Below are 56,080 nucleotides of genomic sequence, written 5' to 3' on the forward strand. Positions count from 1 at the left end.
TCACCGACGCCAAAGGGCTCGGTCTGCTCGATATTGAAACGGTGATGGAGCCGGAGAAGACGGTGCGCAATGTCAGCGCCCGCTCGGTGCAATTCGATCTGCCGCTCGAAGGCTACGAAATCCATCTCGGCCGCACCACCGGCCCCGACACGATGCGGCCATCGGCGATCATCAATGGCGTCGCAGACGGCGCGATCTCGGCTGATGGCAAGGTCTTGGGCACCTACATGCACGGCCTGTTCGGCGCCGACGCGTTTCGCGGAAAATTCCTGGAAAGCCTCGGCATAAAGGGCGCCGGCATCGACTACCGCGCCGAAGTCGAACGGGCGCTGGACGACGTCGCGGCCGAGTTGGAGAGCCACCTCGACTGTGACGCGATCTTCGGGTTGGCGCGGTAATTTCGCGGCGCTGGTGATGGCCGAAGCGCACATTGGCTTCGTCATTCTAGGGCGAAGCGACGCGGCGCAGACCCTAGAATCCATGCCGGGACTCGGAAGCGTTGCTACGGTGCAGAATTCTGCACCGCTGCACTCCACGACTGAGGTCACGGAATGGATCCCAGGGTCTCCGCGACGCCGCTTCGCGGCTGCTCCGCCCAGGGATGACGAAGTTGGGGGAGGCTTCGCTCAATCCCGAACCTGCAGCGCCATAACTCAGCCCTTCTCCGCAGCCTTCGGCCAGTAAGTCCCAAAAGACCAAACACTGCCTTCCGGATCGCGGCAGATGAATTCGCGGCTGCCATAGTCACGGTCGGTCAGTTCCTGGATGATCGTCGCGCCGGCCTTTTTCGCCCTCGCATAGGCGGCATCGGCATCCTGGATGGCGACATAGATCGACTTCCCGCCGCCGGTGCCGGGTTCGCCGACCATCTTGCCGTAATCGTCATCGCGCGCACTGCCCAGCATGATCATCGAGGCGCCGAAGACCAGTTCGGCATGGTGCACGACATCGCCTTCGCCATAGCGGGCACGGACGCTGAAGCCGAAGGCCTCGCACAGCCAGTCGATCATTTTTGCCGCGTTCCTGTAGCGCAGGGCAGGGTAGAGGCGCGGGGCTTCGGTGGTGGTGGGCATGTCGATCTCCTGACGTTGGGTTGGTCGATAACCCACTCTGTTCGAAGGCCGTTCGAACGTCTTGAAGAAATGTTACCTGTCGACAAGCGCCGTCGGCGTCTCGCCGGCGAGGTCGCGGAATTCGCGCACCAGATGGGCCTGGTCGGCGTAACCGCAATCGGCGGCGATATCGGCCCAATCGACGGTCTGTCGCCGCGACAGGCCGAGCGCCCGGTTGAAGCGGACGATGCGCGACAGCGTCTTGGGGCCGATGCCGATCGCATTGGAAAAGCTGCCGGCGAGATGTTTTCGGCTCCAGCCCAGTCTTTCGGCGATCGATGCAATGCGGGTCCGGCCGCCCGATGCGATGATGCGGTCATAGGCCCAGGCGATTTCCAGCGGCGTTTCGGCGGCGCTGGCAAGACGGGTGGTGACGAAGGTTTCGGCGAGGTCGAAACGCGACGCCCAGTCCGGCGCGTTGCCAAGCTGTTCGCGCAGCGCCATGCCCTCGGCGCCCAGCACGTCGTCGAGGACGACCATGCTGTCGGTCAGTTCGCTCATCGGCAGGCGGAAGAAACGGCGCGCCCCGAGAGGCGTGAAGTTGATCTGCACGCAGCAGGCGGTACCGAAGGATTCGATCATCACCGGTCCGGCAAAGAGGCCGGCGGCGAAACTGGCAAAGCGGTCATTGTCGCCGGGCGCCTTGCCGAGGCCGATGGCGAAGGGCTCGGCGAAACTGATGACGAGCGGAACGGTCAACGAAGCGTATTCGACATTGCGGAAATGACCGGCAGCCGTTTCGCGATAGCCGCAAATGTCTGACACAATGCCATCAAGCGCAGGATCGGGAAGGCGCCGGCGCATCTCGAAGCGCCCCGCGACGGAGCGGTCCTCTTCCTTCCGGCGCTGCATCTCGATCGGCATTGGCCATCCTTCCGCCGAGAGGAGCCTATCAGCCGAGCGCCGGAATCAAAAGCGCCCGGCTTTTGGCCGGGCGCTCTCTGTCCCCACTTCAAGGGAACTTGTCAGGCCCCGCGCATCATGCAGCCGGCGGCGAGCACGATGTAGGCAATGAGAACGATCCACACCGATGCGAGCGGGATAAAGGCGAGAACGCCAAGCGCGGCGAGAATGCCGATGATGGCGATGATGAGGGAAATGATGAAAACGATCTGGGTAGGCGCGCTGAGATTCATGCGTGGCTCCTCCAACATGATTCGAACAGCGCCATGGTAACAGGCGCGTGATCATACACCAATCATGACACGCAGGGGGTTGGCTGGGTCGGCCAGCAGTTTCACCGCCAGCGCGAGGCAGACGATCACCAGCAGTGGCTTGATCAGCCTGGCGCCGATGCGCATGGCGAGGCTGGCGCCGACGCGGGCGCCGAGGAACTGGGCGACGCCCATCATCAGGCCGATCTTCCAGGAGATGACGCCGACCGCGGCGAAGACGATGAAGCCGCCGATGTTGGAGGCGAAGTTGAGCAGCTTGGTGTGCGCCGTCGCCTTGAGCACGCCGTAGCCGGCGAGGGCGACGAAGGCCAGCATGTAGAAGGAGCCGGCGCCGGGACCGAACAGGCCGTCATAGAAGCCGATCGCCGGTACCAGGGTCAGTCCGAACAGGAAGGGCGACAGCCGCTCGGCCCGGTCGACATCGTTCATGTTGGGCTTGAGCGCGAAATAGAGCGCGATGGCGATCAGCACCAGGGGCAGCAGGGCGCGCAGGAGATCGCCCGGAACGATGGTGGCCAGCAAGGCGCCAACGACACCGCCGGCAGCCGCAAGCAGAGCCGACGGCAATTGACGGCGCAGGTCGACATGGCCCTTGGAGGCGTAGTGGATGGTCGCCGAGCCGGAGCCGAACATGCCTTGCAGCTTGTTGGTCCCTAGCGCCTCGACCGGCGAAAACCCGGCAAGCAAAAGCGCCGGAATGGTGATCAGCCCGCCGCCGCCGGCAATCGAATCGACAAAGCCCGCGGCAAAGGCGGCGACGGCGAGCATGGCGATTGTCTGGGTGGTGAGATCGATCATCTGATGCGGGAGACGTCCGGGCGGCGGGATAACGGCGTTCGATCACGACAGCCCTGTTTGCGCAAGGCCGATTCCGCGCTACCTCTATCCAAGCGCGCCGCGCTTGGATTGGTTAACCCGGAAAGAGGCCCCGATGGCATTCGCATTGCTGGACCAGATACGCTCCATCTTCGACGGCGACCCGGGCGTGCGCAAGGTCGCGGACGATCCGGTCCTGTCGGCTGAACTGCTGATGCTGTTCCGCATGATCCTGGCTGACGGGACGGTCAGCGAAAGCGAGATGGTTGCCTTCCGGCGCATCTGCAAGGACGCCTTCGGCATTCAGGAAACCAGCATCGACGCCGTCATCGAATATCTCAACGAGTTCGGCTACGAGACCAACGGCTCGCAGGCGATCGCGCTGTTTCGCGATCTCGATGTCGAACGGCGCAAGCAACTGGCCCAGCACATGGCGGAAATCGCCAAGGCGGATTCGCAACTGGCCGAGAGCGAGGTGCGCCTGCTGCGCCGCACGCTCGACCTGCTCGACATCAGTCCGGTCGATGTGGTGAAGCCGGAAGAGTAGGGCGGGCCCGGGGGCCCGCTGCCTACGGCAGCTCCACGGTTTGCGACCTCCCATCGTGCCACTGGCACGATGGATTCGCTTCGCGAACCGGTCGCTCACCCTTGCTCCTGCATCTTCCGGGCGATCGCCCGATGCAAATCGGGCGCGGCGCTGACAAGTGCATTGGCCGCTTCGGATTGCGGATGATCGAGCACCGCGTTCGTCTTGCCGCGCTCGACGATCCTGCCCTCATGCATGACCAGGACCTCGTCCGATATGGCGCGGGCGACGGTCAGGTCGTGGGTGATGAAGAGATAGGCGATGCCGAGTTTCTGGTTGAGTTCGGCGAACAGATCGAGGATCTGCGCGCGGATCGACACATCGAGCGCCGAAACCGGCTCGTCTGCGACGACCAGTTTCGGCCTGGTGATGATGGCGCGGGCGATCGACAGGCGCTGGCGCTGGCCGCCGGAAAATTCGTGCGGGTACTTGTCCATGTCTCTGATATCGAGGCCGACCTCGTGCAGCGCATGCGCCACCAGCTCGCGGCGCTCGCCGCGCGTCGGCTTCTTGTCCAGCACGTGCAAGGGCTCGGCGACCAGTTTTTCCACCTGCTGACGCGGATCGAAAGAGCCGTAGGGATCCTGGAAGACGACCTGCATGTCGCGCCTGGCCGGCTTCAATTCGGCTTCGCTTTTGCCGGTGATGGTCTCGCCGCGAAAGCGGATCGTGCCCGAACTCGGCCGATCCAGCGCCAGGATCATGCGCGCGAGCGTGGACTTGCCGCAGCCGGAGCGGCCGACCAGCGCCACGGATTGGCCCGGCGACATCGACAGCGAGACATCGTCGACGGCGCGGATAGGGGCCGCCCGTTTGAAGAGGGAGCTCCGGCGGCCGGGATAGTCGCGGGTCACGCTTTCGACCTGAAGCAGGGGCTTGCTTTGGCTTGCATCGTGCGCCCTGGCGCGCGCCGGCACATGCATCGAGGCCTGCGCCAGCTGCCGCGTGTAGGGGTGGAGCTGTTCGGACAGCGTGCGGGCGGTGTCGCCGGCCTCCATCACCTCGCCATGCCGCAGGATGGTGATGCGATCGGCCATCTCGGTCACCACGGCGAGATCGTGGGAGATCAAGAGCAGGCCCATGCGGCTTTCCGCGACGAGGTCGCGCAGAAGGTCGAGGATCTGCGCCTGCAGCACCACGTCGAGCGCCGTCGTCGGCTCGTCGGCGATCAAGAGCTTCGGTTTCAGCGCGCAGGCGATGGCGATGACGACGCGCTGGCGCTGGCCACCCGACAGTTCGTGCGGATAGCGCGACAGCGGGAATTTTGCCGAGGGCAGGCCGACGCGGTCGAGCATTTTGCGCGCCCGTTCCTCAGCCGCGGCGCGCGTGGCCTTGGTGTGCCAGCGTATGCCTTCGGCGACCTGTTCGCCGATGGTCTTGACCGGGTTGAGCGCCGTCATCGGTTCCTGGAACACCATGCCGATGTCGTCGCCGCGCAGTGCGCACATCTGGTCCTCGGTTGCTCCGAGGATGTCGATGCCGTCGAACGAGACGCGCCCGGTGGCGCGCGCGGCATGCGGCAGAAGCCGCATCACCGTCAGCGCCGTCATCGATTTGCCGGAGCCGGATTCGCCGACCAGCCCCATCACTTCGCCTGACGCGACGGAGAGCTCCATGTCTCTCAGGATCGGCGTGTCGCCGATGGTCAGCGACAGTTTGTCGATTTCCAGCAGGCTCATCGCTGCCGCCGCGATTTGGGGTCGAGAATGTCGGCGATGCCGTCGCCCAGGAGATTCAGGCCAAGCACGGTGATGACGATCGCCATGCCGGGGAAGATCGCCATCCACGGCGCCACCACCATGCGCGTCTGGGCGTCGAACAGCATGCGGCCCCAGCTCGGCATGGGCGGCTGCGCGCCGAGGCCGAGATAGGAAAGCCCGGCCTCGGCCAGGATGCCGAGCGCGAACTGGATGGTGCCTTGCACCAGGAGCAGCGTGGCGATGTTGGGCAGCACATGTTCGATCGATATCTGCGTGCTGCTTTTTCCCGCGGCGCGCGCGGCCAGGATGAATTCGCGCGGCCAGATCGCCAGTGCGCCGGCACGCGCGACGCGGGCAAAGACCGGGATGTTGAAGATGCCGATGGCGATGATGGCGTTTACGGCGCCCGGCCCGAAGATGGCGGTGATCATGATGGCCGACAGCAGCGCGGGGAAGGCGAAGACGAGATCGTTGACGCGCATCAGCGCCTCGTCGACGAGGCCGCCACGCGCGGCGGCAAAGGTGCCGAGCGGCACGCCGACGCCCATGCCGATGCCGACCGCGACCAGCGCCACGGCGATCGAATTGCGGGCGCCGACCATGATCATCGACAGGATATCGCGGCCAAAATGGTCGGTGCCGAACCAGTGCGTGAGCGAGGGGCCTTGCGTCTTGTCGGCTATGACCAGCTTCGTCACATCGTAGGGCGTCCAGGCATAGGAGACGACCGCCATCGCCAGGATCAGCACGGTGATGGCGAAGCCGGTGACGAAAGCGGTGTTCCGGAACGCCTTGGCCAGAATCCCACTCAATGTCTCTTCAGGGATGTCGATGTGCAGGGTCATTGCCGGCCTCTCAGGCGCGGATCGACGACCGCATAGGAAAGGTCGACGATAAGGTTGACGGCAATGACGGCGGTGACCAGCAGCATGACGACGCTCTCGACGACGATCAGGTCGCGTTGGGTGATCGCCTGGAACACCAGCCGGCCAAGGCCGGGGAGGTAAAAAACATTCTCGATGATGATGGTGCCGGCAAGCAGGAAGGCGAATTGCAGGCCTAGGATGGTCAGCACCGGGATCATGGCGTTGCGCAGCGCGTGCCGCCACAGCACGGCGCGGTAGGGCAGGCCCTTGGCGCGGGCGGTGCGGATGTAATCCTCGTTCAGCACCTCGATCAGCGCCGAGCGGGTGACGCGCGCCAGGATCGCCGCCTGCGGCAAGGCAAGCGCCACCGCCGGCAGCAGCAGCGATTTCAGCGCTGGCCAGATGCCGGGGCTCCAGCCGGGAAAGCCGCCGGCCGGCACCAGCCGCAGCCAGACGGCGAAGACATAAATCAGCATCAGCGCAAACCAGAAATTGGGCACGGCGACGCCAAGCTGTGCCGCGCCCATGGAAATCGTGTCGCCTGCCCGGCCGCGCCTGCTGGCGGAAAACAGGCCGACCGGAATGGCGATGATCGTGGAGAGCGCAAGCGCGATCAACGCCAGCGGCAGTGAGACGGCCAGCCGTTCACGCACCAGATCGATGACTGGCACCGAATAGGTGTAGGACCGGCCGAAATCGAGGCTGAGCAGGCCGCCGGCCCAGTGCAAATAGCGCAAGAGGAGGGGCGCGTTCAGGCCCATCTGGTTGCGCAGCAGCTCGACCTGGTCGGCGCTGGCGTTCATGCCCAGCATCAGCCGCGCCGGGTCGCCCGGCAGGATTTCCAGCACCGCGAACACCACGATGGAGGCCAGCACCAGCGTGGCGAGCGAGATGGCGAGGCGCTTGAGGAGGTAGGCGGTCATCGACACGGGGCGACAGACGTGTCGTCATCCTGGGGCAAAGCAGGAGCGAAGCTCCGTCGCGGAGACCCCAGGATCCATGCCGTGAGGGAATTCGAAGAGCGCGACGGTCCATAACCAGCGTCGCCTCTTTCTGTCTTCACTGCGAAGTCTCCCAAATGCTGCACCGGCGGGGGCGCTCGTAAGTCACGGAATGGATCCTAGGGTCTGCGCAGTCGCTGCGCGCTTGCTTCGCCCCAGGATGACGAAACGAACCTCACTCGCTCCACTTCACCTTGGTCAGGTCGTTGGCGGGAATCGGTGCGTTTTCCCACAACCCTTGCAGCTTGGCGTCCCAGACCCCGACCTTGGGCAGTTCGTAGAGGAAACCGACCACCGCGTCATCGGCCAGAATCTTCTGCGCCTTGGCATACAATTCCTTGCGCTTGGCCTCGTCGGACGTCTGCTCCAGATCGGCGATGACCTTGTTAAAGGCAGGGTTGTCGTAATTGAAGTAGTAGTCCTTGCGCGAATAGATATCGATGTCGTTTGGCTCGGTATGGGACACGATGGTCAGGTCGTAGTCCTTCTTGGTGAACACCTGGTCCAGCCACTGCGCCCACTCGACTGGAATGATCTCGAGGTTGATGCCGACATCGCGGAGCTGCGAGGCGATGATCTCGCCGCCGAGCCGCGCATAGGAGGTCGGCGGCAGCTTCAACGTGGCCTTGAAGCCGTTCTCCAGCCCCGCTGCCTTGAGCAGTTCCTTGGCCTTGGCCACGTCGTGCGGATAGCGGCCGGTGAGGTCGACATAATATTTGTTGGCCGGCGACATATGCGAGCCGATCGGCAGGCCGAGCCCGGCCGAGGCGCCGTCGATGATCGCTTTGCGGTCGAGCGCGTAGGAGATCGCTTGCCTCACCTGCAATTTATCGAAAGGCGGCTTTTTGTTGTTGATGGACAGGATGGTCTCGCCTTCGGTCGCGCCGACCACCACCTTGAAGCGCGGATCATCCTTGACCTGCGCGACGCTGTCGGCATCGAAGAACGGAAAAGCCTGTATGTCGCCGGAAAGCAATGCAGGCACGTAGGCGGCGGCATCGGGAACGACGCGGAACTCGACCTTTTCGAGGAAGGCAGGGGCGCCCCAGTAATGATCTGATTTCACCAGGGTGATCGATGAACCCTTGGCCCAGCTCTCGAACTTGAACGGGCCGGTGCCGACAGGCTTTTCCTTGTTGGTGTCGGCGGATTTCGACGACACGATCACCGCGTCGCCCCAGCCCATATTGTAGAGGAACGAGCCTTGCGGGTGGGTCAGCGTCACCTTCACGGTGGCGGGATCGACCACATCGACCTTGTCGATGGCGGCAAAGAGCTGCTTTTGTGCGTTGACGGAGTTTTCGGCGCGTGCACGGTCGAGCGAGAACTTCACGTCGTTGGCGCTGAAATCGGCGCCATCGTGGAATTTCACGCCGGTGTGCAGCTTGAAGGTATAGACCTTGCCGTCATCGGAGATGGTCCAGCTTTCGGCGAGATCCGGCAGAACCTCGCCATTGGGGCCGATTCGGGTCAGGCCCTCGAAGACATTGGCGTAGGTGACCTCCCTGATTGCGGCGGCCGCTCCCGCCGTCGGGTCGAGATGCGGGGGTTCAAGCGGAATGCCGATGACGAGATCGGTCCGTGCGGCAAACGCAGAAGTGGCGGTCGCGACCGCCAGTACGGCAGCGGCCAGAAGGGTCTTCCAAAGTTTCATCGCTGAACTCCCCATGTGCTCAAATGCTCAAGGTGCTCAAATGCTCAAGCCCGGGGATAGAAGCGTGATTTCGCGCGGGAGTAAATTGCGTTTCGTGCTGTCGCGCCGCGCCAGGAGAAATGTTTTTGCGCGACAGGCCGATCATCCGGTCGTGCCGCGCAGCAACACGTTGAGGCCGATCGCCATCACCTTGGCCGATTCCACCATGTCCTCTATGCCGACCCACTCGTCCGGCCGGTGGGCGAGGTCGAGAATGCCGGGTCCATAGGCGATGCAGTCGTAGATGTGGCCGATGCGGGCAATGTGCTTCTGGTCGTAGGTGCCGGGCGAAATGACGTAGTCGGGCTCGCGGTCGAAGATCGCATGAATGCCTTGCGCCACCGCCTTCACCACCGGCGCGTCGCGTTCGGTCATCAGCGGCAGCACTTCCATCAGGTCGCGGATCTCATAATCGAACTTTTTGCGCTCGCGCTTCAGGCGTTCGAGAATGCCGGTTACTTCGCCCTTGACCGTGGCGAGATCTTCCTCGAGCAGGAAGCGGCGGTCGATGGTCAGCCGGCAGGAATCAGGCACGTTGGGCGAGGGCAGGCCGGGCCGAAAATCCTCGGTCTGGCCGCCATGGACGGAATTGATGTTCATGGTCGAGCGCCTGGCGCCCTCGGGCACGACCGGCATGCGCGTCATCTTGCGGTCGAGCGCCGGGAACAGTTCGTCCTCGAAGGCCCTGAGCACGGCGCCCATATGGCGCACCGCATTGTCGCCGAGAAACGGCATCGAGCCATGCGCGATCTCGCCCTTGGTCTCGATCTCGGCCCACCAGACGCCGCGATGGCCAAGGCAGATGCGGTCCTTGTTCAGCGGCTCGGGAATGATGACGTGGTCGACTCTGGGCTTTGAGAAATAGCCGAGCCCGGCCAGATGGGCGACGCCGCCAAAGCCGCCGGACTCCTCGTCGACGGTGCCGGATATCTCGATGGCGCCGGGAAAGTCTGGATAGACGTCCATGAAGGCTTCGGCGGCGATGATCGAGGCGGCCAGACCGCCCTTCATGTCGCAGGCGCCGCGGCCATAGACCCGGCCGTCCTTCACGACGCCAGCAAAGGGATCGACGGTCCAGCCCTCACCGGCCTCGACCACGTCGATATGCGAGTTGAAGTGGACGCAGCCGCCGGGTGAGCGGCCGTCGAAACGGGCCACGACGTTGACGCGCGGGTAGCGATCGGTGTCGCCGGGGGTGCCTTCGGCGCGGATGAATTCGGTCTCGAAACCGCGCTTCCTCAGCCGCGCGCCCAGATATTCGGCGCATGGCCGATAGGCTTCTCCGGGCGGATTGATGGTCGGAAAACGGATGAGGTCGGCGGTCAGCGCGACGATATCGTCGCGCCTGTCATCGATTACTTGCAGGAGTCGCTCATTCATCGGGGGAGTTGAGCAACGAACGACGTTGCATTGCAAGCCCGCCGGCGATCAAGTCGGTGCGGCGTGTCGTTGCGGCAACTATCGCGGGAAATCGTTCAAATTCGCTGCTTTGGATTGGCGAATTGATCAAGGACTGTGTGCTACTCGTTCACTGCCATTAAAAAGGTGAAAAACAACGTGATGGCAAGCAGGCAAGGGGCAATCAAAGGGGTTTGATCGCATGAAGAAGTTCTTTCTCGTGGCAGTGGCGATGTTGGCAACCGCGCTGCTGGGTACGCCGTCCGCAAGTTACGCGGCGATGTTGGAAGCAAATATCGACGTGTCGTCACAGACGATGACGGTGCGGTACGGGTCGGAGGTTTATCGCTGGGTCGTGTCGACCGCGCGTCCGGGCTATTTCACGCCGCGCGGCACGTATCGACCGCAGCGGACCGCACGGATGTGGTATTCGCGCAAGTATGACATGTCGCCGATGCCTTATTCCGTGTTCTTCCATGGCGGCTATGCCATCCATGGGACGGGCGCCGTCAGGCAACTCGGCCGTCCGGCCTCGCATGGCTGCGTGCGGCTGCACACGTCCAATGCCGCGACCTTCTATTCCATGGTGCGGGAAGTGGGCTTCGGCAACACGCGCATTGTCGTGACGAACTAGGAGCAATCGCGAATTCTCGCTGCCGGGCCGTAGCCCGGCGTGAGACTTCCTATTGAGGCAACAACAATCGGCCAAGGTTTTACCTGTTCCGAGATGGACGGCTATTGCCGAGGCATAAGGGGTGTGCTTTCCATGCCAACGGCCTGACTGGGGACAATCGGCGGTACCGGGCGTTTGAATTATTAGGGGCGGCTTAAATATTGCCGGCGGGTCAATCGATTCGCCGGGAAACCTGCCATTGCGTGCCGTTGCCGGAATTGACAGATGCATCCCCAGTCTCAGATGGACGATCGTCTTCCCAGTCGGCCCGCCGGGGTGCTCATTCTTGGCGGGGCGCACGGGACGCTGGCATTGGCCAGGAGCTTCGGCGTTCAGAAAGTGCCTGTCTGGCTGGTGAGCAACGACACCCCGTTGCCCAGCCTTTCGCGATATGCCCAGCGGACAATGACATGGCCCGGCCCCGACGACGGTGGTGCCGTCACCTTCCTGCTCGATCTGGCCAAGGTTCACAGGCTGAATGGCTTCCTGCTGATCGCCGGCGGAGATCCCGAAGTTCGCTTCGCATCGCAATCGATCGACCAATTGTCCGCCGCATTCGACGTGGTGCTGCCCCCTTGGGAGCAATTGAAATGGGTCTGCGAAAAGCCGCTGCTCTATCGCCGGGCGCGCGAACTGGGGCTCGCCGTTCCGCTGACCTATGCGATCAGCTCGCTCGAGCAGGCGGAGGCAGCCGACCTGCGCTTTCCCGTGATCCTGAAGCCGAACATGGGGGGTCGCAGCCGTTTTGCGCGCGCCAAGGCCGTTCTCGCCAATGACCAGGCATCGTTCTTGACAGCCTACAGCTGGGCTGCCGAAGAGATCGGCAGCGACAATGTCGTGGTTCAGGCAATGATACCGGGCGGAGGCGAGAGCCAGTTCTCCTACGCCGCACTCTGGAACGAGGGCGCGCCGGTGGCGGAATTCACCGCCCGCCGTGCGCGGCAATATCCGGTCGATTTCGGTTACACCAGCACCTTCGTGGAGGTCGTCGACGAACCGCAATTGATCGATGCCGCGCGTCTGCTGCTTGGATCGATCTCGCATCACGGACTGGTCGAGGTCGAATTCAAGCGCGATGCGCGCGACGGTTCGATGAAGGTGCTAGACGTCAATCCGCGGCCCTGGACATGGTTTGGGCTGGGCGCCGCCGCCGGCGTCGATCTTGGCGCCATGCTTTGGGCGATCAAATCGGGCCAGACGGTAAAGACAGCGCCGGCGCGGCCCGCCACGTCCTGGATGTATCTGGTTCGGGACATGGTGGCGGCCGCCAAGCTGATCTCAACTGGCCGGTTGGCGAAGCGGGCCTATTTGAGCTCATTCGCCAAAGTGCGGGCATGGGCGACCTTCCAGGCGAATGACCCGGTGCCGGGCCTGATCGACGTGCCCTTGACGGCCTGGAGAGTGCTGACGCGACGGGTACTTTCCGCAATCTTAACCGGGAAATGCTTAGGACGGCGGCGTGACGGAGTGAGTTCCACCGCTGCAGAACCAGACAGGCGAGACCGCTGACATGACCGTTTTCACGCCCAGGACTGACCGCGAGGTGGCCGTGATCGGTGCCGGTCCATTCGGGCTGGCTGTCGCTTCCGCCCTCAAGACGGCAGGCGTCGATACGCTGACCCTCGGCGGCGCGATGTCGTTCTGGCGCGACCATATGCCGAGAGGCATGAGGCTGCGCTCGCCCTGGCACGCGACCTATATCGGCCACACCAAAGGTCCGCTCTCGCTCGACTCCTATGCAAAAATCCTTGGAATCTCGCCTCGCGAACCACTGCTGCTCGAAAACTTCGTCGACTATGGATTGTGGATCCAGGCGCAGGCGGTTCCGGATCTGGATACGCGTAAGGTGGACCGTGTCGAGAAGACGAATGGCGGATTTCGTCTGGCGCTGGCCGATGGCGATGCCGTCAAGGCGCGTCGCGTCGTCGTTGCCACCGGCCTGATGAACCAGCAACTGGTCCCCGCTGTCTTCGACGGAATCCCACACGATCTGGTCAGTCACGCCAGCGAACATACTGGCTATGAGGCCTTCCGCGGCAAGCGCGTCGCCGTCATCGGGCGTGGGCAGAGCGCCTGCGAATCCGCCGTGCTGCTCAAACGCAGCGGAGCCGAAGTCGAACTCGTCTGCCATGGCGACATCCATTGGCTGGGCTATCGGGCGCTGTCGGGAAAGCAGAGCTGGAGCTTGCGCGATTTCCTGTCGGAGCGGCTCGCATCGCCTTCCAGGGTCGGTCCATTCCCGATTTCCTGGCTGGTCGAAGTCCCAGGCTTCGTTCACCGGTTTCCGGAGGTGGCCCGGGCAGGGCTCAACAGGCGCAGCCTCGGCGCCGGCGCCACGGGCTGGCTGAAGCCGGATTTCGACGGGATAAAGATCAGGGCCGGCAGCAGGATCATCAGTGCGTCCGCCAAGGACAACGGCATCGAACTGCGGTTCGAGAAGGATGCCGCCAGCTTCGATCACGTCCTGCTCGGCACGGGCTACCGGATCGATATTGCCAGGCTCGGTCTGTTCGCGCCCGCCATGCTTGCCGCGATTGCCCGCCGGGAAGGGTTGCCGCTGCTCTCCACAGGGTTCGAATCCAGCATTCCCGGCCTGCATTTCGTCGGTGCGAGCGCGGTCGGCAGCTTTGGTCCGCTGATGCGCTTCACCGCCGGCACGCCGTTTGCCGCGCGCACCATCGCCCGTTTCATCCAGAAGACCAGAGACAGAATTTACGCCGCGGCGTGAACCCGGAAGACTGCATAGTCTATGGTGCGGACCGCATCGAGGAAGCCGGGCATGGCCGGCACGGGCAATTCCTGGAAAATGCCGGTCTCGCGGATGGCGGGCCTTGCCCAATCGATGGCGCGGTGGCTTGAGCTGCCATAGACGATGAAGCAATCCCGCGGGCGCCGTTCGAGCGACGAGACGAGATTTTTCAGCACGAGATCGAAGACGTCCTTCGAAAAGGGATTGTAGAAATAGACCACCAGCGGCGCTTTGGGGAAATTGTAAGCGGCCGCATCGGCCTCGACGACGCTGAGCGCCCGGCATTTCTGCGATGGCTCCCTGAAACGCTCGATGTTGCTCCGGGCGATGTCCACCAATTCCCTGGCGAACTCCACGCCGATGATCTCGGCGAAAGAATACCTTGAGGCCAGCAGCAGCGTTCGCGACTTTCCGGAACCGATGTCGATGAATGTACGGCCATCGAGATCGCGCGGCAGCGACTTCATGATGAAGTCGAAGGTTCTGGGCGAAGTGCAGACGGCTTCGTTGCCCATGGCGCGGTGCGGACCGACGACGTTAAGGGTGCCGAGTTGGATCGAGCCGGCCGTATCGACGCCGTGCCGGCGATCCCATTTGCGGGCGAGACGGTCGGCGACGATATGCCTGATGTTGCGCCGGACAAAACCAAGGCTTGCGCCGAGGCCATGCCGGTGGACGAGCCTTCTCGGCTCCAGCAGGCCATGCTGACGGATATGGGACCATGCCCGGCCAAGACGGCCGAAGGAACGATCTTCGAGGCCATCCCGGTCCAGGCGCGGCATTTCGATATTCGTCATGCCACGGCTCCACCCCAGTCGATGAACATCTCCCGGGGTATGTGCGCCCCGCTCGTTTAAGATTCCCTGACCAGTAACGTTACGAATGTCTGGATCGCAGGCCCATCAGAGCCGAAAAAGCTGGCGCCAAACGCGTCAGGGGAGACGGTCAGCTGTTCGCGACCGGCGCCTTTGCCTGCGGCTGCTTTTTGCGTCGCCAGTTGCTGATTTCCCACCTTTTGTGAAACCACATCCACTGGCCGGGATCCTCGCGCACCCAGCGCTCGACCACGTCGTTCAGCATCTGCGTGGTGGCGTGGACGTCGACGCTGCCGTCAGCGGTGCGCGGCAAGACCAGCCTGTCCTCGATCTCGAGGCGGAAGCGGTTGCCTGGCAATCTGATGCAACGCGCCGGATAGACGTCGCAGTCATAGTGGCGGGCAAGCGTGCCCAGCACCCGGTTGCTCTGGCAGGGACGGCCGAAAAAGGTCGTATCCAGGCCGTTGGAGAATTTCTGGTCGACGAGGACGCCGATATTGCCGCCGTTCTCCAGCACACCGGCCAGTGCGAACGAGGCGCCGGCCATCGACGGCAGCAGCGCCCCCATGGTCGAGCGCCGCGTCGAAAGGATGTAGTCGGCAAGGTAGGGGTTGTTGGGCGGACGAAACAGCGCCGTTATGTTCATGCCGAAAGTGGCGGCCGCCACCGGCAGCAGCTCGAAATTGCCGAGATGGCCGGTGAAGACGATGTGCGGCTGCTTCTCCGCGGCAATCTCGACGAAATGTTCTATTCCCTTGACCTCGATGCGGCCGGGCTTGCTGGCGGCCGGGTCATAGTCGAACAGGGCGTCGAGGAAGATGTATTCGGCGGCAAGGCGGGCCATGTTGCCCCACATATCGGAGGCGATGGCCTGGATTTCGCCTTCGCTCTTGTCCGGATAGGCCTTGCGCAGATTGTCGATGGCGACCCGGTGGCGTCCGACTCTGGGACCAATGAGGCGCGCAACGCGGTCGGCGAAATTCAGCGCGCTGTCGACCGGCAGCAGGCGCAGAACCGAGATGATGATCATCGCCGCGCGGGCAACCAGCCAGTAGTTCAGCTGGCGCAACTGCCTGCCGTAGCGAAACTTGAGATCGCGGCGAAACTTCTTGAGCACCGAGGTCAAGGCCTTAGGCGACGCGCAGGATGATCTTGCCGAAGACGTCGCGGCCTTCCATGCGCTTCAGCGCGGCATCGATATCGTCGAAGCCGACTTCGGTGTCGATGACCGGCGCGATCTGTCCCGCCGCCATTTTCTGCATGGCGTTGGCCATGTTCTCCATGCGGCAGCCGAAGGATCCCAACAGTTTCAGCTGCTGCTGGAAGAGCTGCATCAGGTTGATCTGCGTCGATACGCCTGATGTCGAGCCGCAGGTCACCAGGCGACCGCCGCGCTTCAGGCACAGCATCGAGCCGGCAAAAGTGTCGGCGCCGACATGTTCGAAGACGACATCGACGCCCTTCTTCTTGGTCAGCTTGCGCACGACGCCTTCGAAGCGGTCTTCGCGATAGTTGATGACGTGGTCGGCGCCGAGCGCCTTGGCCTTGTCGATCTTGTCGTCGGAACCCACCGTGGTGATGATGGTGCAGCCCATCCGCTTGGCCAGCTGGATCGCCGCCGAACCAATCCCGGAGCCGCCTGCATGGACGAGGATGGTTTCGCCGGGCTGGAGTTTGGCGTTGTCGAACAGCATGTGCTCGACCGTGCCGAAGGTGACGGGAGCGACCGCGGCACCGACATCGGTCACGCCGGGCGGGGCGGGGACCAGCAGGCGCGCCGGCAGATTGATTTTCTCTTGCGCGAAACCGTCGAGGTGGAAGCCGTGGACGCCGGAGACATGTTCGCAGAGATTGTCACGGCCTTCACGGCAGGCCCGGCAAAGGCCGCAGGTGCGCGCGCCGTAGATCGACACCAATTGTCCGGGCAGCAGGCTGGACACGCCGGGACCGATCGCCTCGACCTCGCCGGAAGCTTCGGCGCCAACGACCAGCGGCAGCTTGCGCTTGGCGAAGGCCATGCCGCGCCAGCCCCAGACATCGATATGGTTCAGCGCCACCGCCTTGATGCGCAGCGTGACTTCGCCGAGTGCGGGTGGCGGGGGAGGCGGCAGGTCCACCGTCTCAAGACGGCGATCCTCGATAAGTTGCAATGCGCGCATTGGGCCTGTCGGTTCAGTGGGCTGGGAAAGGTCGCTTAGACCGGTTCCCGCGCCATGACAAGGCAAGTGTTCTGGCCGCCGAAGCCGAAGGAGTTCGACAGGACGCTGCGAACCTCGGCATTGCGCTTCTTGTTGGGCACCACGTCGAGCACGATCGCCGGGTCGGGATTGTCGTAGTTGATGGTCGGCGGAATGACGCTTTCGCGCATCGTCATCAGCGAAAACGCCGCCTCGACAGCGCCGGCCGCGGACAGTGTATGGCCGATCATCGACTTGTTCGACGAGACCGGCATCGAGCCAATCCGCTCTCCGAACACGGTCGACAGCGCCAGATGCTCCATCTTGTCGTTCTCGGGGGTCGACGTGCCATGGGCGTTGACATAGTCAATCTCGTCTTCACTCAGGCCGGCATCGGCGAGGGCGGCGCGAACCGCGGCGATGGCGGGCGAAGCGTCCGGCTTCGAGCGGGTGCGGTGGAAGTCGTCGGCCTTCTCGCCGCAACCGCTGAGGACGCCAAGAATGGTCGCGCCGCGAGCCAATGCCGCCTCAAGCGATTCCAACACCAGCGCCCCGGATCCCTCGGCCAATACGAAGCCGTCGCGATCCTTGGAGAAAGGCTTCGATGCCTTTTCGGGAATGTCGTTGTGCGTGGAGAGCGCCGAAAGCAATGAGAAGCGGATCAATGCCTCGGCGGTGGCAGAACCGTCCGCGCCAATCGATAGCGCGCGGTCGCATTCGCCGCGTCGGATCGCCTCGACACCGAGCTGGATCGCGGTAGCACCTGAAGCGCAAGCCGTCGACAGGGTGATCGGCAGACCGCGCGTGCCAAGGCGGTCGGCAAGGCGGTCGGCGATCGAACCGAACTGGGTGGTCTCGAAAATATCCAGCTCTTTCAAGCTACGCGCCACCCGAAGCAGTCTTTCGGCGGCGGTGTCATCCTTGTCCTTGTCAGAATTATAGAGCGAGAAGCGCTCGGCCCAGTCGAGTTCGACCGGCGGCGATGCGAGGAAAAGCGGTCCGCCGAAGTCGCTGGAATCAAGACCGGATTCGGTCACCGCTTCGAGGCCCGCTAGCTCGGCCAGCTCATAGGTGAGCGGGCTGGCACCTTTCGAACTCGACGGCAGGAAATCGACCATGCCGGAGATGCGGGTGTTCAGTTGATCGATGGGAAAGCGGGTGATCGGGTGGATGCCCGACTTGCCGGAGGTCAATGCCGCCCAATTGTCGGTTTTGCCGACGCCAAGCGAGGTGACCACGCCGATGCCGGTGACGGCGACGATTGGCCTGCCCATGTGATCGTTCAGATTGGCCATCCGGGAGCCCTCGAGCGTTTATCGTTGCAGCATGGACCGCGAGCGCCGCGTCACGCGGCGTTGACCAGCGCCATGCCCTCGAATTGGTGATAGCCGATCGCCGTTGCAAGGACGCTTGCGGGAATGCCTTCAAACGGCTTCTCGGCTGCGGCATCGAAAACAGGGTAAGCGGCCTTGCGGTCGACGGCGAGTGCCGCCAGCGCCACCGCGAAAGGAAACTGTGCTTCCTTCATGTGCCCGGTCAGTGTCGAGAAGCCGCGCGCGGCGATCCCCGGATTGGCGTCGAGCGCTGCCTTCTCGGCGGTGGTTGCGGCATGCGCACCTGAAGCCCCAGACAGGGCAAGCAGCTTGCCGTTCGGCAGCGCGGCCTGGCCAAGCAGCGCAGCGATCTCGGCATCGAGCTCTCCGCGTGGCCGCCTGGCGCGGCCTGAGACTACCGGGCCGAGTTCGGCATAAATCTTGCGCCCGCGGCTTGTCGCGTGTTCGCGCTGCTCCAGCACCAGGAAGGCACCGCCGGATCCAGTGACGATGCCGCCACCCTCGGCGCCCTGTCTTTGCCACACAGGTTTCCAGGGGCCGCGATGCAAATAGCCGGCAAGCTCGTAACCTAGCAGCATGTCGGAATGTTCGGTCTGGAAAGCGCCGCCGACCAGGATGTGCGTCGACTGGCCGGAGCGGATGCGCGCGGCAGCCGTTTCGACGGCGGCGACGCCGGCACCTTCCTCGCCCATGAAGGTGCGTGACGAGCCCGTCACCTTGTGGACGATGGAGATGTTGCCGGCGAGCAGGTTGGAAAGCTGGGCCAGGAACAAGGTTGGCCGCAATTCGGTGGTCAGCTTCTCGTTGAGCAGCACATCGCGGTCGTTGCGGCTTTCCGAAGCGGCGAGGATGGCGGCGTCGACCGCCTCGTCGCGCTCGCCGCCGCCGGCGGCCACCACCATGTCCATGGTCGTGCAGAGCTCGTCATTGCCCTTGATGCCGGCATCGTCCAGCGCAAGGCCGGCGGCATACGTGCCGAGCCGCTGCCATGTCTCCATCTGCCGCTGGTCGCCGCGCTTTGCGATCTGCAGGTTCCAGTCGATCTCCGGCAGCGGATGGACAGTGTAAGGCGCGAAGCGCGCGGCTTCGAGCACCGGCTGCAGGCCCGGTTGCGCGAGCTTCTGCCAGTGGGCGTCAGGGCCTTCTCCCAGCGAGGAGACAAGGCCGATACCAGTGATGACGACGTCGCGGGGGCTGCTCATGGGCGGCTTTGTGGGTCAGGCGGCAGAGCGCGTCAAGGTCGAGCGCTCAACCGGCGTCAGGCGGTCTTGGCGGCGACCAGCGCGTCGATCTTGGCGCACAGGTTCTTCATGACGAAGTAGTCGTCGGTGGAAGCCTTGCCGTCATTGACCTCCTGGGTCCACTTTTCCAGCGGCACCTTGATGCCGAATTCCTTGTCGATGGCAAAGACGATGTCGAGGAAATCGAGGCTGTCGATGCCGAGGTCGTCGATCGTATGGCTTTCGGGCGTGATGGTGTCGATGTCGATCTCGCTGGTGTCGGCAATGATCTTGGCGACTTTGTCGAACGTGGTGGAGTTCGTGGTAGACAAGGGGCTTTTCCTTCTTTGCGGGCGGAATCTGTCCGCATCTGGTTTGGGCGCTGTCTAATCGGTTTTTCCCGGCAGGAAAAGGCCTGATAGTCCGGGCGCAGATGGGAAGCGTGCCCAAGAAACGCAAGAAGGGCCACCGGTCAACCCGGCGGCCCTTCCCATTACGTCAGGTTAGTCTCTGTTTCGATGCATGTCGTTTCCCCAAAACGGGGAACCGCTTTTGGGCGACATGCATCAGCTGTCGCGGAGCTTGACCAGATCGTTCAGCAGCCCGCCCGTTCCGTTGTGGACGGTCAGCCGTTCGACCTTGCCGGCGATGGTTTCCAGAGCCTCAAGCTCCTTCAGCCGCAGCATCACCGGGTTCTCCGCCATCACCCTGGCCGTGTTGAGCAGAGAACGCGTGGCGTTCGTCTCCTCGCGGCGGCGGATGACGTTGGCCTCGGCCTGCTTTTCGGCCGAAACCACCTGGTTGAGGATCTCGCGCATCTCGCCCGGCAGGATGACATCCTTGAGGGCGATATCGCTGACCTCGACGCCGATCTCGGCCATGTCGGCACGGACCTTGGCCGCGGCTTCCTCGTCGACCGTCACCTTCTTTTCAAGGATCTGGTCAAGCGTCAGCGACCCCAGCGTCTTGCGGAACGTGTATTGCAGGGCACGGTAAAGGGCCTCGGAGAAGTCCTTCACGGCGCTCACCGCCTTGACCGGGTCGACGACCCGGTATTCGGCTGCGATGTTGACGCGGATCGTCACGCGATCCTTCGTCAGCACTTCCTGCCCGGCGACATCGAGCGACTGGCGCTTGAGGTCGACGACCTTGACCTGCACCATGCGTCCGACGTTCCAGAAGCCATGCACGCCCGCGGCCAGCGTCCGGACCAGGACACCGTCGACAAACAGCAGTCCGGCCTGGCCGTCGACGACCGGATGGACCGACATCAACTCCGCCTTCCGGGCCTGGCCGAGCCGGCGCATGACCGCTGGATCGATGGCCAGATCACCCGAGGTATCGACCATCGTCACCGTCCACGGGCCGGCATCCGTCCACAGCACAAGCTTGCGGTCCGGCGCCAGAACGGCATGCAGGTTTCCGTCACGCTCGATGACGGCGACATCCGTGCGCCCGGTGCGAACAACGGTGAAATGACGCGCGGCCACATCCGGGAGCTTGTCGAACAACGCCTTCTCGTATGCCGAAACGAATTCCGGGTTCTTCAGATCGTGCCGTGACACTTCCAGGCTGCCGCGCCGGTTGGCGAGCCAGTGCTCGCCCGGCAGCAGGACGGCCTTGATCTCACCCTTGTAGAGGGTGAGGGCACGTTCGTTTTCCCTTACGAGGACGCGCTCGCGTCCAAGAACCTTGTCGAGAACAGTCATTGTCTTACTCCTGTCGGGCATGGCCCCATGCGAGGCGTCAACTCATGCGTCGATCTTCCCTTCGTTTCTCGTTTCACACGTCTTCCGGGCACGAATGATCCGGGGACCGGTGCATCGATCCGTGGCGGGCCTTCGGGAGCGGATCGCGGGACAGCGAAGCGGCGCCGGATGCCGAAGCCTCCCTTGCCCGCGACACTGCGCCTTGACCATCACCGCGGGCCTGGCCGCGAGCCGATGGCGTCGGACCTTTCGACACGGCCTTGACCCGAAGGCTTCGGCCGTCCGTCAGGTCTTCGGCATTCCGGTCCCCGGACCGTTTTGGATAACACCACCCAAAGGTGTCGGCTTATCAGGCCGTTGGAGAAGGAATCGAACCTTCGACAGTCAGATTATGAGTCTGATGCTCTAACCAGCTGAGCTATCCGTGGTGCAGACAGCAGGATTCGAACCTGCGACCTCCGGATCCAAATCCGGCGCTCTCCCAGACTGAGCTACATCCGCGATCCCAATCCCCAAAGCGGCGCCGTATACAGAGCGGCAAAGCCGCCTGCACGGGCGGAGACGAAAGCTCCAACCGTTGTGCTCACTTCGGTTCTCGTGACCGGGAGCGCGGCTATAGAGCCTGCGACGGGTTGTCGCAAGCGGCATTGTCGCGGCGAATTCGTGGCTTCTTTCAGTAGTGGCATTTCGGCAACACAACGGTCAACGCCTTTGATTGTACCAATGTACCATGGTAGGAGTTGGCATGAACATCGAGCGTATACAGACGGGCGTGCGCCTGGAAAAGCGGCTGGTGAAGGTGCTCAAGGCGCTGGCCGAGCATCGCGACATGAGCCTCGGCGATCTCATCGAAGGCATCGTGCTGCACGCTTTCGAGGGGCAAACGCCGTTTTCTCCGGAGACATTGGAAACAATCAGCCAATTGAAACGCATCTACGGGCTGGAGCTTGGCGCGGCGGACAGCCACCGTCTGATTGAACGGCATGGAAAAGCAGATGACGAGCCATCTTGAACGCAGCCACAGCATCGTCCTTTCCGGTCCGGTCGATCGCGTCTTTCCGCTGTTTACGCCAATCGGCGAGACCTTGTGGGTGGAGGGCTGGGATCCGGAATTCCTGCATCCGCAAGGTGGAGAAACACGGCAAGGCATGGTCTTCCGAACCGCCCATGGCGACGAGACGACGCTCTGGGCCTGCGCCGACTGGGATCCAACAGCGCACCGTGTCCGCTATGTCAGGGTCACACCGGACTCGCGTTTCGGATTTGTCGAAGTGACCTGCCGTTCGGCGGCCGATGGCGGCACCGAAGCGTCGATTGCCTATACGTTCACGGCTCTGAACGCGGCGGGAGAATCCTATCTGTCTGAACTGACGGAGGATGCCTTCGCGGGTATGATCGAGACATGGAAAGTCCGCATCGATGCATGGCTGCTCGGTGAGACGTCAGCGGGCCCCGATCATCGTTAGAAAGTGACGCGGCCGAGCACGCGCAGACCGTCACCCTGCGGCTCGACGACCACGGCTTCGCCTTCGCGCGGCGACACGCCGGTCAGCGCCACGATGTCTTCCAGATGGGTGACCATGACCAGATTGTCGGAGCCGGAATAGGCGCGGATTTCCTTCATGATCGCGGCGATCTGCGCCGCCTTCTGCGCATCGTCGCCTTTCAGCAGATCGAGCGGCGCAAACGGCTCCGGCTCGGTCTCGAAGGCGATGCGCGCTGTGTCGAGGCAGCGGCAGTAACGGCTGGACAGCACGCGCTCGATCGGCGCGGCGCGGGCGGCGAACAAGGCGCCGATCTTGCTAGCCTGCTGCTTGCCGCGTGCCGACAGGTTCATCTGGGTGGCGCAGCTGTCGATGTCGAAATTGGCGGGGTCGGTGGTGCCGGTGACCATGGCATGGCGCAGAAGCACGATATGGCCGCCATCGCGCAGCAGCGCCCAGCCGGCATCCGTGGCGTGAGCCGCAACGGGAATGACGAGCAGCAGCAGGGCCAGGGCAAATCGGATCATCGCAGTCCTAACTCTTTGTCTTGACGCAATTCCTATGGGGAAACCGCTCACATTTTTCCTGGAATTGCTCTAGGCAGCCCGACATCGGGTTCCGGTCACTTCGCATATAGGGATCGGAAGGCCGGCACAAAGACAAGCGGGCGTTGCGCACGTCCCAGGCTCACTTTTTGGCGATTTGCTTTTTCACCAGATCGATCTTCTGGTCAGTCAGCGGGATGGGGACGGTGTAGCCGGCTTCGGTAAAGCCCTGCTTGGCGTTCTCGAAGAACGTGATAGCCTTGAGATACTCCGCCTTGCCGCCGCCATAGGTGGCGCGGTTCCAATGGATGTCGCCAAGATTGTTCTGTTCGAAGGCCCATTGCAGGGGCTGGCTTTCCCTGGTGAATACTTTCAGCGTCGCCGTGAACGCCGCTTCGGCCTCGTCGAGATATTGGCCGGTCCGTTCGAGATTGCCGAGATTGAGCAGGCTCATGCCGATGCCGTTCTGGGCGTTGGCCCAGTCGATGGGGGCGGTCTCGATGGTCAGAACCTCAAGTGCTGCCCGCCGGGCCGCGATCGAATCCCGCAGGATTTTCGGATCGGCATTGCTCATGCTCAGCCAGTGCAGCGTCGAACCGAGGCCGGCCTGGGCCAGCGCCCATTGCCGAGGGTTGGTCTCGCGCTTGTACTCGCGTAGCGCATTGCCGTAGGCGTCGACCGCCTCGCTGTAATGCTCGGGCTTGTCCGTAACGCCGCCCAGCAGCTGCAGCGTGTTGCCGAGATTGTAATAGCACATGGCCCAGTCGAGCGGGAATTTCCGCCTGACATAGACCTGCCGGGCTGCCTGGAACGCTGCCACCGACTGTTCGAGCCTGGCCGCGTCGCGGGTCCGCTGGCCGAGCGTCTGGTAGATCGACCCGAGATTGTTCTGGGCGGATGCCCAATCCATCGGGAAGCGCTGGCGGGTAAACACCGTCAGCGCATCGTCATAGGCCGCGGCTGCCTCTTCGAGCGTGTCCGTGCCCGTGTCGAAGCGGGCGACACCGCTCAGCGCATTGCCAAGGTTGAGCCGGCTGGTCGCCCAGGAGACCGGGAAGGTCTCGCGGGTTCTAACCGTCAGCGCGGCGCGGAAGGCGTCGGCCGCCTCGTTGATCTTGGCCTTGTCGTTGAGCTGGATGCCAAGCGTCACCAGCGTGTTGCCGAGATTGTTCTCGACCATCGCCCATTCCACGGGAGCTTTCTCGCGCGTGTACTCCTCGAGTGCCAGACGGTAGGCGGCTTCCGCGTCCTTCAGATGTTCGCCGGCGGGTTCGCGCTCCGAAAGCGCGTAGAGCGCGAGGGCGAGATTGTTCTGTGAAGCGGCCCAGTCGAGCGGCAGCTTGTCGCGCGGACGCTTTTCCAGCGCGGCGCGCATCGCCGCCACCGCCTCATTGAGCCGCTTCGGGTCGCTTTCGCGTTCGCCGATCTTCAAAAGGACGTTGGCGAGATTGTTCTGCGCGGCGGCCCAGTTGGGGTCGTCCTTCTCGCGCTCGAAGACGACAAGCGAATCGCGGAAGATCTGTGCCGCTTCCTCGAGATGCGCGGTCTCTGTCTCGCGCTCGCCGATGGTCTGCAGCACCACAGCCATGTTGTTGCGGGTGATCGCCCAGTCGCGATTCTGCTCGCCATTGGGGATGAAGTTCAGGATGACGCGATAGGCTTCGATTGCGTGCTGCAAGGCGTCGAGGTCGCCGGTGGCATAGCCATAAGAGTTGAGCGCTTCGGCTTCCTGGTTCTTGTAGTTCCAGCGCAGCTTGTCGTCCCATTTCTCGACCAGCGAGAAGGCCTTGGCGTAGTCGTTGGCGGCGGCTTTGTAGTCGAAGACCAGTGCGGCGGCGTCGGCGCGTTTGGCATAGATGGCGGCGTCGGCGATGCGTTTTTGCCTGACCAGTTCCTCGGCGTCGTCAACGGCACCGCTGTTCTGCTCGACCCTGCCGACGGCGTCATCGAGGAATTTGCGCGCCGTCACCATGGCGCCCTGGCCGATGGCCTTGTCGGCGGACTCGACCAGCCGCTTGATCTCCGGATCGTCAGTACGCAGTGCCGCGCGTTCCGACAACATCTTCTTCAGGCGCTCGGACTGGGCGTCGAGCACCTTCTGCAGGTCGGTCGGATCCTCGGGAATCTTGTCCGTGCCCAGCGCCCTCAGCACGCCATAGAGCGCGTCGAGGGGCACGCCGTCCTGCAACGAGGCCAGTTCCACTTGCGCCCGCTTCGGGTCGGGCAGGTCGGAAATGGTCAAGAGCAACTGCCGTCGCTCACCGGTGATCAGCCCGTCATCGCCGGTCGGCTCCGGCGGCGCGACGCCGAAATAGAGCAGGCGGCGCAAGCTTTCGTTGACCCAGGGGCGCTGCTTGGCCTTGGTGTCGAGATAGACTTCCTCCGTCACCATGCGCATGACCGAGCCGAACTCCGTGCCTTTCATCGCCGCGAGGTGGCGCAGCAGGGCGGCGGCGTAGGGGCTGTTTTCGCCGGCCGCGCCGTCGAGCGCCGGGCGGCCCGGTTCGGCGGCGAAGCCGACCACGGTGCCCAAGCTCGCATCTTGCGCCGACGCATTGGCGATGGCCTTCGCGCCACGCACCGGTTCCAGCCCGCCGGCGCCGATCGGCTCGGCGGAAGCGGTCGGCGCCCTGCGCACCACTGCATCCGCCGGAAACGGATTGGTGCGGCAGGCATCGAGCAGCATGATCGTCACCGGTACGGTCTTCTTCAGTTCATCCATGACGGCGGAGATCGGCACCAGCGCCTGGCCTGCATCCTTGAGCGACGAGATGTCGGCATCGACCGGAACCAGGTAATTCTCGCCGCCGGCCTCGATACCGTGGCCTGAATAATAGATGAAGGCAACATCGGCACCCTCGGCATCCTCGACGAAGCGATCGAGATCGCGCTTCAGCTTGGCGGCATCGCGATCGGTGACGTTGCGGGCATCGAAGCCGAGGTCGGTCAGCATCTTGGCCATGTCGCGGGCGTCATTGGCCGGGTTGGGCAGGGCGGCGATGTGCAAGTAGTTCGACTGGCCGATGATCAGCGCCACGCCTTTGAGGCTTTTCGTTTCGGCAAGCGCGAACGCCGTCGCGGCAAGGCAAAACAGTGCAGCGACGAAAGCCGTCAGCCACATACGCGAAAAAAGGTTGCGTCCCGAGGTTTCGACAAAGGTCATTTGTCGTTGGTGTCCGCCCTGATACTCCAAACCCTCTATAACGCTGCCAGTGTACCATGATCAAATTTGGGCATGATCAAATTCGGGCGCGATTGCGCCGCAGACGTGGCTCGCCTATCCCTGAAAAATGTCTCCGCTTACAGAAACCGTGCTTTTCGTCTTCAGCCTCGTTGCGCTCGGCTATCTCGCCGGGTTGACCGGCTATCTCAGGCCAACGAGCGGTGAGGGGATATCGGACTTCGCGGTCTCGGTGGCGATGCCGCTGCTTCTGTTCCAGACCATGGTGAACGCCGATTTCCACGGCGTCGCGCCATGGCCTTTATGGGGAGCTTATTTCACGGCGGTGGCGATCACCTGGGCCGCCGGCCATCTCGTCACCACGCGGATTTTCGGGCGCGACGCGCGCGCCGGTGTCGTCGGCGGTGTGTCGTCGGCCTATTCCAATGTCGTGCTGCTCGGCGCTCCCTTCATTCTCGGCATATTCGGTCCGAGCGGTTTCGAAGTGCTGTCGCTGCTGGTCTCCGTGCATCTGCCGGTCATGATGATGGCCTCGATCGTACTGTTCGAGATGTTCGGCCGGAGCGGTGGCGAACATGTGCATCCGCTGCGGGTGCTGCGCAGCTTCCTGCGGCGGCTGTTCATCAACCCGCTGATCATCGGCATTCTGCTCGGCCTGGCATGGCGGCTGAGCGGCGTGCCGTTGCCCGACCTCGTCATGCGGCTGGTCGATGCGCTGGCCGACACGGCAGGGCCGGTGGCGCTGTTTGCCATGGGTCTCAGCCTGCGCCGCTTCGGCGTTTCCGGCAATGTCCGGCCGGCGCTGGCGCTTTCGGCATTGAAACTGTTCCTGATGCCGGCGCTGGTTCTCGTCTTCGTCTGGCTGCTCGGCCTGCCGCCGATGACCGCCAAAGTCGCGGTGGTGGTGGCGGCGCTGCCGTCCGGCATCAATTCCTACCTGATTGCCGTGCAGTTCAACACCGGCCAGGCACTGGCATCGAACCAAATGACCATCGCCACGGCCTGCGCGGCCGTCACCACCGCTTTCTGGCTGACGGTGGTGGTTCATATCTTTGGTTAGGTCTCGGCTTTCAAATTAATTCACATGTGAAGGACTAGCCTTGGGCTGGCCCAACCCCTATATGCCATCTTGCGATTGCTTGCGCGCCTTGCCCTAGGTAAAGAGCAGTGGCTCCGGCGTGCCGGCTTCAAATCATGGCGCACGCTCACCGAAGATTTCACAGACCGGCCCGTCAGTGCGCCGAACGGAGGATAGACCATGCTTCAGAAAACCAGCCATTTCATGCGGCAGGCCAATCTCATCAACGGCGAATGGGTGCAGGCCGACAGCGGCCAGACGGTCGACGTCAACAACCCGGCCACCGGCCTCAAGATCGGCACCGTGCCGAAGTCGGGCAAGGCCGAGACCCGCCGCGCCATCGAGGCCGCCGACGAAGCGTTCAAGACCTGGCGCAAGACGACCGCGCTCGAGCGCTCGAAGCTGCTGCGCAAGCTGCATGACGCGATGATGGACAATCAGGACGTGCTGGCCGAACTCTTGACCATCGAGCAGGGCAAGTCGCTGTTCGAATCGAAGGGCGAGATCGGCTCGGCCGCGGCCTACATTCTGTGGTTCGCCGAGGAAGGCCGCCGCACCTATGGCGACGTCGTGCCCTCGCCATGGGCGGACCGTCGCATCCTGGTGACCAAGGAACCGGTCGGCGTCATCGCGGCGATCACCCCGTGGAATTTCCCGTCCTCGATGCTGGCCCGCAAGCTTGGCCCGGCACTCGCCGCCGGCTGCACCGCCGTGGTGAAGCCTGCCTCGCAGACGCCTTATTCGGGCCTCGCCTGGGGCGCGCTGGCCGAGGAAGTCGGCTTCCCCAAGGGCGTCGTCAACATCCTGACCGGTTCGGCCGGCGAGATCGGCGACGAGATCTGCGCCAATCCGCTGGTGTCGAAGATCACCTTCACCGGATCGACCGAGGTCGGCAAGCTTCTCATCCAGAAGTCGTCGGTGACCGTCAAGAAAGTGTCGATGGAACTTGGCGGCAACGCGCCGTTCATCGTCTTCGACGACGCCGACATCGAGCGTGCGGTCGCCGGCGCCATCACCGCCAAGTACCGCAATTCCGGCCAGACCTGCGTGTGCACCAACCGCTTCCTCGTCCAGGCCGGCGTCTATGACAAGTTCGTCGAGAAGCTCGCCGCCGCCAGCAACGGGCTGAAGGTCGGTTCCGGCCTCGAGGAAGGCGTGCAGCAGGGACCGCTGATCGACGAGAAGGCGGTCGAGAAGGTCGAGGAACTGATCGCCGACGCTACCTCCAAGGGCGGCAAGATCGTCGCCGGCGGTAAGCGCCATGCGCTGGGCGGTTCGTTCTTCCAGCCGACGGTCATCGCCAATGCGACGCCCAAGATGCGCTTCATGAAGGAAGAGATCTTTGGGCCTGTCGCCCCCGTGTTCAAGTTCGAGACGGAAGCGGAGGCAATAGCGCTCGCCAACGACACCGAATTCGGCCTTGCCTGCTATTTCTACACCGGCGATCTCGGCCGCGCCTTCCGCGTCATGGAAGGCCTGAAATACGGCATGGTCGGCGTCAATGAAGGCCTCATCACCACGCCCGAGGCGCCGTTCGGCGGCGTCAAGGAATCGGGCCTCGGCAAGGAAGGCGGACATCAGGGCATCGAGGACTACCTCGATACCAAATATGTCTGTATCGGCGGCCTCGGCCTCTGATAGCTTATTCCCAGGGTCGGCGGGCCTTGCCCGCCGCCCTGGGTCGAGAAAACCAGCCGAAATCCTTTGGATCAACTGACGTTTGCGGGCATGGCGATGAAGGACGGCGAGGTTTTCGGCACGACGCAGGCAGGCGAGCCGGTGCGCCGCTTCACCATCAGGGGCGGCGGCCTCACCGCCAACATCATCGGGCTCGGCGCCATCATCCAGGATTTGCGCCTGACCGGTCATGATGCGCCGCTGGTGCTCGGCTACAACACTCTGGACGCCTATGAAGCCGACAACGCCTTCTTCGGCGCGGTGGTCGGCCGCTATGCCAACCGCATCCGCGATGGCCGCTTCACCATCAATGGCAATCGCTACCAGACTGAGCAAAATTTCCTCGGCAAGCACTCGCTGCATGGCGGGTCGCAAGGCTATTCGCACCGGCCGTGGGCGGTTTCGCTGCATGGCCGGGATTTCGTCACGCTGACGCTGCACGATCCCGACGGCGCGATGGGCTTTCCCGGCGCGCTGGACGTCACCTGCACCTACAGGCTGAAGATCCCCGGCACGCTCAGCGTCGAACTGACGGCGACCTGCGAGGAGCCTACACTGTGCAATCTCACCCAGCACTCCTATTTCAACCTGGACGATGGCGGCACCGGCGACGTCCTCGACCACAGGATGATGCTGAACGCGGGCGCCTATCTGCCTGTCGACAGCGACATGATCCCGACCGGCGTGGTCAAGCCGGTCGACGGCACGCCCTTCGATTTCCGCCAGGCGCGGCCGCTGCGCATGGAGACCGAGGGCGAGCAGTTGCCCTATGACCAGAATTTCTGCCTCGCCTCCGCGCGTGGGCCGCTGCGGCAAGCGGCATGGACGCAAGGGGCTAGTTCCGGCGTCGAGATGGAGGTCTGGACCACGGAGCCAGGCGTTCAGCTCTATACCGGTCAGTATGTGACGCCGCGCAAGGGGCTGGAAGGCCGCGACTACAAGGCTTTTTCCGCCTTCTGCCTGGAGCCGCAAATATGGCCGGATGCGCCGAACCGGCCATATTTCCCGCAGGCGACGCTATGGCCAGGTGCCATTTATCACCACGTCACAGAATATCGTTTCCGCCTGCCATAGGTCTGTTGAGATTCAGGTGATGCCGGCCTGCAAATGGCTAATACCTGCGGTTCCGGTCTCCCGTACGAAAAGTACGCTCCGCTCCGGTTCTCGATATCAGCCATTTTCGACTCGGCCTGACCTGAATCTCAACAGACCTCAGCTGTCGAAAGCCGCCCGCAGCGTCTCGAATGGCGCCAGGGCGCCGCGAACCTGGACCACGGCGGCGGCGACGCGATGCGCCCGGCCTGCCGCTTCCTGCGGACCATGGCCGGCAAGCCGAGCCGCGAGATAGCCGCCATTGAATGAATCGCCAGCGCCGGTGGTGTCGACGGGGGCCGCGACGTGGATCGCCGGCACGTCGTGCAATGTTTCGTTTTGAGCAATCAGCGCCGGCTGTTCGCCGTTCTTGACGACGACTTCGCCGACCCATTGTCCAAGCCGCTCCGCGGTCGCCCGCGGTGTCTCATCACCAAACAGCATTTGCTCGTCCGGGAAGGTCGGCAATGCGATGTCGGTGACATCAAGCGCCTCGACGATCGCTGCCTGCGCCTCCTCGCGCCGGCGCCAGAGCCGTGGGCGATAATTGGGGTCGAAGGCGATCAGGGAGCCAGCGGCACGCGCCTTGGCCACAGCCGACAGCAGCGTTTTGCGCGCGGCGTCGTCCAGAATTGCCAAAGTGATTCCGGAAAAGTACACAAGCGCCTGATTTTCCAGGCTTTTCGACAGTGCGGCGGGATCCGAGGCAAGCTGCCGGGCGGCAGCGTCGCCGCGCCAGTAGGTGAAGGAGCGCTCGGCGCCGGTCAGCGTGATCGCGTAGAGGCCGGGCCTTGCGCCTGGTATGACCGGGCTGGAACCGATGCCGATGCCGTTTTCAGCGAAAAAGCCGATCTGGCCCTGCGAAAAGGGGTCATCGCCGAAGGCCGAGACATAGGTTGCCGGCCGGTTTCCGCTCAGCGCATGGAGGGCCCACAGCGTGTTGAACGTGTCGCCGGCAAAACCCATGCGCCAGTTCGGACCGGTCTGGCCCGACAGTTCGAGCATGCATTCGCCGACCGAAGCGACACCGTTTCCCGCCATCTGCAACCCTCCAGTGATTTCGGTGCTGTAGCTTTTTGCTAGCGGCAGCGCCATGGTTGGCAAGACGGGTTTTTTCAGCCACAGCGTTTTCCCACAGGCTGGCGGGACGCGATCCACCCGGCAGAGCGTTATCCGCGGAAGAGGAACCGGTTTGGCATCGATATGGCGTTATCTCCTGGCGGGTCTTGGTCTGGCTGCGCTGCTGGCGGGCGTTCTCGCGGTCGTCTATCTGACGGCGCCGCAATCGGCGCAGCTTGCCGGCCCGGATGTCTCGCGGACGAAGAAAACCGACAACGGGCTGTATATGGCGAGCTTCGTGCCGGAACGGGGCGTGGTGCGGCAGGGCGAACTGGAATCCTGGCTGCTGACCCTGAAAACAAAGACAGGGGCTTCGGTGGAGCGCGCGGCGATCGCCATCTCCGGCGGCATGCCGCAACACAATCACGGCCTGCCGACCAGCCCGCAGGTGACCGACTATCTCGGCGATGGCCGTTACCGCATCGAGGGGCTGAAATTCACCATGAGCGGCTGGTGGCAACTTCGGTTCGCCATCTCGTCCGGCGCCGGCTCCGATACGGTGCTGTTCAACGTGGTGCTGTGAGCGATCGATGAAGCGCCTTTTCTGCTTTCTGGCGCTGATGGTCGCCGTCATCCTCGTCGGCTGCGGCAAGCCGGATTTTTCCGACGCCGAGAAGAAGACCATCGCCTCGCTGGCGTTGAACACGCTGCCGTCGCTGAAGCCCGACACCACCAACCGCTTCGCCGACGTGCCGGCCGCCGCGGCCCTCGGCTCGACGCTGTTCTTCGATCTCGGCATGAGCCGCGACGGCACGGTGTCGTGCTCGACCTGCCACAAGATCGACCGCCAGTTTCAGGACGACCTGCCACAAGCCGTCGGCGTCGGCCGCACCAACCGGCGCACAATGCCGCTGGCCGGCGTCGCGCGCGACCCCTGGTTCTTCTGGGACGGCCGCCGCGACAGCCTGTGGGCGCAAGCGCTGACACCGCTGGAAAACCCGCTGGAGCAGGCGGGAAACCGCGCCGCCTACGCGCATTACATCAAGGCGCGCTTCGGCGAGCGCTATGAGCGCATCTTCGGGCCGCTGCCCGATTTTTCCGGCATTCCGCCGAATGCCAGCCCGCTCGGAAACGATGCCGAGAAGGCCGCCTGGAACGCAATGAGCGACACGCAGCGCGACGCCATCAACCGCGTCTATGCCAACATCGGCAAGGCGATCGCGGCCTTCGAACGCTCGATCGAGCCGGAGCAGACGCGCTTCGATCGCTTTGCCTTGGACCTCGCCACAGGCGCCGAGCCGAAGGGCGATGCGGTCTTTTCGCGGGAAGAAATCCTCGGGCTGAAACTCTTCATCGGCAAGGCCAATTGCGTGACCTGCCACAATGGTCCTCGCTTCACCGACAACGGTTTTCACAACACCGGAGTGCCGGCCGTCCCGGGCCTGCCGCCGGATCGTGGGCGGGTCGATGCGGTGGCACAGGTCGAGGCCGATCCGTTCAACTGCTTCGGTGCCTATCGCGATGGCGACGTCGCCGCCTGCGGCGAACTGCGCTTCATGGTCAAGGATGCGCCGCAGCTGATCCGCGCCTACAAGACGCCGTCGCTGCGCGGTGCGGCGACGCGGCCGCCCTACATGCATGCCGGGCAGTTTTCGTCGCTCGACGAGGTGGTGGCGCATTACGCCAAGGCGGCGCCCAGCGTGGAGGGCGTGTCCGAAATTCACCCGCTGCAGTTGTCGGACCGCGAACGCTCGGCGCTGGTGGCGTTTTTGAAGACGCTTTCGGAGTAAGTTACCTGTCCTTCACCGTCTCCATCGCCACGAAGGTCGAGGTTTGCGCCACATGGGGGAGCGCCGAGATGCGCTCGCCCAGCACGCGGCGGTAGGCGGCGATGTCCCTTGTGCGGACCTTCAGCAGGTAATCGAAGCTCGACGCCATCATATGGCACTGTTCGATCTCTGGTACGGCCTGCACCGACCGGTTGAACGCGTCGAGCGCGGCCGATCGGGTGTCGGACAGTTTCACCTGGACGAAGGCGACATGGCCTTCGCCCATGCGCTCGCGGTCGATGATCGCCTGGTAGCCCCTTATATAGCCGTCCTTTTCCAGCCGCTTCACGCGCGCCTGCACCGGCGTCTTCGAAAGACCGACCTTTGCCGCGAGTTCCGACATGGAAAGCCGGCCATTGCTTGCCAGTGCGGCCAGGATGTTTCGGTCGATGCGGTCCAATTGGTCTTCTGTCATCAAAATTACAGTCCAAACGCTAAAGGATTGGCACAATGATAGATCGATCGGACTGCCTTGTCGATTTCTTTGGACCGACTGAAATCCGCGCCTGTGCTAGCTTGCGCCATTCGGTCCGGTGACCGCCGGCCCGTTCCCTGATGCTTGCTCCACGGGATCCCGCCATGCCGCTCGACGCCATCCGCCAGCAGATTCGCGCCAACTATCTTCCCGACGAAGACGAGGCCGTGAAGCGCCTGGCCGAGGCGACAGGGCTTTCGGCCGCGGATCGCGATGCGATCTCGGCGCGAGCCGCCGATCTGGTGCGGGCGGTGCGCGGCTCGTCCGATCCCCGGCTGATGGAGGTCTTTCTCTCGGCTTACGGTCTTTCCACCAAGGAGGGCGTGGCGCTGATGTGCCTGGCCGAGGCGCTGCTGCGCGTGCCGGACACCGAGACGATGGACGATCTGATCGCCGACAAGATCGCGCCGCATGACTGGTCCGCGCATTCGGGCGGGTCGAGCTCGATCTTCGTCAATGCCTCGACCTGGGCGCTGATGCTGACCGGCCGCGTGCTGGACGAGGGCGAGGGCGGTATTGAAGGCACGCTGCGCTCCATGGTGCGCAGGCTGGGCGAGCCCGTCATCCGCAAGGCGGTGGCCGCCGCCATGCGCGAGATGGGCGAACAGTTCGTGCTGGGCCGCACCATTGACGAAGCCGTCAAGCGCGGCCGGCCGATGACGCAGAAGGGCTATCTCTATTCCTTCGACATGCTGGGCGAGGCGGCCCGCACCGAGGCCGACGCGCTGCGCTACCACAAGGCCTATGCCGACGCGATTTCCTCGCTCGATGCCGGCTCCAACGGGCCTGACATCAGGCAGAACCATGGCATCTCGGTGAAGCTCTCGGCGCTGCATCCGCGCTACGAAGTGGCGCAGAAGGAAGAGATGCTGCCCGTCATGTCTCAGCGGCTGCTGTCGCTGGCGGTTGCGGCCAGGCATTCGCGCATGGGCCTCAACATCGACGCCGAGGAAGCCGACCGTCTCGATCTGTCACTCGACGTCATCGAGCGGGTGCTGGCCGAGCCGGAACTCGCCGGCTGGAACGGCTTTGGCGTGGTGGTGCAGGCGTATGGGTCACGCGCGGCCTTCGTCATCGACTGGCTCTACGCCCTGGCGAAGAAATACGACCGCACCATCATGGTGCGGCTGGTCAAGGGCGCCTATTGGGACACCGAGATCAAGCGGGCGCAGACGCTCGGGCTCACCGGCTATCCCGTCTTCACCCGCAAGGCCAACACCGACGTGTCCTACATGGCTTGTGCCAAGAAACTGCTTGGCATGACCGACCGCATCTATCCGCAGTTCGCCACCCACAATGCACACACCGTCGCCGCCATCCTGTCGATGGCTACGAGCCGCGATTCCTTCGAATTCCAGCGCCTGCATGGCATGGGCGAGGCGTTGCACGAGACGGTGCGCCAGGCCGAAGGCACGCGCTGCCGCATCTATGCGCCGGTCGGCGCGCATTCGGACCTTTTGGCCTATCTGGTCCGCCGGCTGCTGGAGAACGGCGCCAACTCCTCCTTCGTGCACCAACTGACCGACGAGGATGTCGAGCCGGAAGATATTGCGCGCGATCCGCTGCAGACAATCGAGACTCAGGGCCCCGCCGCCAATCCGGCGATTGCCCGGCCGTCGCAGATCTTTGGCGCCGGCCGCCGCAATTCGAAAGGCTTTGACATCACCGACACGGTGACGCTGGCGGCCATCGACAAGGCCAGGGCGGCCTTTGCCGGACCGGACCGCTGGCATGCCAAGCCGATCACGCGCGCCGCCGGCTACGGCAAGCCGCGTCCGGTGGTCAATCCGGCCAAGCCCGATGAAGTGGTCGGCACGGTTCACGAGGCCGCCGCCAAGCAGGTCGCCATTGCCGTGCGCATCGCGGTGGACGCGCAGCCGGCCTGGGCAAAGCGTCCGGTTGCCGAACGCGCCGCCATCCTCAACCGAGCCGCCGACCTCTATGAAGACAATGCGGTCGAGTTCTTCGCGCTCGCCACCCGCGAGGCCGGCAAATCGCTGGCCGACGGCGTGGCGGAAGTGCGCGAGGCGGTCGACTTCCTGCGCTACTACGCCGCCGAGGCGGCGAACGCCGAGGCGGGCACGCAAGCGCGCGGCGCCATCGTCTGCATTTCGCCGTGGAATTTTCCGCTCGCCATCTTCACCGGCCAGATTGCAGCGGCGCTGGTCACCGGCAATTCGGTCATCGCCAAGCCGGCCGAGCAGACGCCGCTGATCGCCTTCCGCGCCGTCGAATTGCTGCGCGAGGCCGGCGTGCCGGAAGACGTCATCCAGCTTCTGCCCGGCGACGGCCCCTCGGTCGGCGCGCCGCTGACCGCTGATCCGCGTATCGCCGGCGTCTGCTTCACCGGCTCGACCGAGGTCGCCAAGCTGATCGAAAAGCAGTTGGCCGAAACCGCCGCGCCCGACGCCATGCTGATCGCCGAGACCGGCGGCCTCAACGCCATGATCGTCGATTCCACCGCGCTGCCCGAGCAGGCGGTGCGAGACATACTGGCTTCGGCCTTCCAGAGTGCCGGCCAGCGCTGCTCGGCGCTGCGCGTGCTCTATGTCCAGAAGGATGTCGAGAAGAAGATGCTGGAGATGCTGAAGGGCGCCATGGAAGCGCTCAACATCGGTGACCCCTGGCGGATTTCGACCGATGTCGGTCCGGTGATCGACGAAGAGGCGCAGGCCTCGATCAGCGACTATTGCACGAAAAAGGGGCTCGAGGGCCGGCTGATCGCCAAGCTCGAGGCGCCGAAGGTCGGCCGCTTCGTCGCGCCGCATGTCTTCCGGGTCAAGGGCATCGAGGAGATGGAGCGCGAGGTGTTCGGCCCGGTGCTACATGTCGCCACCTTCGACGCCGACGGAATCGATGCGGTGATCGCCGCCATCAACCGCAAGGGCTATGGCCTGACCTTCGGCCTGCACACCCGCATCGAGGGCCGCGTCCAGCATTTCGTCGACGGCATCCATGCCGGCAACATCTACGTCAACCGCAACCAGATCGGCGCCGTCGTCGGCTCGCAGCCCTTCGGCGGCGAGGGGCTGTCGGGCACCGGTCCGAAGGCCGGCGGCCCGCATTATCTGCGCCGCTTCCGCAAGGGGCCGGAAGCCGGCACGGAAGTTGGCGAGGGCCACAAGGTGACGGCGACCGAGCTGGCCGACAATCTGCCCGATCCGACGCTCGGCGGCTGGTCGACGCGTCCGGACCGGATCGCCATCCTGAGGAAGCACCTGCGCGGCAAGGGCGCGGCGGCCATCGGTGCCGCTGCTGCAATCGATTTCGGCCAGGTCGACCTGCCCGGACCGACCGGCGAGGCCAACACGCTGTCGCTGTCGCCGCGCGGGCGGGTGCTGTGCCTGGGGCCGGATGCCGATACGCTGCTGGCCCAGACCATCCAGGCGCTCGCCGCCGGCAATGCGGTGCTGGCCGTGGCCCCCGGTGCACCAGCTGCATTGTCGGCGCTCACCGGCAAGGGCTTGCCGCTCGCCGCTATCGATGGCCGCCCCGATCCGGTCGAGGCGCGCTCGCTGCGCGTCGATGTCGTGGCTTTTTCGGGCACGCCGGAAGCCGCGCGCATCGTGCGCAAGGTGATCGCCGACAGGACTGGCCCGATCGTGCCGCTAGTCAGCGAGGTGCTCAACCCGGCTGCCTATGCGCATGAGCGCGCGGTCTGCGTCGACACGACTGCCGCCGGCGGCAATGCCAGTCTCTTGGCTGCGGCTTAAATCTCTTCGGGGGCGCAGCCGAATTTCAGCAGATTGCCGTGGGGATCCCGGATATGGAATTCCTTCATGTTCCAGGGCCGCACGGTGAACGGGCTGAGCGCCTTGACCCCGCGCGCTGAAAATTCGGCATGTAGCGCTGGCACTTCGCCGCCCCTGATGTAGCAGGACGAGACTTCGGGCAGCTTGCGGTCGTCGCTTTTCCAGAAATGGATTTCGATCTCGCCCCGGCGCATGATCAGGTAGTCGTCCATCTCCGGCTCGACGACACCGAAGCCGAGTTCGTCGCGATAGAAATCACGCGTTGCCACAATGTCGGGCGAAGGCAGAACCGGAATGCTGCGCGCGGGATCGTTCACAGGCGATGCCATCGTCAGGCGCCCTCGACGACCGAAAAGCCCTCGAATTGCGGGTGGCCGAGATAGTGGACCTTCGTCGTGCCGACATTCCTGTGGGCGGCGCGGAAATTCTCCGATTTGGTCCAGGCGACGAAATCGTCCTGGCTCGCCCACACCGTGTGCGAAGCAAACAGCGTATAGCCTTCGGTCTCGTTAACCGGGCCGCGCAGCAGGTGAAATTCCCGAAAACCCTTCATCTCGGCAAGGCTGGAATCGCGGTTCTTCCACACGGCTTCGAAATCGGCCTCCGAGCCGTTCTGCACCTTGAACCGGTTCATGGCGATGTACATGGCGTTCCTTTCTGAATTGGTGGACTGCTGCGATTGAAGGATGCGGCGCCGCGTCGGTTCTCAGAACGGACCGATCGCGCCGGTGAATTCCAGACTGTTGCCAACCTTTGGCGGGATCGGAGGGAAGGGGGCCGCCTTGCGAACGAAACCAAGCACGATCTGGTCGAAAGTTGCCGAGCCCGAGCTTTCGACGACACGCAGCTCATCGATGTTGCCCTGCCTGCCGATGATGAAGGTGACAACGGTGTTGCTGCGCGCCGTCGCTTGCAACGACGGCGGCACTGCTCGATACACGCGGCCAAGTTTGCTGATGACGTCGCTTCGGTAGCTGGACTCAGCAGCGGAGCCCGCCTCGTCCTGCCTTTTGCCCTTGCTGGCCGCCTGCGCCAGCCGATCCTGGCCGTCTGCCGTGCCGCGCTTCGCGTCTGCTGCTTTTGAAGGGATAGCCGCCGGAGTTGGCCTGGCTATGGGGATCGGCGGTTGGTCCGGCACGTTGACAGGCGTCTCGGCGCTCTCGGCCTGGACGCTTGGCTGTGCCGGTGTTTCGGCCCTGGCAGCCACGCTCTGCTTGTCAGGGCGCGGGGTCGCCGCCACCAGTATGTCCGGCGTTGCCGCTAGCTGTTTGACCGCTTCCGGCAAAGGCTTGGGCAGCGACTTGGCTGCTTCCTGTGTCGGTTGGGGAGCTTGCCTTACGGCTTGCTGCTCAGCCTGCGAGGGCTTTGTCGGCGGCAGCGGTCTGACCGCCGGCTCCGGTTTGGTCGGCTGCGGTTTCGGTTCCAGCGTGACATTGATCGCCGCCGGATCCTTGTCCAGAGCGCTGCCGGCCACCTTGTCGCCTGCGTGATCGCTGCCTTCCGGTTGCTCCGCGTTCCGGGAATCGAATGTGCCGGAGGGCGAGATCAGAAAGAATGCCGCCACGGCGGCATGAAGCAGACCGGAGGCGACGAGCGCAACAGGCCATCGAGCCGCCGGCCGCGCGACTGCGAGCGGCTCGGCCGGCGCTATCGCCAGCTCGCTGCCAGCGTCGGGGAGGGGACTGATTTCCTGCATGTCGCGGGCCGGAAATTGCAGCGGCCGGCGGGCAAAAGTCAAATCAAGATCGTATGCCGCTGGCGTCAGGGATCCGCGGCCGGCCAGCGGCCAGGCCACGGTGTTTGCTGTGAATGCGGGGTGCAGTCCCAATGCTGGTCTCAGATGCCCAAAGCGATGCCGGTCTTGGTGTCCGTCTTCAGCTTGCGCATGCAGGCGGTCGGTTCGACGCCGGCGCCTGCGCATTCGGTCGCGCTGTTGATCAGCACGCGGCTGACCTTGGTGCAGTCGGTCCCGGCGAGATCAAAGCGCGTCACCTTGGTCTTGCCTGCCGGCAGGTCCTTGAAATCGAGCACGGTCAGCCGGTCGACGACACCGGCCTCGTTGAACAGCGCGATCTCGAACGCCGCCTTGGAGAGGTCGGCGCCGAGATTGTTGTTGACCAGGAAGGTCAGCCGGCAGCCCTTGTCGGAGGGTTGCGCGGCATTGAGCTCCAGGGTCAGCGCGGGGACCGGCGCGGACCCTTCAGCCCGCGCCGGAACCATCGCAAGCGACATCGCCAGCGTCGAGGTCAGCAGACGAAGGGATGTCGTCGAGCGCGTCATGCCGTCAGCCTCCAAACCGCATGGTTGCCGCCAGCTTCAGCGTGATGCCGGGCTCGTAGACCGCGACTGTCGTGCTGCCGTTCAGCGGGTTGGCGTATTTGACGTCGAACAGATTGTCGGCGCGGAAATCGACCTTCAGATTGTCGGTCGCCTGATAGCTGGCGAAGGCATTGACCAGCGTATAGTCCTCGGCCACCGCATTGCCCTTCGGCTTGCCGTTGTATTGCACTTCGCCGCCGACGGTCAGCTTGTCCGCGAGGAAGCGCAGCCCGAGCTGGGCGGTGACCTGCGAAGAGGGGATGGTGGCGAGATCGGCTTCCACGCCCTTGTAGGAAATGGTGTGGCCATTGGTGATCGAGGCCGAAAGCCCGGCATAGCCCCATCCGGCGTCGTAGACGCCTTCCAGCTCAAAGCCGTTGATCTTGGCCTTGGCGAAGTTCTGATACTGGAAGCAGATCGGGATGCCGGGCCCGAACGGGCAGCCGCTGCCCGGAGCGAACGGCGACAGGGTCACGCCATCGATATAATCGTCGACGTCGTTGTGGAAGTAGGCCGCCTTGACGCGAAGCGCGTCGCCGGGTTCGAAGATGTCGTTCTGCTTGTAGTTGACGCCGAATTCCGTCGTCTTGCCGGTCTCGGGCCGCAGATTGGGATTGGGCAGGAACGGGAAGGTGACGCCCGCCGGATGGTTGCCGCTGATCAGCGTTTCCGTCAGCGACGGCGATCGATAGCCTTCCGCATAGGTGCCATAGAACTGCAGGCCCGCTAGGCCGGCGCTCTCGAACGGCGAGACGCCGACGGTGATTCGCGGCGACAGCCGGTCGCCCGACGTCTCGCGCGTGCTGTCCTTCAAGCTGTAATTGTCATAGCGCAGCCCGGCGATGACCTCGAGCCAATCCCAGGTGAGCTTATCCTGGAAATAGGCGCCGGACACGTTGCGCTTGCCCGAAGGCGTGTAGAAACTGTCGCCGCCGGCCGTGCCGCCCGTCTTCACATTGTCGCCGACCCAGTCGCCGCCATAAGTCAATTCGTGGGCGATCCCGGCTGTTTCGAAGCGCGACGTGTTCCAGATGTCGATACCCGTGGTGCCGACGTCGAAAGTCGATGTCGATCCCGCCGGCAGGACAATGGGAAGGCCGGTTACGGGACTAAACCGTTTTTGCGGAACAAGGCTGGTCAGGTCGAGATCGGTCTTGTTGTAGGAGGTGTTGATGTGGAGATCGAGCCAGCTCTTGTCCTCGTCCGTGATGTTGTAGCGGGCGGTGAATGTGTTCGACTTCAGGTCGACATCGTTGACCGGCACGCCGCCGCTGGTTTCGTCCCAGCTGTCGCTTGAGCCGACCCAGCCCAGCTTCAGCTCGCTGTTCTCCGTCGGCCGTATGCTGGTCTTGAGCAGGCCGCTCAACACGTCGAAGCCGGTGCCTTTGACGGTGTCGCCGCCGCCATCCTTGTAGTTGTCGTAGTTGCGGTAGACGATGTTGCCCAACGCGTCCCAGTTCTCGTTGAAACGGTAGGCGCCGGTGGCGCTGGTGGTCCAGCCCTTGCCGTTGCTCTCGTAGCGCCCGGTTACCGAAGCGCCCCATGTTTCCTCCGGCTTGAGGAAGTCGGCGGCGTCCTTGGTGTCGAAGAAGACGACGCCGCCGATGGCGCCCGAACCATAGGTGTTGGCGACCGGACCACGGATCACATCGACGGATTTGACGAGCTCGGGGTCGATATAGAAGGTCGACTGGGTGCCGTGGTCCGAACGCTGGAAGTCCTGGCGCGCGCCGTCCACGATGACCGCGACGCGGCCGAAATCCTGCAGGCCGCGAATGTTGATGCTGGTGCTGACGCGCCTGGCGTCGGCCTGCGTCGCGACACCGGGCACACCCAGCAGCATCTCGTTCGGCGTCGTCGCCATGCGGCGGGCGAGTTGCTCCTGGTCGACATGGCTGGCCGAGGCCAGCGATTCGATCGCCGTCTCGCCGGTGCGGCTGATGACGAGAATCTTGTCGAGCAGCGTCGTGCCCGCGGGGGCGGCTTCCTGGTCAGCCTTCTTCGATTGATCCGTCTGCTCGCCCGCCGGCTGCGTAGCCTGTTGAGCATGCGCCGATGGCGCGGACAGGGCGATCGCCGCCACACTCGCCAACAAAGCCGCCACGCCGCTCGCCGCCGACCGGCCGCGCAATTCCCAGTTCAAAAACCCCATGCCCCAACTCCAGATTCCAGGTTTCATGCTGGCTGGCCCGGGGCTCGCTGGCATTTTTCATCGTGTCCGGCGTCTTAAATGTTGACTCGTTTACTCCGGTATTGCACTGACTAATAAACATGATTATTCAAGTCAAGAAATGAATCGGCAATTTCGCAACGCCTAGCCAGGTGCCCGGCACAGGAAAGGGATCGACCCAGATGAACACGCACAATCCCAACGATTTTCGCTACCGCGTCCGCCGTTCCGATGATGCCTCCACCCGCTTTGATCGGATCCCGCTGGCGGTGCGAACGCTCTCCAGCAACACGCTGTTCCAGGGCGAGCACGAGATCGGCATCGAGCATCATGGCGCGCTCTACCGGCTGAAGATCACCCGGCAGGGCAAGCTCATTCTCAACAAGTAAGACAAGACAGTAGGGACGAGACATGGACCAGCGCGTAAAACCCGCCCCGCATGAAATCCGGCGGGCACGGACGGAAAATCCGAAAACGCGCGAGCGTGACCTGGCCGCCCAGCTCGGCATTTCGGAAGCCGAGTTGGTCGCCGCGCATTGCGGCGACGGCGTCGTGCGCGTTGAGCCGCGCGTCAACGACCTCCTGACCGGTCTCGAGGCGGTCGGCGAGGTGATGGCGCTGACCCGCAACGAAAGCGCCGTGCACGAAAAGATCGGCGTCTATGACAAGGTCGTCACCGGCAACCACAATGCCATGGTGCTTGGCGAGAACATCGACCTGCGCATCTTCCCGAAGGTCTGGGCGCATGGCTTCGCCGTGGAGAAACGCGACGGCGACGAGATCCGCCGCAGCCTGCAGTTCTTCGACGCGACGGGCGAAGCGGTGCACAAGGTGCATCTGCGGCCGGCCTCCAGCCTCTATGCCTACCAGAAGCTGGTCGCTTCGCTGGAATCGCCGAACCAGGAACCGACGGTCAATATTTCAGGCCCAATCTCCGACGATCAGAGTGAGGCCGGGGCAACCACCGCCAGCCCAGACGATCTGCGCGACCGCTGGAGCCGGCTGACCGACGTGCACCAGTTCTTCGGCATGCTGAAGACGCTCAAGCTCAGCCGCCGCCAGGCGGTGCGCATGGTCGGAACGGACTATGCCTGGCTGCTCGACAATGACGCGGTCCGCGCCATGTTCCACCACGCCGCCGAAGGCGGGATGCCGATCATGTGCTTCGTCGGCAACCGCGGCTGCATCCAGATCCATTCAGGCCCGGTCAAGTCGATCAAGCCGATGGGGCCGTGGATCAATGTGCTGGACGAAACCTTCCACCTGCACCTGCGCACCGACCACATCCATGAAGTCTGGGCGGTGCGCAAGCCGACCAAGGACGGCCATGTCACCTCGCTCGAGGTCTATGGCGATGACGGCGAGATGATCATCCAGTTCTTCGGCAAGCGTCATGAAGGCGAAAGCGAGCGCGACGATTGGCGGTTCCTGGCCGAGAACCTGCCGCGCATTCCAAGCCCGACGGCAGCCTGAGGAGAACGACGATGGGCTGTTTTTCCAGGATCGTCGCCGGCCCGATGGTCGGCCTCGCTTTGGCCTTCACTGCACTACGATCGGCTGGCGCCGCCGAGGGCGTTTCGGTCTTCTCCGATCCGTCGAAGATCGCCGCCATAGGCGGTTCGATAACCGAAATCGTCTATGCGCTTGGTGAGGAGAAGCATCTGGTGGCGCGCGATTCCTCCAGCCGCTATCCGAAGCCGGCGCTCGACCTGCCTGATGTCGGCTATATGCGCGCGCTGTCGCCGGAAGGCGTCTTGTCGGTCAATCCGACCGGCATCCTGGCGCTGCAGGGCAGCGGCCCCAAGGAAGCCGTCGACGTGCTGAAGAAGGCCAGCATTCCCTTCATCGAAGTGCCCGAGCATTTTAGCCACGAAGGCATCCTCGAGAAGGTCCGCATCGTCGGTAAGGCGCTCGGCGTCGATGCCAAGGCCGAGGCGCTGGCCAAGGAACTCGATGCCAAGCTGACCGCCGCGGAAAAGCAGACGGCCTTGATCAAGGAGCGCAAGCGCATCCTGTTCGTGTTGTCGATACAGGGCGGCAAGATCCTGGCGGCCGGCAGCGAAACCGCGGCCGACGGCATGGTCAAGCTGGCCGGCGGAGTCAACGCCGTCGAAGGTTTCTCCGGCTACAAGCAGATGTCCGACGAGGCAATCATCACCGCCAGGCCTGACGTGATCCTGATGATGAGCAATGCCGGGCCGCCCGTGTCGGACGACGAATTGTTCGGCAATCCGTCGATCGCATCGACGCCGGCCGGAACCGCGCGCAAGCTGATCCGCATCGATGGCGGCTATCTGCTCGGCTTCGGGCCGCGCGCGGCCGATGCCATCCACGATCTCGCCGTCTCGCTCTATGGCGCTGAAGTCACGGACTGAGCAGGCATATCATGGTCGATCAATCGATCGCCGGCCCGGTGAAGGCGATGGCGAATGCGTCCGAAGGCGACCGCTCGGGTCGTGCCCGCATCGTCATCCTGCTCTTGTGCCTCGGGCTCGCGGCCGCCACGCTTTTGTCGCTGACGTCAGGGGCGTCGGATGCTTCGGCCGTCAACGTCCTCAGGGAGTGGCTGCCTGGGGCCATTCCAAGCGATACTGCACTGAGCGCGCGCGACAACCTGATCGTCTACGACATCCGCCTGCCGCGCATCATACTCGGCATCCTGGTCGGTGCGGCGCTCGCGGTCTCGGGCGCCGTCATGCAGGGACTGTTCCGCAATCCGCTGGCCGATCCCGGCCTGATCGGCGTTTCCGCCGGGTCCAGCCTCGGCGCGGTGACCATCATCGTGCTTGGCGCGACGGTGCTGGCGCCGGTGACGGCGTTGTTCGGCACGCTTGCGCTGCCGCTGGCGGCCTTCTCCGGTGGCCTTGCCTCGACACTGGTGCTCTATCAGGTCGCGACGCTACGCGGGCAAACCTCGGTCGCCACCATGCTGCTTGCCGGCATCGCGCTGGCCGCCCTTGCCATGGCGGTGACCGGTATTCTCATCTTCATGGCGGACGATCGCCAGTTGCGCGACCTGACGTTCTGGTCACTTGGATCGCTGGGCGGCGCAACCTGGGCGAAGATCGGTTCCGTCGGGCCGATCATCATGCTGGCGCTGGCGGCGATGCCGTTCCTGGCGCGGAGCCTCAATGCACTGGCTTTGGGCGAGGCGACCGCCGGCCACCTCGGCATTCCGGTACAGCGGCTGAAATACACGGCGATCATCGGCGTTTCGGCGGCCGTCGGCGCCTCCGTCGCCGTCAGCGGCGGCATCGGCTTCGTAGGCATCGTCGTGCCGCACCTGCTACGTCTGCTGATCGGTCCGGACAACCGCTATCTCTTGCCGGCTTCGGCGCTGCTCGGCGCGTCGCTGCTGCTGCTCGCCGATGCCGTGGCACGCACCATCGTGGCGCCGGCCGAATTGCCGATCGGCATCGTCACCGCGATCGCGGGCGCGCCGTTCTTCCTGTGGATCCTGCTGCGCAAGCGCGGCGTGATCGATCTCTGAGACCTGTGATCTGCAAGAGTTGGGACCTGTGAGGCTTTTATGATCGAGGCAAGGGATGTTTCCGTCGATATCGCCGGCAAGCGCATCGTCGGCGGTGTCGATTTCGACGCGCGGCCCGGCGAAGTGGCAGCCATCGTCGGTCCCAACGGCTCGGGCAAGACGACCTTCCTTAAGGCGTTGTCGGGCGAGCTCGCCTATACCGGGCGCGCCGCTCTCAACGGCCGAAACTTATCGTCGATGAAGCCGGCCGAGATGGCGGTGCATCGTGCGGTGCTGCCGCAGGCGACGACCCTGTCCTTCCCGTTCACCGTGCGCGAGGTGGTCAAGCTTGGCCTTGTCGGCGGGCGCTCGGGAGCCTTGCCGGGCAAAGATGCGCGGCTGCCGGAGCGGGCGCTGGCGCGTGTCGACCTCGACGGTTTTGCCGGGCGTTTCTACCAGGAGCTTTCGGGCGGCGAACAGCAGCGCGTCCAGCTTGCGCGCGTGCTGTGCCAGGTCTGGGCGCCGGTACTCGACGGCAAGCCGCGCTACCTGTTTCTCGACGAGCCGGTTTCCAGCCTCGACATCAAGCACCAGCTGATCATCATGAACATCGCCCGCGACTTCGCCAGAAGGGGCGGCGGCGTGGTCGCCATCCTGCACGACCTCAATCTGACTTCCATGTATGCCGACCGGATCTTCGTCATGCACCGCGGACGGCTGGCTGCGACTGGCTCGCCTCAGGACGTGCTGAGCGACGACCTGATCGAAAAAGTCTTCGACTGCCGGCTCAGGGTCGGCGTGCTGCCGGCCGGCAACATGCCGTTCGTGCTGCCGCAATCTGCCGCCTAGGTCGGTGCGGTCAGGCGGCCGGGGCGCGGCGCTCCAGCATGTCGATGCCGAGCAGGTTGCGCACGTTCGGCCTTGCAGCCACCATATCGGCGACCGTGTAGCGGGCGAGCACGGCGAAGAAGGCGTTGAGGGCCTCGCGCAATGCCGAGTTCAGCGCGCAGCTGTCGACCAGCGGGCATTCGGCGGCATCGTTCTCGAAGCATTCGGCCATGGCGAAGCTTTCTTCGGTAACGCGCACGACGTCGAAAAGGCTGATCGCCTCGGCTGCGCGTCCAAGCCGGACGCCGCCGTTCCTGCCGCGCACCGTTTCGACCAGTCCGTTCTCGACCAGCGGCTGCAGGATCTTGAACAGGAACAGTTCCGACACCGAATAGGCGGTCGCGATTTCCGGGATACGGCTCAACCGATCATTGTTGGCGGCGCAATACATCAGGATGCGCATGGCATAATTGGTCTGGCGTGTAAGCCGCATTTTTTCCTCACTAGGCGCCGGCGCGGTAGAACCACGCCGGATTCCAGAACTTACCGACGACGCTCTGATCCGGAGTTTCGGATTCGCCGCACTGGCCTCGACCCGAATATGGCCTATACCTTGGAACAATTCCAGACTAGCCAGGCGCCATAGATGAATATTCTCGTCAACTTTATGTGCGCAGCCCAGCAAAAAGGCGGGGAAAACCGGCCGTTACGGGCATTCCGGCTGATGAAACCCTAAATAGGCTTGGGATCGACAACGAAGTCGACCAGAGGTCGACCAGAGATCGACGAGGAGCAGTTCATCCATGTCCCAATCGGCTCCGTCCCTGGCGCCTGTCCGCTTCGATGGCGACGCGGCCGCCAAGCTTTCGGCGCTGCGTCGCACCAAATTCATAGCCACGGCCGCGTTGGTGCTTTGCGTGCTGGTGTTCGCCTTGGCCAAGTCGTTCCAAAGCAGCTATCCGTGGCTGGGGTTCGTCGCAGCCTTCGCCGAGGCGGCGACCATTGGCGGCCTTGCCGACTGGTACGCGGTAGTGGCGCTGTTCAGGCGGCCGCTCGGGCTGCCGATCCCACACACCGCCATCATACCGGAAAACCAGAACCGCATCGCCGACAATCTTGGCCGCTTCATCGAGGCCAATTTCCTGGCGCCGGAGCCGGTGCGCGAAAAACTCGCCGAGGTCGATTTTGCAGCACTCGTCGCCGATTGGCTGACCGATGCCGAACGGGCCGCGGGCCTGTCGCGTTTCGTCGTGCGGCTGGTGCCGCAAACGCTGGCCGCTGTCGAGCAATCCGGTCTGCGCGGCTTCGTCACCAGCCGTATGCTCGAGCAGATCGAAAAGGTGCCGCTGGCGCCGCTGGCGGCTGAACTCTTGTCGGCGCTGACCGACGACCGCCGTCATCAAAAGCTGTTCGACGAATTCATCAAGGTGGTCGGCCGCTTCCTCAACGACGAACAGGCGCTGGCGACAATGCGCGAAAAAATCCGCGAGGAATTGCCGTCGCTGTTCAACCTGTTCCGCGCCGACGCCTATCTCTTGAAGAAGATCGTCGCCTCGGCGGGCTCCTTGCTCGACGAGGTGCGGGCCGATCCCGACCATCCGATGCGGGCCGAGTTCGACCGTTTCGCGCAAGCCTTCGTCGAGCGGCTGCGGACGTCCAAGCAATATGCAAAGCGTGCCGAGAAGATGAAGCGTGATTTCCTCGCCCGACCCGAAGTCAGGGCGCTGGCCGGCGACATGTGGGAGAGCCTCAGCCTGTTCATCGAGCAGGACGCCAAGGCGCCGAATTCGGTGATCCGCGCGCATCTCGCCAACATGTTCGTCGAGGTCGGCCGCCATCTCGCCGGCGATCCACAGATCCGGGCCGACATGAACCAGGGGTTCGTCGTGGCGCTCGCCTCCTTCGTCGAAAGCCAGAAGAGTGGCGTGTCGAAGTTCATCGCCGACCAGGTCAAGCGCTGGGACCTGGCGCAACTGACGCGGCTGATCGAGATGAACATCGGCCGGGACCTGCAATATATCCGCTTCAACGGCATGATCATCGGCGGGCTGGCGGGCATTGTGCTCTACACGATCGAGTTGCTGCTCCCGGTCAATTGATGCGCATGGTTCGAGATGCCCGTGTTCGAAATGGACACGCGGCATCCGAGTGCTATGCTCCCCGTGAGGGCAGCCGCATCCGCGGCAAAAGGGGAGAAGACATCATGGCGAAACAACCGGAATCCGATTCCTTCATGGACATGTTCGGCAAGTTCGGCCGCGACCTGAAGGTGCCCAATGTCGATGTCGAGGCGATCCTTGCCCATCATCGCAAGAACCTCGAGGCCTTGGAGAAATCGGCGCGAGCCGGCGCCGCCGGCGCGACCTCGCTGTTGTCGAGGCAGCGCGAAATGCTGCAGGACACGCTGCGCGAAATTGCCGACATGGCGCAGAGCTACCGCGCGCCGGGCAACCCGCAGGAGCTGATGGCCAAGCAGACGGAGTTCGCCAGGAAATCCTTCGAGGCCGCGCTCAAGAATGCCGGTGAAGTGGCTGAACTGGCTCGCAAATCCGGAACCGAATCGATCGAGATCCTGCGCGCGCGCATCAAGGATGCGATGGAGGAAATCCGCGCCGGCTACGGACAGAAATAGGCCCCTGGGGCCCGTCGTTCGCCTTCGGCAGGACATGCCGGTTTGCAATTTCGCAACCTTGCGCATAGTTGCATCCGCGCCACGTTATAAGCGCCGGCGCCCCTGGAAGGTGCGAAAATCCGAATTCGGCCTGCCATTGCGCGGCAAGGCATGGCACGATTCAGCCGGAATTGGACGGAACCGATTCACAAGGGGTGAATTGACAGGGGCCATCCGTTCGTGGTCCGGAGGCACGGCAAGCGATCGGGAAAGCAGGAATGAACGAAGTACGGCCTAAAACGCCGCCGACCTACGAGCAGTTGAGGACGATGTCCGGGCAGGAGCTCGGCGTCTCGGAATGGACCACGGTCGACCAGGACCGGATCAACCAGTTCGCCGAATGCACCGGCGACCATCAATGGATTCACGTCGACCCCGAGCGTGCGCGGCGGCAAAGCCCGTTCCGCACGACGATCGCGCATGGCTATCTGACGTTGTCGATCATCGGCGCGCTAGCGCTCGGCATGGGCATCGTGCCGGAAAACACCCAGGCCGCGTTCAACTACGGCTTCGACAAGGTGCGTTTCCTGGCGCCGGTCAGGGTCGGCGCGCGCATCAGGCTGCGCACGGTCCTTCTTTCCATGGAGGACAGGGGACCCGGCCAGTATTTGATGAAGGCAGCCAACACGGTCGAGATCGAAGGCGAGGAAAAGCCGGCGCTGACGGCCGAAACGCTGGTCATGCTTTACGAGCGCCGCAAACGGGCAGGGGCCTGAGCGTTCGCGCAAGCCCCTGCAGTTTTTCAGTTCGTGGTTCCTTGCCGGTCCTGCAGACGCTTCAACGCCCATAATGTCGTTGCCGCCAGCACCGTGGCATAGGCGGCCAGCGGCCATGCCGTGTCGCCACCCAGGAGGATGACGAACAACGTGCCGGCGATCCCGACGATCAGGCTCTGGGCGCAGAAATAGAGCGCCACCGCCGTCCCCGCGACATCGCCAAACGCTTCAAGCGCGCCGTTGGCGGTGACCGACCCTGCAAGGACGATGCCCACGGCCATCACCCACATGGGCAGGACGAAGGTGGCGAAGGACGGCGCGGCAAGCACCTGTCCGATCGCCAGCATCGAGGCGCCGAGAAGCAGCATCGCCATGCCGCGCGCCAGGCTGCCCGCGGTGCCCCAGCGCGCGATGAACGGCCTGGCAAACCGCGTGGTCGCGATCATCACCAGTGCCGCTGTGGCAAAGGCGAGGCTGAAACCGAGCTGGGTAAAGCCGGCACGATCGATGAGCACGCGCGGCGCTGTCGAGAAGAACACGAAGAAAGTGCCCATGGCCGCAGCGAAACCAAGCGTATAGGTCCAGAAGGCGAAGCTGCGCAGGATCGGGCCGAAGGCAGGGCGTGGGCCGGAACCATTCTGCGGCCGCGTCTCGTGCCAGCGCAGCCATGCATTTAGCGTGGCCGCCATGGCCATAATGCCAAGCGTGACGAAGATCGCGCGCCAGCCGAAACCCTGGGCGATCAAGGCGCCTGCGACTGGCCCCAACGCCGGCACGAAGGCCAGCATCGCGCTGAACAGGCCATAGATGACCGCGCCCTCGGGCCGCTCCGCATAGACATCGCGCACCGTGGCGAAGGTCGCGACCAGGACAGCGGACGCCGCCATGGCCTGCACGACGCGCAACGCGACGAAGGCTGCGGCCGATGACGTGCCGGCGAGCGCGACGGATGCGCCCGCGAACAGCAGCCCGCCGCCGAGCAGCACCGGGCGCCTGCCGATCCGGTCGGAGATCGGGCCGAACACGATTTGGCCGAGGCCAAGCGTGATCATATAAAGGCTCAGCGTCAGCTGAATGACCGAGGGCGATGTGCCGAGAGCTTCCGGCATCAGCGGTACCACCGGCAGGTAGATGTCCATGGCCAGCGAGGCAAGGATGTCGAAAGGCGCCATCAGCAGCAGCGCCGACGGCAAGGAATAGGCCCATATCTTCTTTTGGGGAGAGGGGCGTCTTGGAAAAGGCATGATTGAGCATCCGCACAAATGGTGAGATTTGGCGGCGATCTGCCGTTTCATGGATGGTCTGATTTGACGGGGCAGAAGGCCGCAACAACGAGATGTTGTCGCGGCTTACTTGTCTGCTGACTTGGTTGTTCCCATAGCGCTGTCCCGAAATTGGCGTTGCAGGCATCCGCCTGCGCGCCGTTTCAGTAGCAGCCTGGGATCGGCCGGGCAACCTTCGGGCAGTGCCGAAAGAGCCCGAACGGATCAGGCAATCCCGGGCTGGGGACGGCTGGCAAAGCGCAGCGAGAACAGCGCGAGCAGCAGCGCAACCAGCGCCAGCGCCGTTGCCGTCTCAAAGGTGACCTGCATGCCTCGGGCCGCTGCGGCGGCACTCAGAACGTCCTGTCCTGTTCCTTCGCGAGCGCCGGCCGATGCGACCGCGAAGATGGCGCCCATCAGGGATGCGCCGGTGATGAGGCCGAGATTGCGCGACAAATTGAGCAGGCCCGATATGACGCCGCGTTCGCCGGTGCCGACGCCGGTCATGACGGCCGCATTGTTGGCGGTCTGGAACAGCGCGTAGCCGAAGCAGGTGACCGTGATAGGCACGACATAGCTGGCAATGCCGAGCCTGGTCAGGGCAAGCGACAGAAGGAGTGTGCCCGCGGTCAGGCTGGCGAGGCCGGCGACCATCATCCTGTGGGCTCCGAAGCGGTCGGAAAGCCGTCCGGCCAGCAGGGCCGACAGGGTCGACACAAGCGGCCCGGTCGAGAGCACCACGCCGACCATCGCGGCATCGAGCCCCAGTCCACGCGACAGATAGAACGGCGCGACCACCAGGGTTGCCATCATCACCGTGGCGACGATGAGGCTCATGACCAGGCTGGCGCTGAGCTGCGGGTCCCGGAAACTGGCGAGTTGGACCAGCGGGTTCCTCACCCGCTTCTGGGCGACGGCGAACAGACCGATGCCGAGGGCGGTCGCGGCCAGCAGGCCGATGTTGAGCGCGCCGAAATGGCCCCAGCCCAGCGTCATGGCCAGTGCGTAGGCGGCCAGCGTCATGGCCAACAAGGCAGTGCCCATCGTGTCGAACTTGCCTTTAACGGCCTGCGCGTTCTTGTTGCGAGCGGGCAGGGCGCGCCAGGCGAGGGCAAAGGTCAGCAGGCCTAGCGGCACGTTGACCAGGAAGATCGCCCGCCAGCCGAGGCCGGCGATCAGGAGGCCGCCGAGCGAGGGGCCGAGCGTCGTGCCGATCGCCGACATGGCGCCGAGCAGGCCCATGGCGCTGCCGGTCCGCTCCTTGCTCACCGTCTCCGCGACAAAGGCCAGCGTCAGCGCCATCATCAGCGCCGCGCCAAGCCCCTGCACGGTGCGCGCGGCGATCAGCAGTGAGAGCGTCGGCGCCAGGCCGCAGAGCACGGATGCCGCTGTGAACAGCGCGATGCCGCCAAGCAGCAGCGGCCGGCGCCCGAACATGTCGGCCAGCCGCCCGGCGCTGACGATCAGCGTGGTGATGGCGAGGAGATAGGCCAGGACCACCCATTGCACGGCCTGGAACGACGCCCCGAACGTCTGCATCAGCGAGGGCAGCCCGACGCTGGCAATGCTGGTTCCGAGCGACGACAGCAGCGTGGCGAGCGACAGGCTTGCCAGCGCCCAGCCGACCGATTGATTCTGTTGCGGGGCTGATATCCCATCCCGATCTTGCGCTGCGACTGCCATGGCGATCTCCTTTTCCTTCGCTCCTGAACCGGAGCCATCGGAGATCTAGTCCTGCGGCTGACATGGCGGAAGGCGCAGCATTTGCAACATATCAGTGCATGAGACGCCACATCATGCTATGAGCAGGCGATGACATCTCCCGATCTCAACCTGCTGTTCGCTCTCGACGTGCTGCTCGCGGAAGGCAGCGTGGCGCGCGCCGCGCGCCGTCTGCGGCTCAGCCCATCGGCGATGAGCCGGACACTGGCGCGGCTGCGGGAGGCAACGGGCGATCCTCTGCTGGTCCGCGCCGGCCGTGGCCTGGTGGCGACGCCGCGCGCGGAGGAATTGCGCCGGCAGGTCGGCCCTGTCGTCCAGGAAGCGGAGGCGCTGCTGCGGCCTGCTGAACTTCTTGATCCGTCAAGCCTGGACAGGGTTTTCACGCTGCGCACCAATGAAGGCTTCGTCGAGGAATTCGGGCCTCGCCTGGTCGCCCGCATCGAGGCCGAAGCGCCTGGCGTGCGGCTGCGTTTCGCGCCGAAGTCCGACAAGGATGTGATGTCGCTGCGCGACGCTTTGATCGACCTGGAAATCGGCGTTGCCGGCGAAACCGGACCCGAAGTGCGCATCCAGGCGCTGTTTCGTGACCGCTTCATCGGCGCTGTCCGAGTTGGCCATCCGCTGAGCGAGGGCGCGGTGACGCCCGAGCGCTTTGCGGCGGGCCGGCACATCAGTGTTTCCAGGCGTGGCCGCGAGCGAGGGCCGATCGATGAGGCGCTGAGCGCGCTTGGCCTGCAGCGGACGGTCGTGTGCATGGTCTCGGGTTTCTCGGCAGCGCTCGCTATGGCGCGGGCCTCAGAGTTGATCGCCAGCGTGCCCGAGCGGCACACGGCCGGTGCGCGCGCCGGCATGCATAGTTTTCCGCTGCCGGTCACGACAGTTGAGGTCACCATTTCCATGCTTTGGCATCCGCGGCTGGATGCCGACCCGGCGCAACGCTGGTTGCGCGACTGCGTGCGGGAGGTCTGTGCCAGTCGCTGAGATCAGCGCGCCATCGCCGCGGCGAGCACCTTGAAGATCCGCCCGTCTTCGCACTGGGCGACGTTAAAGCGCAGGAACCGGCTGGCCGTCTGCGAAAGGCTGAACGCGTTGCCGGGCGCCAACACGACATTGTCGGCCAAGGCCCGGCGGGCGACTTCGGCAGCGTCCACGCCATCGGGCAGGCCACACCACAGGAACAGGCCGGCCGGCTGGTCGATCCACGGCGTGATGCCGATCGCCTTCAGACGGGCGCCGGTCTCGGCCATGGCACGCGCGAGCCTGGCACGCAGCAATTCCATGTGCTTGCGGTAGCTGCCGTCCTTGAGCAGCGTCAGCACCAGTTCTGCTGCCAGCCGTCCGCCGCCGAAGGTCGTGGCGATCTTGAGGTCGGTCAGGCCCTCGACCCAATCGCGGGGCGCGGCGATGAAACCGCAGCGCACCGATGCCGACAGCGTCTTGGAGAAACTGCCGATCTGGACGACGCGGCTGAGGCCATCGAACGCCGCGAGCCTCGGGGCAGGGGCATGTTCGAAATCGGCGAAGATGTCGTCCTCGACGATGGTCAGGTCCGACTGGTCGGCGAGCTTCAGCAAACGATGCGCGGTGACCGGCGACAGGATCGCGCCGGTCGGGTTGTGGATGGCGGAGTTGGTGATGTAGAGGCGCGGCCGGTGCTCGGCGAGCGCCTGCGCGAAAAGCTCGATATCAGGTCCCGACGGCGTGTAGGGCACGCTGACAACCTTGGCGCGGTGGGCGCGCAGCAAAGCATGGAAATTGAAATAGCAGGGGTCGTCGACCAGCACCGTGTCGCCGGGCTCGATCAGGAACCGGCACAATAGGTCGATGGCCTGCGTGCCTGACTCCGTCAGCATGATCTGTTCGGGCGCGACTTCGATGCCATGACCAGCCATGCGCCGCGCCAGGAGTTGCCGCAACGGCGGCAGACCGAGCGGTGTGCCGTAATCGGCAAGCGTGACATCGTCGGCGCGCGCTGCCGTGCGCAGTGCCCGGCGCAGCGCGGCCTGCGGCATCCATGAGGCCGGCAGCCAGCCACAGCCGGGTTTCAGGACCTCGTCGCCGGCATCCAGCGACTGGCGCGAGACCCAGAGCGGATCGACGGCGCGGTCGAGCAGGGGACCGATCTCGGCCAGCGACAGCGGCGCCAAAGAGCCGGCGGCATAGAAGCCCGAGCCTGGCCGGGAGCGGATCGTGCCTTCGGCGGCGAGCCGCTCATAGGCTTCGACCACGGTGGATTTGGACACCTGCATGGATTGGGCGAAGGCGCGAATCGACGGCAGCCGGGCTCCAGGTGTCAGGCTGCGCGCGGCGATCCGCTGGCGGATCGTCGCCATGACGTTTTCGACCAGGGTAGGGGCGGCCAGGGTTCGCGCGCCTTCCAAGGCAAAGTCTGTCATCTGTACTGCTCAATATGCCATTACAGTTTCGCTGAATTGTACCCCATTGTCTCTGGCTGCGCCATGGCATCCGCCCGATACAGGGCGAAAGACATGGAGCCTGGAAATGGACAAGACCGCGAGCGGCTGGCTGAACGGATTTATCGGCGTGCTGATCTTCTCAGGCTCGCTGCCGGCGACGCGCGTGGCCGTGATGGACTTCGATCCGACCTTCGTGACATCGGCCCGGGCCGCGATTGCCGGACTGCTTGGCCTGGCAATGCTGCTTTTGTTCCGGGAGAAACGCCCGCAGCGCGGCGATCTGTTGTCGCTGGTGATCGTGGCGCTCGGCGTGGTGGTCGGCTTTCCTTTGCTTACCGCACTTGCACTGAAGCACGTCACCTCCGCCCACTCGATCATCTTCGTCGGCCTGCTGCCGCTGGCAACCGCGATCTTCGGCGTGCTGCGCGGCGGCGAGCGTCCACGACCGGCGTTCTGGCTGTTTTCGTGCATCGGCAGTGCGCTGGTCGCGGGCTTCGCGCTGATGCAAGGCGTGACGGCCTCGCCGGTCGGCGATGGCCTGATGCTCGCCGCCATCGTCGTCTGCGGCCTGGGTTATGCCGAGGGCGCAGCGCTGTCACGCAAGCTCGGCGGATGGCAAGTGATCTGCTGGGCGCTGACGCTGTCGCTGCCGATCATGCTGGTGCTGACTTTCGCCACGCTGCCGCCATCCTTTGCCGCCGTCGGCTCCCACGCCTGGATCGGTCTCGCCTATGTCTCGCTGTTCAGCATGCTGATCGGCTTCGTCTTCTGGTATCGCGGCCTGGCGCAAGGCGGCATCGCCGCGGTCGGCCAGTTGCAGTTGCTGCAGCCCTTCTTCGGCCTGGCGCTCGCGGCGAGCCTGCTCCACGAACAGGTCAGCCCACTGATGGTAGTGGTCACGCTCGGCGTGGTTGCGTGTGTGTTCGGCGCGAAGAAATTCGCGCGGTAGTTCGGGAAATGACGCCCGCGCCTAGAACTTCGTCACCACCCCGATACCAATGCCCTCGAAGCCACCCATCGCCATCAAAGCCGCAGGCGCTTCGTCGAGGCTGATCTTCTTGCCGACCAGCAGTTCGGGCTTGAGCTTGCCATGGCGGATCATCTCCATCATCGCCTGGTAGCGGTAGGCCTGCATGCCGTGGCTGCCGAGGATTTCGAGCTCGAAGGCGATGATCTTGTCCATCGGCACTTGCGGGCGGGCGTGCTCGCCCAGCATCAGGCCGACCTGCACATGGCGGCCGCGCCGGCGCAGATTGGCGATCGAGTTGAAGGAAGTGGTGGGGTGGCCGAGCGCGTCCATCGACATATGC

General features: G+C 64.1%; 53 protein-coding genes and 2 tRNA genes (2 of these 55 running past the window's edge). 23 read left to right on the forward strand and 32 right to left on the reverse strand.

Going from position 1 to position 56,080, the window contains the following annotated elements; genetic code table 11:
* On the forward strand, nt 1–398 hold the final stretch of the coding sequence (locus tag JG746_RS17780) for a cobyric acid synthase (RefSeq protein ID WP_202353995.1). Its footprint begins 1,078 nt before the window's first position; the window shows 398 of its 1,476 coding nt (coding positions 1,079–1,476); the start codon falls outside the window, past its left edge; the stop codon is at nt 396–398.
* A 255-nt stretch (nt 399–653) separates the two neighbouring features.
* On the opposite strand, the gene JG746_RS17785 is transcribed toward JG746_RS17780, so the two are convergent.
* The 4 genes from JG746_RS17785 to JG746_RS17800 all read right to left on the reverse strand — a co-directional run bounded on the left by JG746_RS17785 (nt 654) and on the right by JG746_RS17800 (nt 3,085).
* Nucleotides 654–1,073: a VOC family protein gene (locus JG746_RS17785; protein ID WP_202353996.1), complete on the reverse strand. Its 420-nt coding sequence runs from the start codon at nt 1,071–1,073 to the stop codon at nt 654–656.
* 72 nt (nt 1,074–1,145) lie between these two features.
* Nucleotides 1,146–1,976, reverse strand: a complete 831-nt coding sequence (locus tag JG746_RS17790; RefSeq protein WP_202353997.1) for a helix-turn-helix domain-containing protein — start codon at nt 1,974–1,976, stop codon at nt 1,146–1,148.
* A 101-nt stretch (nt 1,977–2,077) separates the two neighbouring features.
* Nucleotides 2,078–2,248: a hypothetical protein gene (locus tag JG746_RS17795; RefSeq protein WP_202353998.1), complete on the reverse strand. Its 171-nt coding sequence runs from the start codon at nt 2,246–2,248 to the stop codon at nt 2,078–2,080.
* 51 nt (nt 2,249–2,299) lie between these two features.
* Nucleotides 2,300–3,085 carry a TSUP family transporter gene (locus JG746_RS17800; protein WP_202353999.1) on the reverse strand — a complete coding sequence of 262 codons (786 nt, stop codon included), beginning with the start codon at nt 3,083–3,085 and terminating at the stop codon, nt 2,300–2,302.
* A gap of 133 nt (nt 3,086–3,218) precedes the next feature.
* Here JG746_RS17800 and JG746_RS17805 point away from each other — a divergent pair, with 133 nt between their 5' ends.
* Entirely contained in the window at nt 3,219–3,650 is a 432-nt protein-coding gene (locus tag JG746_RS17805) for a TerB family tellurite resistance protein (RefSeq protein ID WP_027046940.1), read from the forward strand.
* 95 nt (nt 3,651–3,745) lie between these two features.
* On the opposite strand, the gene JG746_RS17810 is transcribed toward JG746_RS17805, so the two are convergent.
* The 5 genes from JG746_RS17810 to JG746_RS17830 form a co-directional block, all read right to left on the reverse strand.
* Entirely contained in the window at nt 3,746–5,368 is a 1,623-nt protein-coding gene (locus JG746_RS17810; protein ID WP_202354000.1) for an ABC transporter ATP-binding protein, read from the reverse strand.
* On the reverse strand, nt 5,365–6,234 hold the full coding sequence (locus JG746_RS17815; RefSeq protein WP_202354001.1) for an ABC transporter permease: 870 nt from the start codon (nt 6,232–6,234) through the stop codon (nt 5,365–5,367). The genes JG746_RS17810 and JG746_RS17815 overlap by 4 nt, the downstream gene beginning before the upstream one ends.
* Entirely contained in the window at nt 6,231–7,178 is a 948-nt protein-coding gene (locus tag JG746_RS17820; protein ID WP_202354002.1) for an ABC transporter permease, read from the reverse strand. Before JG746_RS17820 ends, JG746_RS17815 begins: the two co-directional genes overlap by 4 nt.
* 253 nt (nt 7,179–7,431) lie before the next feature.
* Nucleotides 7,432–8,910 carry an ABC transporter substrate-binding protein gene (locus tag JG746_RS17825; protein WP_202354003.1) on the reverse strand — a complete coding sequence of 493 codons (1,479 nt, stop codon included), beginning with the start codon at nt 8,908–8,910 and terminating at the stop codon, nt 7,432–7,434.
* A gap of 141 nt (nt 8,911–9,051) precedes the next feature.
* Nucleotides 9,052–10,329 carry an acetylornithine deacetylase/succinyl-diaminopimelate desuccinylase family protein gene (locus tag JG746_RS17830; RefSeq protein ID WP_202354004.1) on the reverse strand — a complete coding sequence of 426 codons (1,278 nt, stop codon included), beginning with the start codon at nt 10,327–10,329 and terminating at the stop codon, nt 9,052–9,054.
* Nucleotides 10,330–10,549: 220 nt separating this feature from the next.
* Here JG746_RS17830 and JG746_RS17835 point away from each other — a divergent pair, with 220 nt between their 5' ends.
* The 3 genes from JG746_RS17835 (at nt 10,550) to JG746_RS17845 (ending at nt 13,748) form a co-directional block, all read left to right on the forward strand.
* Nucleotides 10,550–10,981, forward strand: coding sequence for a L,D-transpeptidase (locus tag JG746_RS17835; protein ID WP_202354005.1), 432 nt, complete (start codon nt 10,550–10,552; stop codon nt 10,979–10,981).
* A 264-nt stretch (nt 10,982–11,245) separates the two neighbouring features.
* Nucleotides 11,246–12,529 (forward strand): carboxylate--amine ligase, encoded by a 1,284-nt coding sequence (locus JG746_RS17840; protein WP_202354006.1) that lies wholly within the window; start codon nt 11,246–11,248, stop codon nt 12,527–12,529.
* 1 nt (nt 12,530) lies between these two features.
* Nucleotides 12,531–13,748: an NAD(P)-binding domain-containing protein gene (locus tag JG746_RS17845; RefSeq protein ID WP_202354007.1), complete on the forward strand. Its 1,218-nt coding sequence runs from the start codon at nt 12,531–12,533 to the stop codon at nt 13,746–13,748.
* Here JG746_RS17845 and JG746_RS17850 read toward each other — a convergent pair.
* The 9 genes from JG746_RS17850 to JG746_RS17890 all read right to left on the reverse strand — a co-directional run bounded on the left by JG746_RS17850 (nt 13,733) and on the right by JG746_RS17890 (nt 21,525).
* Nucleotides 13,733–14,566: a class I SAM-dependent methyltransferase gene (locus JG746_RS17850; protein ID WP_244730316.1), complete on the reverse strand. Its 834-nt coding sequence runs from the start codon at nt 14,564–14,566 to the stop codon at nt 13,733–13,735. The genes JG746_RS17845 and JG746_RS17850 overlap by 16 nt on opposite strands.
* Nucleotides 14,567–14,714: 148 nt before the next feature.
* Complete coding sequence (locus JG746_RS17855) at nt 14,715–15,701, reverse strand: lipid A biosynthesis lauroyl acyltransferase (RefSeq protein WP_202354008.1); 987 nt, start codon at nt 15,699–15,701, stop codon at nt 14,715–14,717.
* Nucleotides 15,702–15,714: 13 nt separating this feature from the next.
* Nucleotides 15,715–16,743 carry a zinc-binding dehydrogenase gene (locus JG746_RS17860; RefSeq protein ID WP_202354009.1) on the reverse strand — a complete coding sequence of 343 codons (1,029 nt, stop codon included), beginning with the start codon at nt 16,741–16,743 and terminating at the stop codon, nt 15,715–15,717.
* A gap of 35 nt (nt 16,744–16,778) precedes the next feature.
* Nucleotides 16,779–18,056, reverse strand: a complete 1,278-nt coding sequence (locus tag JG746_RS17865; RefSeq protein ID WP_096446920.1) for a beta-ketoacyl-ACP synthase — start codon at nt 18,054–18,056, stop codon at nt 16,779–16,781.
* Nucleotides 18,057–18,106: 50 nt separating this feature from the next.
* A complete protein-coding gene (locus tag JG746_RS17870) occupies nt 18,107–19,297 on the reverse strand; it encodes a beta-ketoacyl-ACP synthase (RefSeq protein ID WP_096446918.1) in 1,191 nt (396 codons plus the stop codon).
* 56 nt (nt 19,298–19,353) lie between these two features.
* On the reverse strand, nt 19,354–19,647 hold the full coding sequence (locus JG746_RS17875; protein WP_027029416.1) for an acyl carrier protein: 294 nt from the start codon (nt 19,645–19,647) through the stop codon (nt 19,354–19,356).
* Between the two features lie 234 nt (nt 19,648–19,881).
* Complete coding sequence (locus JG746_RS17880; protein WP_202354010.1) at nt 19,882–21,024, reverse strand: slipin family protein; 1,143 nt, start codon at nt 21,022–21,024, stop codon at nt 19,882–19,884.
* A gap of 357 nt (nt 21,025–21,381) precedes the next feature.
* Nucleotides 21,382–21,449: transfer RNA gene (locus tag JG746_RS17885), tRNA-Met, on the reverse strand.
* Nucleotides 21,450–21,525 (reverse strand) — tRNA-OTHER (locus JG746_RS17890).
* Nucleotides 21,526–21,769: 244 nt separating this feature from the next.
* On the opposite strand from JG746_RS17890, the gene JG746_RS17895 reads away from it, so the two are divergent.
* Nucleotides 21,770–22,036: a hypothetical protein gene (locus JG746_RS17895; protein ID WP_202354011.1), complete on the forward strand. Its 267-nt coding sequence runs from the start codon at nt 21,770–21,772 to the stop codon at nt 22,034–22,036.
* Nucleotides 22,020–22,490 carry a hypothetical protein gene (locus JG746_RS17900; RefSeq protein ID WP_202354012.1) on the forward strand — a complete coding sequence of 157 codons (471 nt, stop codon included), beginning with the start codon at nt 22,020–22,022 and terminating at the stop codon, nt 22,488–22,490. Before JG746_RS17895 ends, JG746_RS17900 begins: the two co-directional genes overlap by 17 nt.
* On the opposite strand, the gene JG746_RS17905 is transcribed toward JG746_RS17900, so the two are convergent.
* On the reverse strand, nt 22,487–23,035 hold the full coding sequence (locus tag JG746_RS17905; protein ID WP_202354013.1) for a histidine phosphatase family protein: 549 nt from the start codon (nt 23,033–23,035) through the stop codon (nt 22,487–22,489). The genes JG746_RS17900 and JG746_RS17905 overlap by 4 nt on opposite strands.
* Before the next feature lie 160 nt (nt 23,036–23,195).
* Nucleotides 23,196–26,216 (reverse strand): caspase family protein, encoded by a 3,021-nt coding sequence (locus JG746_RS17910; RefSeq protein ID WP_202354014.1) that lies wholly within the window; start codon nt 26,214–26,216, stop codon nt 23,196–23,198.
* Between the two features lie 127 nt (nt 26,217–26,343).
* Here JG746_RS17910 and JG746_RS17915 point away from each other — a divergent pair, with 127 nt between their 5' ends.
* The 3 genes from JG746_RS17915 to JG746_RS17925 all read left to right on the forward strand — a co-directional run bounded on the left by JG746_RS17915 (nt 26,344) and on the right by JG746_RS17925 (nt 30,063).
* Nucleotides 26,344–27,294, forward strand: coding sequence for an AEC family transporter (locus JG746_RS17915; protein WP_202354015.1), 951 nt, complete (start codon nt 26,344–26,346; stop codon nt 27,292–27,294).
* 198 nt (nt 27,295–27,492) lie between these two features.
* Nucleotides 27,493–28,950: an NAD-dependent succinate-semialdehyde dehydrogenase gene (locus JG746_RS17920; RefSeq protein ID WP_202354016.1), complete on the forward strand. Its 1,458-nt coding sequence runs from the start codon at nt 27,493–27,495 to the stop codon at nt 28,948–28,950.
* 90 nt (nt 28,951–29,040) lie between these two features.
* Nucleotides 29,041–30,063 (forward strand): aldose epimerase family protein, encoded by a 1,023-nt coding sequence (locus JG746_RS17925; RefSeq protein ID WP_202359396.1) that lies wholly within the window; start codon nt 29,041–29,043, stop codon nt 30,061–30,063.
* Nucleotides 30,064–30,201: 138 nt separating this feature from the next.
* Here JG746_RS17925 and JG746_RS17930 read toward each other — a convergent pair whose 3' ends face one another.
* Nucleotides 30,202–31,122 (reverse strand): sugar kinase, encoded by a 921-nt coding sequence (locus JG746_RS17930; protein WP_202354017.1) that lies wholly within the window; start codon nt 31,120–31,122, stop codon nt 30,202–30,204.
* Nucleotides 31,123–31,273: 151 nt separating this feature from the next.
* On the opposite strand from JG746_RS17930, the gene JG746_RS17935 reads away from it, so the two are divergent.
* Nucleotides 31,274–31,723, forward strand: a complete 450-nt coding sequence (locus JG746_RS17935) for a FixH family protein (RefSeq protein ID WP_202354018.1) — start codon at nt 31,274–31,276, stop codon at nt 31,721–31,723.
* Between the two features lie 7 nt (nt 31,724–31,730).
* Nucleotides 31,731–32,930, forward strand: a complete 1,200-nt coding sequence (locus JG746_RS17940) for a cytochrome-c peroxidase (RefSeq protein ID WP_202354019.1) — start codon at nt 31,731–31,733, stop codon at nt 32,928–32,930.
* A gap of 1 nt (nt 32,931) precedes the next feature.
* Here JG746_RS17940 and JG746_RS17945 read toward each other — a convergent pair whose 3' ends face one another.
* Complete coding sequence (locus JG746_RS17945) at nt 32,932–33,384, reverse strand: Lrp/AsnC family transcriptional regulator (RefSeq protein WP_202354020.1); 453 nt, start codon at nt 33,382–33,384, stop codon at nt 32,932–32,934.
* Between the two features lie 164 nt (nt 33,385–33,548).
* Here JG746_RS17945 and putA point away from each other — a divergent pair, with 164 nt between their 5' ends.
* A complete protein-coding gene (gene putA, locus JG746_RS17950; RefSeq protein ID WP_202354021.1) occupies nt 33,549–37,157 on the forward strand; it encodes a bifunctional proline dehydrogenase/L-glutamate gamma-semialdehyde dehydrogenase PutA in 3,609 nt (1,202 codons plus the stop codon).
* Here the strand turns inward: putA and JG746_RS17955 are convergent.
* The 5 genes from JG746_RS17955 to JG746_RS17975 form a co-directional block, all read right to left on the reverse strand.
* Nucleotides 37,154–37,525 carry a bleomycin resistance protein gene (locus tag JG746_RS17955; protein ID WP_202354022.1) on the reverse strand — a complete coding sequence of 124 codons (372 nt, stop codon included), beginning with the start codon at nt 37,523–37,525 and terminating at the stop codon, nt 37,154–37,156. The genes putA and JG746_RS17955 overlap by 4 nt on opposite strands.
* A 2-nt stretch (nt 37,526–37,527) precedes the next feature.
* On the reverse strand, nt 37,528–37,842 hold the full coding sequence (locus tag JG746_RS17960; RefSeq protein ID WP_019858631.1) for an antibiotic biosynthesis monooxygenase family protein: 315 nt from the start codon (nt 37,840–37,842) through the stop codon (nt 37,528–37,530).
* Nucleotides 37,843–37,902: 60 nt separating this feature from the next.
* Nucleotides 37,903–38,934 carry a TonB family protein gene (locus JG746_RS17965; RefSeq protein ID WP_342216499.1) on the reverse strand — a complete coding sequence of 344 codons (1,032 nt, stop codon included), beginning with the start codon at nt 38,932–38,934 and terminating at the stop codon, nt 37,903–37,905.
* 98 nt (nt 38,935–39,032) lie between these two features.
* Nucleotides 39,033–39,476 (reverse strand): hypothetical protein, encoded by a 444-nt coding sequence (locus tag JG746_RS17970; RefSeq protein WP_202354023.1) that lies wholly within the window; start codon nt 39,474–39,476, stop codon nt 39,033–39,035.
* A gap of 4 nt (nt 39,477–39,480) precedes the next feature.
* A complete protein-coding gene (locus JG746_RS17975) occupies nt 39,481–41,667 on the reverse strand; it encodes a TonB-dependent hemoglobin/transferrin/lactoferrin family receptor (protein WP_202354024.1) in 2,187 nt (728 codons plus the stop codon).
* Nucleotides 41,668–41,867: 200 nt separating this feature from the next.
* Here JG746_RS17975 and hemP point away from each other — a divergent pair, with 200 nt between their 5' ends.
* From hemP to JG746_RS18000, 5 genes are read left to right on the forward strand one after another with little or no spacing between them, the layout of a single operon-like run.
* A complete protein-coding gene (hemP, locus tag JG746_RS17980; RefSeq protein WP_010909946.1) occupies nt 41,868–42,074 on the forward strand; it encodes a hemin uptake protein HemP in 207 nt (68 codons plus the stop codon).
* A 22-nt stretch (nt 42,075–42,096) separates the two neighbouring features.
* Nucleotides 42,097–43,158, forward strand: coding sequence for a hemin-degrading factor (locus JG746_RS17985; protein WP_202354025.1), 1,062 nt, complete (start codon nt 42,097–42,099; stop codon nt 43,156–43,158).
* Nucleotides 43,159–43,169: 11 nt separating this feature from the next.
* A complete protein-coding gene (locus JG746_RS17990; protein ID WP_202354026.1) occupies nt 43,170–44,060 on the forward strand; it encodes a heme/hemin ABC transporter substrate-binding protein in 891 nt (296 codons plus the stop codon).
* A gap of 11 nt (nt 44,061–44,071) precedes the next feature.
* Nucleotides 44,072–45,175 (forward strand): FecCD family ABC transporter permease, encoded by a 1,104-nt coding sequence (locus JG746_RS17995; RefSeq protein WP_202354027.1) that lies wholly within the window; start codon nt 44,072–44,074, stop codon nt 45,173–45,175.
* A gap of 39 nt (nt 45,176–45,214) precedes the next feature.
* Nucleotides 45,215–46,003, forward strand: coding sequence for a heme ABC transporter ATP-binding protein (locus tag JG746_RS18000; RefSeq protein WP_202354028.1), 789 nt, complete (start codon nt 45,215–45,217; stop codon nt 46,001–46,003).
* Nucleotides 46,004–46,013: 10 nt separating this feature from the next.
* Here JG746_RS18000 and rirA read toward each other — a convergent pair whose 3' ends face one another.
* Nucleotides 46,014–46,475, reverse strand: a complete 462-nt coding sequence (gene rirA / locus JG746_RS18005) for an iron-responsive transcriptional regulator RirA (RefSeq protein ID WP_140890491.1) — start codon at nt 46,473–46,475, stop codon at nt 46,014–46,016.
* A 310-nt stretch (nt 46,476–46,785) separates the two neighbouring features.
* Here rirA and JG746_RS18010 point away from each other — a divergent pair, with 310 nt between their 5' ends.
* From JG746_RS18010 to JG746_RS18020, 3 genes are all read left to right on the forward strand, one after another.
* On the forward strand, nt 46,786–48,081 hold the full coding sequence (locus JG746_RS18010; RefSeq protein ID WP_202354029.1) for a DUF445 domain-containing protein: 1,296 nt from the start codon (nt 46,786–46,788) through the stop codon (nt 48,079–48,081).
* 104 nt (nt 48,082–48,185) lie between these two features.
* Nucleotides 48,186–48,614, forward strand: coding sequence for a phasin family protein (locus JG746_RS18015; RefSeq protein WP_202354030.1), 429 nt, complete (start codon nt 48,186–48,188; stop codon nt 48,612–48,614).
* Nucleotides 48,615–48,871: 257 nt separating this feature from the next.
* Entirely contained in the window at nt 48,872–49,369 is a 498-nt protein-coding gene (locus JG746_RS18020; protein ID WP_095772891.1) for a MaoC family dehydratase, read from the forward strand.
* A gap of 26 nt (nt 49,370–49,395) precedes the next feature.
* Here JG746_RS18020 and cml read toward each other — a convergent pair whose 3' ends face one another.
* Nucleotides 49,396–50,613: a CmlA/FloR family chloramphenicol efflux MFS transporter gene (gene cml / locus JG746_RS18025; protein ID WP_202354031.1), complete on the reverse strand. Its 1,218-nt coding sequence runs from the start codon at nt 50,611–50,613 to the stop codon at nt 49,396–49,398.
* Between the two features lie 243 nt (nt 50,614–50,856).
* Nucleotides 50,857–52,314, reverse strand: a complete 1,458-nt coding sequence (locus JG746_RS18030) for an MFS transporter (RefSeq protein WP_202354032.1) — start codon at nt 52,312–52,314, stop codon at nt 50,857–50,859.
* A gap of 129 nt (nt 52,315–52,443) precedes the next feature.
* Between JG746_RS18030 and JG746_RS18035 the strand changes: the two genes are divergently transcribed.
* Complete coding sequence (locus JG746_RS18035) at nt 52,444–53,334, forward strand: LysR family transcriptional regulator (protein WP_202354033.1); 891 nt, start codon at nt 52,444–52,446, stop codon at nt 53,332–53,334.
* A gap of 2 nt (nt 53,335–53,336) precedes the next feature.
* Here JG746_RS18035 and JG746_RS18040 read toward each other — a convergent pair whose 3' ends face one another.
* Nucleotides 53,337–54,749 (reverse strand): aminotransferase-like domain-containing protein, encoded by a 1,413-nt coding sequence (locus JG746_RS18040; protein ID WP_202354034.1) that lies wholly within the window; start codon nt 54,747–54,749, stop codon nt 53,337–53,339.
* A 106-nt stretch (nt 54,750–54,855) separates the two neighbouring features.
* On the opposite strand from JG746_RS18040, the gene JG746_RS18045 reads away from it, so the two are divergent.
* Nucleotides 54,856–55,719: a DMT family transporter gene (locus tag JG746_RS18045; RefSeq protein ID WP_202354035.1), complete on the forward strand. Its 864-nt coding sequence runs from the start codon at nt 54,856–54,858 to the stop codon at nt 55,717–55,719.
* 21 nt (nt 55,720–55,740) lie between these two features.
* Here the strand turns inward: JG746_RS18045 and JG746_RS18050 are convergent, their stop codons facing one another.
* Nucleotides 55,741–56,080, reverse strand: partial view of a zinc-dependent alcohol dehydrogenase family protein gene (locus JG746_RS18050; protein WP_202354036.1) — the end only. It continues 701 nt past the right edge of the window; the window shows 340 of its 1,041 coding nt (coding positions 702–1,041); the start codon falls outside the window, past its right edge — the gene reads right to left on this strand; it ends in the stop codon at nt 55,741–55,743.

The organism is Mesorhizobium sp. 113-3-3 (genome assembly GCF_016756495.1).
Lineage (GTDB): Bacteria > Pseudomonadota > Alphaproteobacteria > Rhizobiales > Rhizobiaceae > Mesorhizobium.

Bases quoted from the DNA above. Each gene is read 5' to 3' on its own strand.
- JG746_RS17785 (WP_202353996.1), bottom strand. From the start codon at position 1,073: ATGCCCACCACCACCGAAGCCCCGCGCCTCTACCCTGCCCTGCGCTAC.
- JG746_RS17790 (WP_202353997.1), bottom strand. From the start codon at position 1,976: ATGCCGATCGAGATGCAGCGCCGGAAGGAAGAGGACCGCTCCGTCGCG.
- JG746_RS17795 (WP_202353998.1), bottom strand. From the start codon at position 2,248: ATGAATCTCAGCGCGCCTACCCAGATCGTTTTCATCATTTCCCTCATC.
- JG746_RS17800 (WP_202353999.1), bottom strand. From the start codon at position 3,085: ATGATCGATCTCACCACCCAGACAATCGCCATGCTCGCCGTCGCCGCC.
- JG746_RS17805 (WP_027046940.1), top strand. From the start codon at position 3,219: ATGGCATTCGCATTGCTGGACCAGATACGCTCCATCTTCGACGGCGAC.
- JG746_RS17810 (WP_202354000.1), bottom strand. From the start codon at position 5,368: ATGAGCCTGCTGGAAATCGACAAACTGTCGCTGACCATCGGCGACACG.
- JG746_RS17815 (WP_202354001.1), bottom strand. From the start codon at position 6,234: ATGACCCTGCACATCGACATCCCTGAAGAGACATTGAGTGGGATTCTG.
- JG746_RS17820 (WP_202354002.1), bottom strand. From the start codon at position 7,178: ATGACCGCCTACCTCCTCAAGCGCCTCGCCATCTCGCTCGCCACGCTG.
- JG746_RS17825 (WP_202354003.1), bottom strand. From the start codon at position 8,910: ATGAAACTTTGGAAGACCCTTCTGGCCGCTGCCGTACTGGCGGTCGCG.
- JG746_RS17830 (WP_202354004.1), bottom strand. From the start codon at position 10,329: ATGAATGAGCGACTCCTGCAAGTAATCGATGACAGGCGCGACGATATC.
- JG746_RS17835 (WP_202354005.1), top strand. From the start codon at position 10,550: ATGAAGAAGTTCTTTCTCGTGGCAGTGGCGATGTTGGCAACCGCGCTG.
- JG746_RS17840 (WP_202354006.1), top strand. From the start codon at position 11,246: ATGCATCCCCAGTCTCAGATGGACGATCGTCTTCCCAGTCGGCCCGCC.
- JG746_RS17845 (WP_202354007.1), top strand. From the start codon at position 12,531: ATGACCGTTTTCACGCCCAGGACTGACCGCGAGGTGGCCGTGATCGGT.
- JG746_RS17850 (WP_244730316.1), bottom strand. From the start codon at position 14,566: ATGACGAATATCGAAATGCCGCGCCTGGACCGGGATGGCCTCGAAGAT.
- JG746_RS17860 (WP_202354009.1), bottom strand. From the start codon at position 16,743: ATGCGCGCATTGCAACTTATCGAGGATCGCCGTCTTGAGACGGTGGAC.
- JG746_RS17865 (WP_096446920.1), bottom strand. From the start codon at position 18,056: ATGGCCAATCTGAACGATCACATGGGCAGGCCAATCGTCGCCGTCACC.
- JG746_RS17870 (WP_096446918.1), bottom strand. From the start codon at position 19,297: ATGAGCAGCCCCCGCGACGTCGTCATCACTGGTATCGGCCTTGTCTCC.
- JG746_RS17880 (WP_202354010.1), bottom strand. From the start codon at position 21,024: ATGACTGTTCTCGACAAGGTTCTTGGACGCGAGCGCGTCCTCGTAAGG.
- JG746_RS17895 (WP_202354011.1), top strand. From the start codon at position 21,770: ATGAACATCGAGCGTATACAGACGGGCGTGCGCCTGGAAAAGCGGCTG.
- JG746_RS17900 (WP_202354012.1), top strand. From the start codon at position 22,020: ATGACGAGCCATCTTGAACGCAGCCACAGCATCGTCCTTTCCGGTCCG.
- JG746_RS17905 (WP_202354013.1), bottom strand. From the start codon at position 23,035: ATGATCCGATTTGCCCTGGCCCTGCTGCTGCTCGTCATTCCCGTTGCG.
- JG746_RS17910 (WP_202354014.1), bottom strand. From the start codon at position 26,216: ATGACCTTTGTCGAAACCTCGGGACGCAACCTTTTTTCGCGTATGTGG.
- JG746_RS17915 (WP_202354015.1), top strand. From the start codon at position 26,344: ATGTCTCCGCTTACAGAAACCGTGCTTTTCGTCTTCAGCCTCGTTGCG.
- JG746_RS17920 (WP_202354016.1), top strand. From the start codon at position 27,493: ATGCTTCAGAAAACCAGCCATTTCATGCGGCAGGCCAATCTCATCAAC.
- JG746_RS17925 (WP_202359396.1), top strand. From the start codon at position 29,041: ATGGCGATGAAGGACGGCGAGGTTTTCGGCACGACGCAGGCAGGCGAG.
- JG746_RS17930 (WP_202354017.1), bottom strand. From the start codon at position 31,122: ATGGCGGGAAACGGTGTCGCTTCGGTCGGCGAATGCATGCTCGAACTG.
- JG746_RS17940 (WP_202354019.1), top strand. From the start codon at position 31,731: ATGAAGCGCCTTTTCTGCTTTCTGGCGCTGATGGTCGCCGTCATCCTC.
- JG746_RS17945 (WP_202354020.1), bottom strand. From the start codon at position 33,384: ATGACAGAAGACCAATTGGACCGCATCGACCGAAACATCCTGGCCGCA.
- putA (WP_202354021.1), top strand. From the start codon at position 33,549: ATGCCGCTCGACGCCATCCGCCAGCAGATTCGCGCCAACTATCTTCCC.
- JG746_RS17955 (WP_202354022.1), bottom strand. From the start codon at position 37,525: ATGGCATCGCCTGTGAACGATCCCGCGCGCAGCATTCCGGTTCTGCCT.
- JG746_RS17960 (WP_019858631.1), bottom strand. From the start codon at position 37,842: ATGTACATCGCCATGAACCGGTTCAAGGTGCAGAACGGCTCGGAGGCC.
- JG746_RS17970 (WP_202354023.1), bottom strand. From the start codon at position 39,476: ATGACGCGCTCGACGACATCCCTTCGTCTGCTGACCTCGACGCTGGCG.
- JG746_RS17975 (WP_202354024.1), bottom strand. From the start codon at position 41,667: ATGGGGTTTTTGAACTGGGAATTGCGCGGCCGGTCGGCGGCGAGCGGC.
- hemP (WP_010909946.1), top strand. From the start codon at position 41,868: ATGAACACGCACAATCCCAACGATTTTCGCTACCGCGTCCGCCGTTCC.
- JG746_RS17985 (WP_202354025.1), top strand. From the start codon at position 42,097: ATGGACCAGCGCGTAAAACCCGCCCCGCATGAAATCCGGCGGGCACGG.
- JG746_RS17990 (WP_202354026.1), top strand. From the start codon at position 43,170: ATGGGCTGTTTTTCCAGGATCGTCGCCGGCCCGATGGTCGGCCTCGCT.
- JG746_RS17995 (WP_202354027.1), top strand. From the start codon at position 44,072: ATGGTCGATCAATCGATCGCCGGCCCGGTGAAGGCGATGGCGAATGCG.
- JG746_RS18000 (WP_202354028.1), top strand. From the start codon at position 45,215: ATGATCGAGGCAAGGGATGTTTCCGTCGATATCGCCGGCAAGCGCATC.
- rirA (WP_140890491.1), bottom strand. From the start codon at position 46,475: ATGCGGCTTACACGCCAGACCAATTATGCCATGCGCATCCTGATGTAT.
- JG746_RS18010 (WP_202354029.1), top strand. From the start codon at position 46,786: ATGTCCCAATCGGCTCCGTCCCTGGCGCCTGTCCGCTTCGATGGCGAC.
- JG746_RS18015 (WP_202354030.1), top strand. From the start codon at position 48,186: ATGGCGAAACAACCGGAATCCGATTCCTTCATGGACATGTTCGGCAAG.
- JG746_RS18020 (WP_095772891.1), top strand. From the start codon at position 48,872: ATGAACGAAGTACGGCCTAAAACGCCGCCGACCTACGAGCAGTTGAGG.
- cml (WP_202354031.1), bottom strand. From the start codon at position 50,613: ATGCCTTTTCCAAGACGCCCCTCTCCCCAAAAGAAGATATGGGCCTAT.
- JG746_RS18030 (WP_202354032.1), bottom strand. From the start codon at position 52,314: ATGGCAGTCGCAGCGCAAGATCGGGATGGGATATCAGCCCCGCAACAG.
- JG746_RS18035 (WP_202354033.1), top strand. From the start codon at position 52,444: ATGACATCTCCCGATCTCAACCTGCTGTTCGCTCTCGACGTGCTGCTC.
- JG746_RS18040 (WP_202354034.1), bottom strand. From the start codon at position 54,749: ATGACAGACTTTGCCTTGGAAGGCGCGCGAACCCTGGCCGCCCCTACC.
- JG746_RS18045 (WP_202354035.1), top strand. From the start codon at position 54,856: ATGGACAAGACCGCGAGCGGCTGGCTGAACGGATTTATCGGCGTGCTG.